This window comes from Vibrio sp. 10N.261.45.E2, from assembly GCF_002875705.1.
Taxonomy (GTDB): Bacteria; Pseudomonadota; Gammaproteobacteria; order Enterobacterales; family Vibrionaceae; genus Vibrio.
The window spans coordinates 1-54,957 of record NZ_MCZZ01000149.1; the positions used below are offsets into that span (position 1 = coordinate 1).

Below are 54,957 nucleotides of genomic sequence, written 5' to 3' on the forward strand. Positions count from 1 at the left end.
GTTTTACTTGACCACTACATTCCTTACTTCATTCGGAGAAAAGAGAGAATTCATACGGTTAAATACTCCTTAATCAAGGACTCATCGAGTCCTGTCATTTCACCTTCTGCCACTTGGCGCCCACGGTCGAGAATACAAAAACGGTCACCGACCTTTCTCGCAAATGGCAGCTTCTGCTCAACCAACAACACCGTGAGTCCCATCTTCTCGTTGAGCATGCGAATGATGTCGCCAATCTCTTGCACAATATTGGGCTGAATACCTTCGGTCGGTTCATCCAAGATCAATAGCTTTGGATTGACCACCAGCGCACGTCCAATCGCTAGTTGTTGCTGTTGACCACCGGATAAGTCGCCACCGCGACGATGCAGCATCTCTTTTAGCACTGGGAAGATATCGAAGATGAATTCGGGGATCTTACGGTCGCCCTTTTCGCGAATCGGTAAACCTACTTCTAGGTTTTCTTGAACGGTGAGCATTGGGAATATCTGACGACCTTGCGGCACATAACCGATCCCTTGGCGAGAACGATCTTCGGCATCGGTTTTCAATATTGACTCACCTGATAAAGAGATGTCACCACTTTCAACCTTAACCAACCCCATGATGCATTGCAGCAAGGTGGTTTTTCCGACGCCATTGCGCCCCATTAATACCGTGCATTTGCCCTCTGGGATCTGCATATCCAAGTCCCACAAGGTGTGGCTCTCACCGTAATATTGATTAACTGATTTAACCTCTAGCATCCTATTCTCCGAGATAAACTTGTTTAACTTCAGGGTGAGCCTGCACTTGGTCCATGGTGCCTTCTGCTAACACATGACCTTGATGGAGGACTGTGACATGACTAGCAATCGAACGAACGAAATCCATATCGTGTTCAACTACGACCACCGAGTGCTTACCTGCCAATGAATTGAGTAGTTCAGAAGTGCGGTCCATCTCTTGGTGAGTCATTCCCGCAACGGGTTCATCCACCAGCAACAGCTTAGGGTTTTGCATCAGTAACATACCGATCTCTAACCACTGCTTTTGTCCATGAGACAGGTTGCCCGCCAAGTTTGCGGCTTCATCTTTGAGGTGAATCAGCTCTAGTACCGAGGTCAGTTTATCTTTCTGCTCACCAGACATCACGGCTGTGAAAGTTGCCCACACCGAGCGATCACCCGCCATCGCTAATTCAAGATTCTGCCACACGGTTAAACACTCAATCACAGTCGGCTTTTGGAACTTACGCCCAACACCCGCGTTGGCAATTTCAGCTTCATTCATCTTGAGTAGATTAATGTTAGAGCCGAGCCATACCTCTCCGGTATCTGGTTTAGTTTTCCCGGTGATGATGTCCATCATGGTGGTTTTACCTGCGCCATTAGGGCCGATGATGCAGCGCAGTTCGCCCTCTTTGATATAAAGATTGAGGTCGTTTATCGCTTGGAAACCATCGAAGCTTTTATTAACGCCTTCCACGTACAACAAAACGTTGTGACGGGTATCGATGGCAGGATGAACATCGGGTTTAAGGTAATCAAAAACTTCGTCTCGACGAGTGAACGCCTGAACCGATTCCTTTACGCTGTTAAATGTGGTCATGCGATCGCCTCCTTGGCTTTATGCTGTTCATCCTTATCTTGTCCTTCGTCTTTTGAGTTCGATGCCTTGCTCAGCTGTTGCCATTTTTCACTGACAAAGCCAATCACACCTTGTGGGAAGTACATAGTCGAGAGAACGAATAGACCACCGAGAGCGAATAACCACACCTCAGGGAATTCAACCGTAAACCAGCTCTTGGCGTAGTTGATGATCAGCGCACCAACGATGGCACCAAACAGAGTGGCACGACCGCCCAAGGCAACCCAAACCACAATCTCAATCGAGTTAAGCGGCGCAAACTCTCCTGGGTTGATGATGCCGACTTGAGGAACATATAAAGCACCCGCAATCCCCGCGATAACCGCAGACAAAACGAAGACCCACAGCTTGATGCCATCGACGTCGTAACCCATAAAGCGAGTACGAGACTCGGTATCACGAATCGCTAATGCCACACGACCTAATCGACTGGTCACTACCATTCGACACGCGATGTAGCTGAGAATGAGCGAGATACCCGTAGCGACAAACAGACCAATCTTGACCGCATCACTCTGTAAACTCAGGCCGATGATGTCTTTGAAATCCGTAAGCCCGTTGTTGCCACCAAAGCCCATCTCGTTGCGGAAGAACGCCAACATCAAAGCGTAAGTTAACGCCTGAGTCATGATAGAGAGGTAAACCCCTGACACACGAGAGCGAAAAGCCAGATAACCGAACAAATAAGCCAATGCGCCCGGCACTAACACCACCATCAGACAAGCAAACCAGAACTGATCAAAGCCCTGCCAGAACCACGGCAATGCTGACCAATCAAGGAACACCATGAAGTCAGGCAGAATTGGATCACCATAAACCCCACGGTCACCAATCTGACGCATCAGATACATGCCCATTGCATAACCGCCAAGGGCAAAGAAAGCGCCGTGGCCAAGGCTCAGTATTCCGAGGTAACCCCACACCAGATCGAGCGCCAACGCCAACATTGCGTAGCTCAGATATTTCCCCATCAGCGAGATAGTGAAAGTCTCTACATGAAGCGGATGTCCACTGGGTAACATGGTGTTGGCCAGCGGGATAAGAATAACGGCCGCTAGAATGGCAAGGATGGTCAGTTGGCCACCTTTATCACCACGCATCGCCGAAAGTACAAATGATTTTGACTGCATGATGTTGTCCTTAACCTTCAGCCGCACGACCACGTTGCGGGAACAATCCGCGTGGGCGTTTTTGAATAAATAGAATGATGAAAACCAGTACTAGAATCTTGGCAAGTACTGCGCCAGCCCATGGCTCTAAAATCTTATTGAACAAACCAAGACTCAGACCTGCGACGAGTGTTCCCCACAAGTTACCTACTCCGCCGAACACCACCACCATGAAAGAATCGATGATGTACGCCTGCCCCATATTTGGGCCAACGTTGGTCAGTTGAGAAAGCGCAACACCCGCAACACCTGCGACTCCAGAGCCTAAACCGAAGGTCATCGCATCAACACGTTCAGAGCGAATGCCCATCGCACGCGCCATACCACGGTTTTGAGAAACCGCACGAACCTGTAAACCTAATGGTGTCTTTTTCAAAACCATCAACAAGCCCATAAACACCAAACCACAAAACAAAATGATATAAAGTCGGTTGTAGGTCAGAGACAACATTGGGTTCAATTGAAGTGCGCCAGACATCCATTCAGGCGTGCTCACTGAGCGGTTCAAAGGAGAGAAAATAGAACGAACAGCTTGCTGCAAGATCAAGCTGATACCAAAAGTCGCGAGCAAAGTTTCCAATGGGCGACCGTAAAGGTGACGAATCACACTGCGCTCTATCGCAATACCAACTAAACCTGACACAATAAACGCTGCCGGAATAGAAAGTATCAACGCTAAACCGATGTGGTTCGGCATTAGCAGTTGCAATACATAGGTGGTGTAAGCACCAATCATGATCAGCTCGCCATGGGCCATGTTAATCACACCCATCACACCAAAAGTAATAGCTAAGCCAATGCCCGCCAGCACCAATACCGAGCCTAAACTCAAGCCGAAGAATACCGTTTCTACACCCGAATAGAGTGCTTGGCTTTGCTGGTAGCTGTCCATCGCACGTTCCGCTGCAGCGGTAATGGTCGGATCTTGCTCACTGTTCAATAGTTGATTGAGTGTTTTCAAAACGACCGAGTGTTTGAAGTCACCTACTCGCTCAATCGACGTGACTCGGTCTTCAATTGTTGCGCTGCGATCAAGGGAAGTATAAATAGCTAATGAGAGATCCATCAGATCTGCCACTTTACCCTCTGACTCGTTGGTTCTAAGTAAAGCTAAACGATCGATAATGTCAGAATCTTTGGTACCGAGTAGATCCAAAACAGCTTTATAGCGCACATCAGGGTTACTGCTGTTCAGTCCAATAGAAGCAATTTCCCCGCGCAAGATCCCGCGAAGTTTGTTATTCACGCGAACTTTTTTAAACAGCTTGGTATTGTCTATATTGAGGGTTGATTCATCCCATACCGACTGAGCAGAGGTTCCCGTTTTAATGCTTTGAATCAGGTAAAGCTGTTTATATTGCTCACTTTTTTTGTCATTAAAGTAATAGAGATTACCGTTTAACCAGCCATCCAAAATAGGTTTCGACACGTCTCCCGTTTGTGCTTCAATAACCCAATCGATAGCCAATTCTTTATCCGATGTTTTCTTACCAACTAGCGCCTTGGTAAAACTAGCTTCATCCGTTATTCCAGCAAAAGCCAATTGAGCACTGACTGCCATAAGCAATAGCGCCTTAAATACGTTCAATACGTTTTTCATCCCTGCTTCCTTAATCCACCTAGCTAGATATTGTTATTTTTGCTCAGTGGACATGTGGAGAATTATTGTTAGTTGAAACGATGAGCCTTCCGTTTGCTTCACCTCTTAAACAGAGGCACTCTTCCCAAACAAGAAGGCTCAACATTACTAAATTAACGCTCTAGTTACCGCCAGAACACTTCTTGGTTTCGACGTTAAACGCACCACATGAGAATGGCTTAGACCAACTAGAGAACAGCTTCGCTGATTCAGGTAGGTAACTAGACCAAGCATCACCCGCAACAAGGCCTGTGGTTTCCCAAACGATATCGAATTGACCATCGTCTTGGATTTCACCGATCAGGACAGGTTTGGTAATGTGGTGGTTTGGCAGCATGGTGGAATAGCCACCAGAAAGGTTAGGAACAGACACGCCAATCAAGGCATCTTGTACGGATTCAGGATCGGTTGTGCCCGCGTTGGTTACCGCTTGCGCCCACATGTTGAAGCCAACATAATGCGCTTCCATTGGGTCGTTGGTGACACGCTTTTCACTCTTGATGAACGACTGCCACGTTTCAACGAACTCTTCATTGGCTTCAGTATCAACACTCATGAAGTAGTTCCACGCAGCTAGGTGACCAACCAGTGGTTCAGTGTCCATACCTGACAGTTCTTCTTCACCAACAGAGAATGCAATTACCGGGATATCTTCAGATGAAATGCCTTGAGCGCCAAGCTCTTTGTAGAAAGGTACGTTCGCATCGCCGTTCACAGTAGAAACCACTGCGGTTTTCTTACCTGCTTCGCCGAACTTTTTGATGTCTGAAACGATAGACTGCCAATCAGAGTGACCAAATGGCGTGTAGTTGATCATGATGTCTTCTTCTGCGACACCTTTATCTTTTAGGTAGGCTTCAAGGATCTTGTTGGTCGTGCGTGGGTAAACGTAATCGGTACCTGCAAGTACCCAGCGCTCGACTTCAAGCTCTTCCATCAAGTAATCCACTGCCGGGATTGCTTGTTGGTTTGGCGCTGCACCTGTGTAGAAAACGTTTTTAGAAGACTCTTCACCTTCGTATTGTACCGGGTAGAAAAGGATACTGTTGAGTTCTTCAAAGACAGGCAGCATCGATTTACGTGATACCGATGTCCAACCACCGAACACCACATCTACTTTCTCTTTTTCGATAAGCTCACGCGCTTTTTCTGCAAATAGCGGCCAGTTTGACGCAGGGTCAACCACAACAGGCTCTAGCTTCTTGCCAAGCAAACCGCCCTTTTTGTTTTGCTCTTCGATGAGCATTAACACGGTATCTTTTAGCGTTGTTTCACTGATCGCCATAGTGCCAGAGAGTGAATGTAGAACACCGACCTTAATGGTCTCATCTGCTGCAAGCACTGTTGCAGAAGAAAATGAAAGTGTTGTACACAGTGCAGCTAGCGATAAATTGAACACCTTGTTCATGATAGTACTCCATAATTGTATTTTTGTTATTCAATTACAGAGTTACAAGAAGAGTGCCAAACTTATAAACCAACAACATTATTTATAAGCCATTGTATTAGTGGAATTTAAAAGAAAATCACACCAATAGAGTGCATAGCAATTACTTAACTATGTTTCATACTGGTGCAGTGACGAAGGGAATGAACCAAGATGACACATTCCTGTTCTTCAAATACAAAAAAGACCCAACACTTTCGTATTGAGCCTCTGGTATAACATCACCGATAGCCGTTCAAACCATGCTGTTTAAGGCTATTCCGCTGGTTGAAATTCGAATTTTACTCTCGACTTAGATTTCAGCTCGTTACAGTCACCATTACAAAAATAGCTTGCTGCACCACAAGCTTGAAGCTTCTCTAGTTGACTGTTGCACTCTGGGCAAAACCCAACTTTGGTAAAGTGAGCCTGACAACTTTCACAGTGATACTTGCCATCCCAAGCTAGCTCAGACTGACACTTAGGGCAGATATTTTCACTCATTAGCATTTCCTAATTTACTACTATTTTTACAATCTACTACTGCTGAGACTTAGCTTGCTTGATTTGGTACATGTTCTTATCAGCTTGTGCGATCAACTGGTCTAATCCTTGAGGGTCTTTCTCACAAGAGAGTCCGACACTCACTGAAAACTGCACATCATTGATATAAAGCGCTTGTTGCAGTGCTTTCTCTAAGCCGTGGTAGAAGCTGACAACACTTTCTTGATCATCAAAACATGAGAACACCACAAACTCATCACCACCATAACGCCCTATCTTGGCGCATGCTGTGGTTGCCTCATCGAGAACGTTGGCAACCGCCAACAACACATCGTCACCAAAACTGTGTCCATAGGTGTCATTTATAGATTTGAACTTATCGACATCGACAAACAAACACGCCATCACTTTTTGCGCAAAACAGCGCTTAGCCAACACTTTTTCAGCTTCATTGAACAGTGCACGACGATTCAAGCAATGGGTGAGAGAATCCCGATTGGCAAAAAAGTTAAGCTGATTTTCCAGCTCATATTTTTCTAATGCTACTGAATACAGAGAAGCCAATAGCTCAAGGATCTCAAGTTCAAACTCATGAGGTTCAGAAACATATTGACTGTAAATCGCGAAGGTACCTAACACATGACCATGTGAAGAGATGATAGGCACCGACCAACAGGCATGCAGATTCGCTTGATTCGTTAAGGCTAAGAAAGGTGCCCAGTTTGGGTGTGCATTGATGTTGGATACCATCACTGCTTTCTTGAGCGCAGCTGCCTCGCCACAGGAACCGATTCCCGCACCAATTCCCACCCCCTCTATCTGTTGATTGTAAAAATCAGGCAGATTTGGGGCATATTCAAGGTGTAAAGTTTTAGATTCGGAGTTGAGCAGTAAGATTGAAGCCATACGCTGCCCAAAAAGCTGCTCGGTAAGCTGGATGATCTTGTGGTTTAAATCTTTGCGATCCATACCAAGAGCAAGCTTGCGCAGCAAACTATTGACGGCCCGGTGGCCTTCTAATAAAAATTGTTGTTCCATTCACTAAGGCTTTCAATTGTGTAATCGGGTACAGCTTGTTCTTATGCAAGCTTGTTATTGGTTAATAATAACACACTAAATAAGCCGTACACACAATCGAAGATCATAGGTTGATCTTTCGCTTTATCTATTTTGATCAGCGATCTACCCCAAAAAGAATATTTATATCACCACACACCGAAAGCATAAGTTACATGTGCTGCATTTCAATTTTAAATAGTCATTTATATTAAAAGTGACGTTCAAAAACAAAATAAACAGCACAAGTTATTTCGATCTGTAGCCTAAATCATCGAATTACATGCGTCAGCATTTCAATATGCTGGTCATCTAACTGGGTTAACTTAACGGCTAATGCCTTAAGTTCTGAGGTGTTCTCAATGTGAGTACCACCACACGGAATAGACACTAAAGTATCGCTGTCTAACTGCCACTCCCAATAGCGAGAGTCTGTTAACGCCTCACCTTCCAGCCTCATAGTGATTAATGTCGACTCTGCAAGCCAGCCCGCAATCATCTGGTTGATGTCGGCTTCAATGCCTTCGAGGTTTGCCAGCATATCTGCAACGTTCAAACCGCGCTTTTTCAGGGTTTTACCTAAACGATACTTATCGGTACACAGGTCTGGAGTCACAAAACTCGTAACCTGAGCGTAGCTATTGAAGTCGTAACTACCAAGCGGATCCTTTCTGTCAGCATCTTTACGCCAGTAGCTCTCAGCCAATACTTTATTCAAGGCAAGGAAAGCGATGTGGCCAGCACTGTGACCACGGCTCAAACTGGCTTGGTACTCTTTATCAACCGACAACACCACTTCGTCGCTAACCTTAACCATATCAGCAGATACGGGTAGCTGGTGGACTACCACAAACGCCCAACCTTCCGTATCACGCTTAACAGGAATATCTGCTGCGATATGAAGCTTGCCAGTAGATTGTTCTATTGCACCGACAAGGCAATCTTCAACGGGATATTGCACATCACCAACACTTACAAAACCTTGGTCTGCCGGATGATCTGGCCAAATATGACTCACAGGGTGGAAAGGTGTCACGTCGGTGATCAAGTAAGTTTTGCTGTCGTCGCTTTCAACGTACAGCGCTTTTGCGTTGATTTGCCAAGCTTGATGACAAAATTGAGTAATGGTTGGTGTGATTGCTTGAGCTTGTGTAATCAAATCGCTAGTGGTCATATCATTCTTCTTTTGAAATCGAGTCTGATTCGTTAATCCATAACGAAACAAAAATGTGCCGTTATGGATTAACGTGAATTTTGCTTAAAAAAATACCCGAGACAGGCTCGGGTATCAAATCTATTGGAAAGGACTATTTACGACCTTTAACCATGCTCATCATACGCTTACGCTTGCGCTCTTGAGAGATTGTCAGCTTGTTAGTCTTAGCTTCAAATGGGTTCTCGCTGTTCTGGAATTGAATGCGAATAGGTGTGCCCATAATCTCTAATGAACGACGGTAGTAGTTCATCAAGAATCGTTTGTATGAATCTGGCAAGTTACGAACTTGGTTACCGTGGATAACGATAATTGGTGGGTTATAGCCACCAGCGTGCGCGTATTTCAGTTTCACACGACGGCCACGAACCATAGGCGGTTGGTGATCATCAGTTGCCATTTTCATGATACGAGTTAGAACAGAAGTACCAACACGAGTCGTCGCTGACTTGTAAGCCTCTTGAACAGACTCAAACAAGTGACCAACACCTGTACCGTGAAGTGCAGAGATAAAGTGAATACGTGCAAAATCAACGAAACCTAAACGACGGTCTAGCTCTTTCTTAACGCGTTCTTTAACGTCGTTATCTAGGCCATCCCACTTGTTTACCGCAATCACGATTGAACGACCTGCGTTCAACGCAAAGCCTAACAAGCTTAGATCTTGATCAGAGATGTTTTCACGAGCATCGATAAGTAGCAATACAACGTTCGCATCTTCAATCGCTTTCAGTGTTTTAACTACTGAGAACTTCTCTACTGTTTCGTTGATGTTCTTACGACGACGAACACCCGCAGTATCGATCAGAACGTATTCACGCTCGTCACGCTGCATTGGGATGTAGATAGAGTCACGAGTTGTACCTGGCATATCGTAAACAACCACACGCTCTTCACCAAGAATACGGTTAGTTAGCGTTGATTTACCTACGTTAGGACGACCAATGATCGCTAGCTTGATCGGTTGATCTTGAAGACGCTTGAATTCTTCTTCAGCTTCTTCTTCTGTAAATTCAACTTGCTCTTCTTCTTCGTCTTCAAACTCAGTTAAATCGCTTACTTCGCCATTTTCCGCTTTTAACGCTTCTGCGAACGGGTTCAGAGCAAGGTCAATAAGTGCCGTAACACCACGACCGTGCGCCGCAGCGATTTGGTACATGTCTTCTACGCCTAGCTGCCAGAAGTCAGCACTTGCAGCATCAGGGTCAATACCATCAACCTTGTTTACTACTAGCATTGAAGGCTTTTCTAGTTGACGTAGGTGTTTAGCAATCGCTACGTCAGATGGTGTTAGACCAGCACGGCCATCTACCATAAATAGGACAACATCAGCTTCATCAATCGCCGCTAGCGACTGTTCAGCCATTTTAGTTTCAACACCTTCTTCAGTACCGTCGATACCACCAGTGTCAATAACAATAAAGTCATGCTCGCTAAAATGAGCATGGCCGTATTTACGGTCACGCGTTAAGCCAGGGAAATCCGCAACCAATGCATCACGAGTTCGAGTCAATCGGTTAAATAACGTAGATTTACCTACGTTCGGACGCCCTACTAGAGCAACAACAGGTACCATAACAACCTCTACAATTTCTTCTCTAAATGTAGTTATAGGTAAGCACTTGTTCGCAAGTTTAAACTCTTACCTATAACCACACGGTTTATTAATTTTTAACAACAAAACGGCTCCTGGCTGTTACCAACCAGGAGCCGACTGTGAATTATATCACGCTTTTATTGGCTAATCGTTAGTTTCTTTACATCGCCATTGCGAGTCGTCACTAAGTAGCCTTCAGGCAGTTCAATTGGCGCAACCGCAAAGCCGCTATCATCGACAAGCTGTTGAGCAACAAACTTACCCGATGAACGATCTAACCAGTGCAGATAACCTTCAGTGTCACCCACGACTACATAACCATTAATAATAGCAGGTGCTGTCAGTAAGCGGTTTTCTAACAATGGAGTGCTCCAAAGTTCAGTACCACTACGCGCATCAACCGCAACCACATGGTCTTTGTCGGTAACAACGAACAGACGGCTACCATCACTTGCTAAATCAATTGCTGATGAGTAGTTACGTTTCCAAACTGGCTTACCAGAACGAAGATCGATAGCAATCAGCTGCCCATTAATACCTACGGTATATAGGGTGCCACCAAGAACAATTGGAGATGCGTCCACATCAACCAAACGATCGATTTCCGTTGCGCCTTTTGGCGTGCCTACTGGCTGTTGCCAAATAAGCTGACCACGGTCAACGATAGCCGCAGCTAGACGACCATTTGCTGTACCCCAGAATACACCACCAGAAACCGCAACAGGCGAGCTATCACCGCGAAGTGTTAGGCTTGGTACTTCTGTACTGATGGTCCATTTTTGTTCGCCGCTTGCTTGATCTAACGCGATCAACATACCGCGACTGGTATGAACAATGACCATGTTGCTATCAGTTGCTGGGGATGCAAGCACCTCGCCATTCACTGATACACGCCACAGCTCTTCACCGGTCGATTCTTCCAGTGCGATCACTTCGCCATTTTCAGAACCAACAAATACTTTACCGTAAGCCGCCGTTAAGCCACCCGATAAACGAGCCAGTACGTCTTTCTCAAGATCGACTTTCCACAGCTCTTTACCTGTATCAGGATCAAGTGCTTTAACCATACCTTCACGGCTTGCAACAAACACTTTGTCGTAAGCCAATTCTGGCGTTAGTTTTGAAAAGTAGTGACCAACACCATCACCAACCGAAGTAGACCACTCCTGACTAGGAGTGAACTCGCTGTTTACCGTTGGTACTGGCGCCATGATTACGGTATCTTCTTCACCCGCACAGCCAGCTAGTAGGCCAAGAGCAATCGCACACAACGCCGCTTTTGGAAACATCTTCTTCATTCAAAGCGCCTTATTTAGCTAGGTCGTCAAGTTTGATTTGAAGCGTTTGGCTAGCATCAACAGCTTGCTGTGCTTCTGTGTAAGCACTGTAGGCTGCGTCAGTGTCACCTTTACGAAGTGAAATATCACCACGCAGTTCAGCAACACGGCCTTTCCAAGATTCATCTGTCATCGCAGCAAGATCAGTCAGTGCCGCGTCAAATTCACCTTGCTCAGCTTTGATGCGTGCAACACGATAAGTAAGTAGTGGCTCTAGTGCCGCGTCCTTAGTTGCCGATTTTGCCCACTCTAGCTGTTCAAGTGCCGCAGCTAGCTCACCCGCTTGTACTTGTACTTTTGCTAATTGCATAGCAGCAAGCACTGAGTACTCAGCATCTTTGTTTGCGTCGATGAAAGCTTGAATATCAGATTGAGCATCAACGCCCTTAGTATCAAGAGCTGAAATTACAGAGGTGTAGCTTTCTGAAGCTGCTTCGCGCGCTTCAACGACTGAATCTTGGTAATAGCGCCAGCCAAATAGACCACCTAAACCAATAACCGCACCAAAGATTACGGCTTTACCGTTCTCTTTCCACCAATCTTTAATGGCTTCAACTTGTTGCTCTTCGCTATCGTAAAGTTCCACTTCCTGTCCTCTTTAATTCTTTAAACGCCAGCATAGTGCTGACGTTAGTATTCATTATGAGCGTTTGCTCAATGGCTAATTAGATTAGCGCAGCAACTTTCTCTGCAACTTCCGTTTGAGACACGGTTTCTTGCTCGCCGCCAACCAGATCTTTTAGCACAACTGTATTGTCAGCAACTTCGTTCTCACCAAGTACCAGCGCCACAACAGCACCTACTTTGTCAGCACGTTTGAATTGCTTCTTGAAGTTACCACCACCAAAGTGGTTCATTACACGTACGCCTTCAACGGTGTCGCGTAATTGATTCGCTAACTGCATGCCCGCGATCATAGTACCTTCGCCAGCAGCAACTACGTATACATCAACGCTACGGCGAACTTCTGTTAGCTCTAGCGTTTCCATCATCAGAACTAGACGCTCTAGACCCATTGCAAAGCCAACTGCATTGGTTGCTTTACCGCCTAGTTGTTCAACAAGACCATCGTAACGGCCGCCGCCACATACTGTACCTTGAGCACCAAGGCTGTCTGTGATCCACTCAAATACAGTGCGATTGTAGTAGTCTAGGCCACGCACTAGACGCTCATTAACTTGGTATTCGATACCAACAGCGTCAAGAAGTTCACACAAACCAGCAAAATGTTGCTTCGATTCTTCACCTAGATATTCAGATAATCGAGGTGCGTCACCTAAGATAGCTTGAACGTCTGGGTTCTTAGTATCTAGTACACGAAGCGGGTTAGTGTGCATGCGACGTTTGCAGTCTTCATCTAGCACATCAATGTGTTGCTCAAGGAAAGCCACTAACGCAGTGCGGTAGCTTACGCGATCTTCTTGAGAACCGATTGAATTTAGCTCTAGGCGAACGTGCTTATCGATACCTAACTCACGCCATAGACGTGCTGTCATCATGATAAGTTCTGCGTCAACGTCTGGACCGTCCAGGCCAAACACTTCAACACCACATTGGTGGAATTGACGGTAACGACCTTTTTGAGGACGCTCGTGACGGAACATTGGACCCATGTACCATAGGCGCTGTTCATCACGATTGATAAGGCTATTTTGAATACATGAACGAACACAACCTGCTGTGCCTTCTGGACGCAGCGTTAGGCTATCGCCATTGCGGTCATCAAAAGTGTACATCTCTTTAGAAACAACATCTGTCTCTTCACCAACGGCACGGCTAAATAGGTTTGTTTCTTCAACGATAGGCATACGTACTTCGTTGTAACCGTATGCGCTCACCACGTTTTTAACTGCGCTTTCTACTTTCTGCCACAGTGGTGATTGAGTTGGAAGGCAGTCGTTCATGCCTCGAATTGCTTGGATATTTTTAGCCACAGTATTTATTCCGTAATTTCTCACGACCAGGTGTTAGTGCGAATAGACAATCACACCCCATCGCGTTGTATTAATCTTCTAAGTTTTCTACATCAATGCGATTTGCTTTATCAAGCACTGACGCTTTTGCACGAATCTTAGCTTCAAGTTTGTCGACAAGGTCATCGTTGTCCAAGCGCTCTTTCTGACGCTTACCGTCTTCGTAGAATGCACTCTTACGCGCACTACCCGCTAACCCTAAATGAGACACTTCAGCTTCACCAGGGCCGTTAACCACACAACCGATGATAGATACATCCATTGGTGTGATAACGTCTTCCAGGCGCTCTTCAAGGGCATTAACGGTGTTGATAACATCGAACTCTTGACGAGAACAGCTCGGACATGCAATGAAGTTGATGCCACGCGAGCGAATACGCAAAGATTTCAGAATATCAAAGCCAACTTTGATCTCTTCAACTGGGTCAGCTGCTAGCGAGATACGTAGCGTATCGCCGATACCTTCAGAAAGAAGCATACCTAAACCAACAGACGACTTAACTGCACCAGCGCGTGCACCACCAGCTTCGGTAATACCAAGGTGAAGCGGTTGATCAATCTGCTTCGCTAGTAAACGGTAAGAACCGACGGCTAGGAATACATCAGACGCCTTAACGCTGACTTTGAATTGATCAAAGTTCAGACGGTCTAGGATATCTACATGACGCATCGCTGATTCAACCAGCGCTTCTGCTGTAGGTTCTGTGTATTTCTCTTGGATCTCTTTCTCAAGAGAACCGCCGTTAACACCAATACGAATCGGAATATTCATATCGCGTGCACAATCAACAACCGAGCGGATACGGCTTTCGTTACCGATGTTACCAGGGTTGATACGCAAACAGTCAACGCCGTATTCAGCCACTTTAAGTGCGATACGGTAGTCGAAGTGAATATCAGCAACCAAAGGAACAGAGACCTGCTGCTTGATTAGCTTAAAGGCTTCAGCGGCATCCATAGTCGGTACAGATACGCGAACGATATCAGCGCCAACTTTTTCCAAAGCTCTAATTTGAGCGACAGTCGCGGCTACATCAGTTGTTCTTGTGTTGGTCATGGATTGCACAGCAATTGGTGCACCATCACCGATCGGCACATCACCCACATAAATACGGGTTGATTTGCGACGAATAATAGGAGATTCGTGTTGCATATTAACTCTAAGGTAAGGTTATTCTAGCTACTTTGCCTGAAGTATACCCAGAAAGGTCGACAGGTTCACTTGCAAATGTCATTGATACGCCTTCTGGCGCACCCAGAATCACTTTATATGGCGCAGTTCCTGATAGATTCAGTGACTGACCCGCTTTTTTGATGCCAGTCGACAAGGTTTGGCCCGTTGCATCTTTAACTTGAATCCAGCAGTCAGCAGTAAACTGCATCACTAGCTCTTTGGCCACAATTTCAGGAGCAGCACTGACTTCATCAACTTCAGCAGTTGGCTCTGTCTCTGTTGCTTGTTGCGATGTAGTCTCGTCAGCTGGAGTGACAGCATCTAAAGTATCTTCCGCATCGCTTATCGCAGCAAGATCTTCAGTATCTTCAACAACAGAAGCACCCGCTTCGTTTTGTTCAGCTTCAATCACTTCTAAAGAGGTGAATTCAGGGGCAAGTGATTCTTCTACTGCTAGCTCTTCTGAACTTTCAGTATTGGCTAAAGATTGAGATAGAGTGTCTTGTTGTTGGTTTTGCCACCACCAAAGTGAAGAGATACCCGCGATCACAGCAAAAATGCTCCAAGTCAGGATCATAATACGGCTGTTGTGTTTCTCGGTTTTGGTCTTACGAGAAAAGCTCAGCATTTCTTGCTCTTGATGTTGAGCATCACCGGCATGGTGCAGCGCGTTCAATACCACTTTTTCGTCAAGATTGACGTATTTAGCGTATGAACGAATGTAGCCACGCATAAACGTCGCCACTTGATCTGACTCGAATTGGTTTTCTTCAATTTGCTGGATCAGCGTAACGCGAAGTTTTAAGCGATCAGAAATCTGCTTTTGCGTTAAACCAAGAGATTCTCGTTTGTTCTTAAGCAGCGTTCCTGCTTCCAAAGCTGGAGCTACGGTTTCTTGCGTCTGTGTATCTTGTTCTGTGTTCATAGAGAGTGAACTTCTAAAGTATTATCGCAGGTTGAGGAGAGCGTTTTTTTATTGTCGTTTAAGCTCAATCTAACAACCCACGTTATGTGGAATTTTTCCTGCTATCTAAATCATCAACCCTTAAGGCGAACATCATTCATTTATTATGGATGACCTTCTCAGGAAGCTAGTTTATCAAGTAGCCAACCTAAATAGACATATTGACGATCAGTAGCAAGCGAGCACTTAAATTAATTTAAGATTAGTTAATCATAAGCTAATGCCATTACAAGGCAAAAACACTTTAAACAAAATTTACCGTCAGCTCATGGTTTTGTCCAAAATTTGACGAAAAATGTAAGAAAGCGTGGGCAAGAAGTCCAAAAAATCAAAAACTGTACCCCAGAAAAGCAACAAGCCAGAAGTAAGACTTCTGGCTTGTTTAGGTTCTAATCGCGTTCTATACAGCTTTTACTTCAATCACATCACCGGCAATCAAGTTCGCTTCAGAGGCTGCTTTAAGCATTTTAGTGCGCTTGGTTCTATCAATAACATCACCGACTAACTGACCACACGCGGCATCAATATCATCACCACGAGTTTTACGAACCGTTACTGTGTAGTTATATTCCATCAGCGTTTTTTGGAAGCGATCAATACGAGAGTTGCTTGGCTTCTTATAAGGCGAACCCGGGTAAGGGTTGAATGGAATCAAGTTGATCTTACAAGGCGTCTCTTTCATTAGCTCAGCAAGTTCACGTGCGTGGTCCATATCATCATTCACATGGTCCAATAACACGTACTCAACGGTTACTTTACCGCGGTTAGCATTTGAAGATGCAATGTAACGACGAACAGATGCTAGGAAGTCTTGGATATCCCAACGGTCGTTGATCGGCATGATTTGGCTACGTAGTGCATCGTTTGGCGCGTGTAGAGAGATAGCCAATGCTACATCGATGTTGTCTGTCATTTGGTCAAGGCCAGATACAACACCAGAAGTTGATACGGTTACACGACGCTTAGACAGAGCGAAACCTAGATCATCAAGCATGATTTCTAATGATGGCATTAGGTTCTTCATGTTCAATAGAGGCTCGCCCATACCCATCATTACAACGTTAGTAATTGGACGACGACCGGTCTCTTTTTCTAGACCGATTTCGCGAGATGCACGCCAGATTTGGCCAACAATCTCTGAAACCTTTAGGTTACGGTTAAAGCCTTGTTGAGCTGTAGAACAGAACTTACATTCAAGTGCACAACCAACCTGTGAAGACACACACAGCGTCGCACGGTCACCATCTGGGATGTATACCGTTTCAACGTCTTGGTCGCCAACGCTCATCGCCCATTTAATTGTGCCATCTGAAGAGTGTTGAGCTTCAGAAACAACAGGTGCAACAATCTCACAGCGACGTTGCAGTTTCTCACGTAACTTTTTGTTGATGTTGTTCATCTGTTCGAAGTCATCGACACCGAAGTGATAAATCCACTTCATCACTTGCTCTGCTCGAAACGCTTTCTCATTCAGTTCTTCTGTGAAAAATTTACGAAGACCTTTACGATCAAAATCGAGTAGATTGACTTTAGCTGTGGTCATGATGCCTCTCAATGACGGAACAATAATTAAGGGCGCGAATTGTACAGGCTTTACGCAACTTCAACAAGTACTGTAAAACCCTGTGTTTATTAAGACATTCAAACTTAAGCGATTAAAATTTGAACAGCTGTATTTATTAGACTGATATTACACAATTGAAAGAAAAGATTCCCGATTACGCTCCTTCGTCACTATCGGGAATGACGTCGGTATTCACCAGCAACTTCCCATTTATCACAGTAAGGTCGAATAACGTAAAATCCACTTACAAAAAAGGCTTCACCGAAGTGAAGCCTTTAGAATCATTTGCTGTTTCGCTTATTGAGCTGGGCGTGGGCAAATCTCAGATTCAGGGAAGAAGAATTCGATTTCGCGAGCTGCAGACTCAGGGCTATCGCTGCCGTGTACTGAGTTGTAACGCATGCTGATTGCGTAATCTGCACGGATAGTACCGCATGCCGCTTCTTCTGGGTTAGTTTTACCCATCAGTTCACGGTAACGACAAATCGCATCTTCGCCTTCTAGAACTTGAACCATGATAGGACCAGAAGTCATAAACTCTTTAAGAGCTGGGAAGAACTCTTTGCCTTCATGTTCAGCGTAGAAGCCACTCGCTTGCTCTTCAGTAAGGCGAACCATCTTAGCAGCAATAATTTCTAGGCCTGCTTTTTCGATACGGTGGTAGATTTCACCAACAAGGTTACGCTTAACTGCATCCGGCTTAACAATTGAGAACGTTCTTTCTAGAGCCATAGGGATTCCTTCACTTCATTTTTTTGTTATTAAATACTGAAATTACTGAGACCTTTCGATCTTAGCTTTATGAATGAGCGGCATAAAATACCGCTCTCTCTTATTATTATTTTGCTTGGTCGATAAGAAGACGAGCCAGTGTGCGAACGCCCATACCCGTTGCGCCTGCTGCCCACTTGTCACTTGCTGACTTACGGTAAGTACCCGCGCAATCCATATGAATCCAACCTTTTTTGTAGTCATCTACAAAGTAAGAAAGGAATGCCGCAGCTGTACTTGCACCCGGCGTGTAATCGCCCGTGCTGATGTTTGAAAGATCAGCAAAGTTTGAAGGCAACATACCACGGTGGAAATCAGCAAGAGGTAGTGGCCACAGGCCTTCTTTCTCTTGGTTTGCCGCGGTTAGCGCTTGGTGAGATAACTCATCATCGAAGCTCAATAGTGCGTGGTAGTCGTTACCTAGTGCATTTTTAGCTGCGCCTGTTAGCGTTGCACAGTCGATGATCAGCTCAGGGTTTTGTGCACTTGCGTACATTAGGCCATCAGCAAGTACCAAGCGACCTTCCGCATCGGTGTTCATGATCTCAACTGTCTTACCATTTTTGTAAGTAATGATGTCGCCAAGCTTCAATGCGCGACCAGAGATCATGTTCTCTGCGCAACATAGAATAAGCTTGATACGCTTATTCAGACCACGTTCAATCGCTAGACCTAAACCACCAGTAATCGTTGCTGCGCCGCCCATGTCAGCCTTCATCGCTGTCATGAATTGACCTGGTTTAATGCTGTAACCGCCAGAGTCGAACGTAATACCTTTACCTACTAAACAAGCAAACACTGGTGCGTTTTCGTCGCCTGTTGGGTTGAAGTCTAGTTGAAGCATTGCTGATGTACGTTCAGAGCCACGGCCGACCGCATAAATGCCTTCCCAACCTTCGGTTAGTAGATCTTTGTCTTTAACTATTTTTGCTTTAACGGTGCCCGCTGGCGCCACTGACTTAATGTATTCTGCAGCCATTGTCGCAAGTTGACGAGGAGCCACTTCTTCAGCGGTTTTATTGATAATGTCACGAGTCCAATCAGTCGCACGAATACGAGCTTCAAGCTCAGTTTGATCGGCTTCTGAAAGTGCGTCCCATTCCAATGTATTCTTTTTCTTTGGTCCACGGTAGCCTTGGTAGAAAGCCCAAACACTTTCTAGGTCCCAACCTTCACCACGAAGTGAAACGAATGCGATACCTTGTCCGTCAAGCGTACGACCAGCTCGTTGAACCGCGCCTAGATCGTGGCCTTCACCAATGTGAATTGTCGCTCCCGCTTCTGAGAACGATAAAATAGCTCTTGCTCCCCACTGAGGCTGGGCAGTTTCTTGACTTAAAAATACTGACATCTGTGTAGACATGATTTCTCCTTGTCATGAACCACTTTGAGTGTGTGATTCTGATTATTTTTCATTAGCGCACTGATGTTAGCATTATGTAGGAGGAAAATGTCATTTTGATAAAAAAACGGACCATAAGGTCCGCTTTTTTTAGTAAGAATTGTTAACTTGGCTGCGTTTTATATTGGACTGAAACCAACCGGCAACCAAATCATCAGATAAGAGGATTAATCCATCTCATCCATCCAGCACAAAATAATAGCCTCTAAGATTTTCTCATTCGAGTGGTTCGGCTCGTCGTCGAACTCTTCAAGGTCTAGCACCCATTGATGCAGATCGGTAAAACGTACGGTTTTAGGATCAGTATCAGGGTACAAATCACATAGCTCAATTGCGATATCTCGCGAATCAATCCACTTCAAGCTCATAACACTTCCTTATATTTATCAGCGACGCTTGGTCACCTTTTATGATCTATATTCTAGGCCAGTTTTCTTAGTATGCTTGTCTTAGCAATAGCTCCTCAGTCATCACTGTACTAGTCATGACTGAGAACCGGTTCTTAGTGATCTTCAGACGCTAGATTCAAGGTGTACTTAGGAATCTCGACGACAAGATCTTCATCCGCCACTTTCGCTTGGCAACCAAGGCGAGATTCCATCTCTAAGCCCCATGCTTTATCTAGCATGTCGTCTTCTAGATCATCACTCTCTTCTAAAGAATCAAAACCTTCACGAATTACAACGTGACATGTTGTACATGCACACGATTTTTCACATGCGTGTTCAATACCAATACCGGCCTTCAATGCAACATCAAGAACCGTCTCACCAGTTTTTGCTTCTAAAACAGCGCCTTCTGGACATAGATCTTCGTGAGGTAAAACAATAATCTTTGGCATGTTTATTTATTCTCTAACTATTAAATATTATCGACTGACTGACCTGACAGTGCAGCACGAATTGATTTATCCATACGACGAGAAGCAAAGTCTTGGCTCGCTTTGTCTGTATTCTTTATTTCTAGTTCAATGGCATCAGCATCGTCGCCGTTGCGCACTTCAATCAGTGCTTCAATCGCTTGAACAAGTTGTTGTTTGCCTTGCTCATCAAGCAGCTCGTCACCATCGGCTTGCATTGCTGCAATAAGGCCTTCAATCACGCGATCCGCTTCTACGCGTTGCTCAGCGAGAGCACGCGCTTGCATGTCTTCTTTTGCAAATGTCATCGAATCTTTCAGCATGCTCGCCACTTCATTGTCGCTTAGACCATAAGAAGGCTTAACTTGGATTTCAGCTTGAACACCAGTGCTCTTCTCCATTGCAGCAACCGATAGCAGGCCATCAGCATCCACTTGGTAAGTAACACGAATGTGCGCCGCACCAGCGGTCATCGGTGGAATCCCTTTCAGGGCAAATCGAGCCAGTGAACGACAGTCGTCAACCATTTCACGTTCGCCTTGAACGGTATGCACTGTCATTGCAGTTTGACCGTCTTTAAACGTGGTAAATTCTTGTGCGCGAGCAACAGGAATGGTGGTGTTACGAGGAATGATCTTTTCGACCAAGCCGCCCATGGTTTCGATACCAAGAGACAGAGGGATAACATCCAATAGCAACATTTCTGAGTCAGGCTTGTTGCCGACTAAAATATCCGCTTGAATCGATGCACCAATCGCAACCACTTCATCAGGGTTAATGCTGGTCAATGGCGTACGACCAAAGAAGTCACCGACCATTTCACGTACAAGTAATGTACGAGTTGAACCACCCACCATCACGACTTCTAGTACTTCATCAGCATCAACTTCTGCATCTTTCAGTGCACGGCGACATGAAAGCAGTGTTTTCTTAACCAGTGGTTTGATGATTTCTTCAAACTCTTCACGAGTTAGCGAACCAGACCAACCCAGCACTTCAACATCAACGCTCTCCGCTTCAGATAAGCCAATTTTCGCTTCTGTTGCTGCATCTAAAAGAATGCGGTTCTGTTCAGCCGTTAGCGCTGATAAACCGATTTGCTCTTGGAAATGGTCCGCGACTAAATGGTCAAAATCGTCACCACCTAATGCAGAGTCACCGCCAGTTGCTAAAACTTCGAAAACACCTTTAGACAAGCGCAAAATAGAGATATCAAACGTACCGCCGCCTAAATCGTAAACCGCGATTACCCCTTCTTTACCTGAATCTAGACCGTAAGCAATCGCTGCCGCCGTTGGTTCATTAAGAAGACGTAACACGTGAAGACCGGCAAGTTGCGCCGCGTCTTTTGTACCAGCACGCTGTGCATCATCAAAGTAAGCTGGAACGGTAATAACAGCACCAGATAGCTCACCACCGAGTGTGGACTCAGCACGTTGACCTAGCGCTCGCAGAATGTCTGCAGATACTTGAATTGGGTTCTTGCTGCCCTGCTCTGTGCGAATCACAGGCAAACCATTATCACTTTCTTCAAATTGATATGGCAGAGATGGGTATCGCTGTTGAATATCTGACAGTGAACGACCGATTAATCGCTTAACTGAGATAATGGTATTTTTAGGATCAGTCTGTGCATTTGCACGCGCTTCATCACCAGTCGTGTACGACTCTGACGTATAGTGCACAACGGAAGGAAGAATACTGCGACCTTGTTGATCAGCCAGTGTGCTCGACTCACCACTGCGCACTGCCGCAACCAATGAGTTTGTTGTACCTAAATCAATACCCACAGCAAGCTTGTGCTGGTGAGGAGCGGCGCTTTGCCCTGGTTCTGCAATCTGAAGTAGTGCCATGGATGTGTCCTTGTTATACGAACTAGCCGATCAGACGATCTTCAACTAATTCGATTTCATTCTTTAATTTTGCAATAAACTTGAGCTTTCTTACTCGGTCTGCAGCTTCTAACCAAGCCTCACTGTCTAGTTCTTGTTGGATAGCACTTAATTGTTGTTTATACATTTTGCTAACCTTTCCTTCAAATGCAAACAAAGCATCTTCAGGTTCAGAACTGTCGGCGATCTCTTCAAGCTCTTCACGCAGTTCCATTTGCTCCATTAGGAACATAGGATCTTGCAAGGTCTGCTGCTCTCCACGAATATCCTCACCATGTTGAACTAACAGGTATTCAGCTCGGCTGATTGGATTCTTCAATACCTGATACGCATCGTTGATTTGTGCCGCTTTTTGCACAGCTAGCAGGCGATCACGCTCAGAAGCAGTGGCAAATTTATCAGGGTGGAATTGGCGTTGCAGATCTCTAAACTGAGAAGAAAGAAGGCTACCATCCAGTTGAAACTGAAGTGGTAGCCCAAATAATTCGAAATGATTCATGTAACGGTGGTCCTAAGTTTAGGCTCTTCAATCAGAGCCTAATTTTATTCTTCGCTCACTATAAACGCTCAATAACTGTCGCGTTTATACGTTGAAGCTCTCACCACAACCACATTCGCCTTTCGCGTTAGGGTTGTTGAATTCAAAACCTTCGTTTAGGCCTTCTTTTACGTAATCAAGCTCAGTACCGTCTAGGTAAACTAGGCTCTTTGGATCAATGATGACCTTTACACCTGAATGCTCGAACACTTCGTCTTCTTCGTTAAGCTCGTCAACGAATTCCAGTACATACGCCATACCCGAACAGCCAGTAGTTTTTACCGCTAAGCGCAACCCGATACCTTTACCTCGGTTATCTAGGAAAGCTTGAACTCGGCTTGCTGCCGTCTCTGTCATGGTTATGGCCATACTACAACCTTGTGTTAAATATAAATTGAGAACTCAGGGGGAGCACAAAGGATGCTCCCAAATATTACTTATTTTTGTGATTACTTAATGAAACGATTAGCGCTTCTTTTTGTAATCCGCAACTGCTGCTTTGATTGCATCTTCAGCAAGAATTGAACAGTGAACTTTCACTGGTGGCAACTCTAACTCTTCTGCGATTTCAGAGTTTTTGATTGCAGCTGCTTCATCAATACTTTTACCTTTAACCCACTCAGTTACTAGTGAGCTAGAAGCGATTGCGCTACCGCAGCCGTAAGTTTTGAATTTTGCATCTTCGATAATGCCTTCTGGCGTTACCTTGATTTGCAGTTTCATTACGTCACCACAAGCTGGTGCGCCAACCATGCCGCTACCTACACTTGGATCTTCTTTATCAAACGAACCTACGTTACGTGGGTTTTCGTAGTGATCAATTACTTTTTCGCTATATGCCATGATAGTTACCTCAAATCCTCTATTTCCGTGAGATTAGTGATGAGCCCACTCAACAGTGTTCAAATCAATCCCTTCTTTATACATATCCCATAGAGGAGACATGTCGCGTAATTTGTTTACCGCTACACGAATTTGTGCAATCGCGTAGTCGATTTCTTCTTCCGTAGTAAAACGGCCGAATGAGAAACGTACTGAGCTGTGTGCCAGTTCATCGTTCAGACCAAGAGCACGTAGAACGTATGAAGGCTCTAGGCTTGCTGATGTACATGCAGAGCCTGATGATACTGCTAGATCTTTTAGAGACATAAGCAGAGACTCACCTTCAACGAAAGCGAAGCTCACGTTTAGGTTGTGTGGTACACGTTGGTCTAGGTCGCCGTTTACCGTTACCGCTTCTAGATCTTGAACACCTTTCAATAGGCGTTCACGAAGTGCTAGTGCGTGATCGTAATCTTTCTGCATGTCTTGTTTAGCGATTGCAAAAGCTTCGCCCATACCCACGATTTGGTGAGTAGCAAGAGTACCAGAACGGAAACCACGTTCATGACCGCCACCGTGCATTTGCGCTTCTAGGCGAATACGTGGCTTACGACGAACGTAAAGCGCACCGATACCTTTAGGGCCGTATGCTTTGTGTGCAGACATAGAGATAAGGTCTACCTTCATCTCTTTTACGTCTAGAGGGATTTTACCCGCAGACTGCGCTGCATCAACGTGGAAGATGATCTTGCGTGCACGACATAATTCGCCGATTGCAGAGATATCTTGGATTACACCAATCTCGTTGTTTACGTGCATGATAGAAACTAAAACAGTATCTTCACGCATTGCAGCTTGTAGCTTGTCTAGATCGATGATGCCGTTTGCTTCAGGCTCTAGGTAAGTAACCTCGAAACCTTCACGCTCTAGTTGGCGACATGGATCAAGAACCGCTTTATGTTCTGTTTTACACGTGATTACGTGCTTACCTTTCTTCTCGTAAAAGTGCGCTGCACCTTTGATAGCAAGGTTATCTGACTCTGTAGCACCTGAAGTGAAAACAATTTCACGTGGGTCTGCATTTAATAGATCAGCAATTTGCTCACGAGCATTATCTACTGCTTCTTCTGCCTGCCAGCCGTAACGGTGTGAACGAGATGCAGGGTTACCGAAGTTACCGTCCATCGTCATGCACTGAACCATTTTCTCAGCAACACGTGGATCGACTGGGCATGTAGCTGAATAGTCAAAGTAAATAGGCAGTTTCATTTTCTACTCCAATGTAAAAACTGACCGCTAAGAGCGGGCATTAACACCGTGAGGTGCTGCACTAATCGTTGTAGTGCTCGTATTTTTATGTGCAAAACTATTATTAACCGCAAGATCAATATCTTGACGATCAGAAATTTCTAAAACTTCGTTATCTTTCATTAGCTCACCGAGCGTAATGTCGTTTAAGAAGCTGCTGATTCGGGAGCTTAAATCACGCCAAAGGGTATGAGTTAAACAACGACTGCCACCTTGGCAATCTGCTCGACCGTGACACTTAGTTGCATCCACTGATTCGTCTACTGCTGCAATCACAGTTCCGACAGCGATGTCGCTCGCTTCAGCACCTAGACGGTAACCACCACCAGGACCACGAACACTAGCAACTAAGCCAGCTTTACGTAACTTAGAAAACAGTTGTTCTAAGTAAGATAACGAGATGCCTTGACGCTCTGAAATATCCGCCAGAGGTACTGGGCTTTTTTGCGAATGCAGTGCTACATCTAGCATAGCTGTGACCGCATATCTTCCTTTAGATGTAAGTTTCATACCACACCGTATCCACATTGTTTATGTGGTTGGAATCTTCCCATACCCGACTAAATTGGTCAAGTATTTTACCTGACTATTTTAGTCAAGTATTCATCCTTAGGGTTTGTGTGGCTTTTACTGGTCGTTTTTGCTCTTCTCAATCGAAGTCAGAATACCGCGAAGCGTGTTGATTTCTTGCAGTTCTGGACGCGCACGACTAAACAGGCGACGTAACTTATTCATTACCTGACCAGGCTTATCCTTAGAGATAAATTGGGTATCGATAATGACTTTTTCAAGGTGTTCATAGAACATTTCTAGTTCGTCGTGACGAGGGTAGTCATCTTGTTGCTGAGGCTTGTATTGGCTAGCCACCATATTAAGGTGTGCTACACGTACTTCGTAGCTCAGAGTTTGTACCGCCATTGCTAGATTTAGCGAGCTATATTCAGGGTTAGCTGGAATACAAACATGGAAGTGGCACTTCTGAAGCTCATCGTTGGTCAAGCCTGTACGCTCACGACCAAACACCAATGCGACAGGGTGCTTTTGACCTTCAACCGCAAACTTTTCACCACACTCACGAGGCTCAAGCATTGGCCATTCAAGTGTACGAGAGCGAGCGCTGGAACCCACAACCAAACCACAGTCTTTTACTGCTTCATCAAGCGTAGAAACAATCACTGCGTTTTCAGCGATGTCACCAGCACCAGCAGCCAGTGCTAAGGTCTGCTCGTCAACTTCACATTGAGGGTCTACAAGAACTAATTGACTCAAACCCATCACTTTCATTGCGCGAGCTGCTGATCCGATATTTCCCGAATGAGACGTACCAACCAGAACGACTTTTACATTGTCTAACATGCTATATGACACCACTTTAAAAATAATCGCGAGATATTAACACATAGCAAAGTAAAATGGTCAGACCCTTCGCGTAATGTGAAACCAAGAGTTCAAAAAATAACCACTTCCCTTTTGGTAAAACTTTGGTATACTCGCCGCCGCTTTAAATTGTTCTTTAACATCTTGTGGGAAAAACCATATGCATCCAATGCTAAACATTGCGATACGCGCTGCGCGTAAAGCTGGCAACCATATTGCTAAATCTCTAGAAACAACTGATAAGATCGAATCGTCTCTAAAAGGTAACAACGATTACGTTACTAACATTGCTCAAGAAGCTGAGTACATGATCATTGAGACAATCAAAGCATCTTACCCAGAGCACAGCATTATTTCTGAAGAGAAAGGCCTGACTGAAGGTAAAGACTCTGACGTACAATGGATCGTTGACCCACTAGATGGCACCAACAACTTTGTAAAAGGTTTCCCTCACTTCTCTGTATCTATCGCTGTTCGCATGAACGGTCGTACAGAAGTTGCTTGTGTTTATGACCCAATGCTAAACGAGCTATTCACAGCTCAACGTGGCGCTGGCGCTCAGCTTAACAACGCTCGTATGCGTGTTACTCAACTAAAAGACCTTCAAGGTACTGTTCTAGCGACTGGTTTCCCATTCAAGCAAAAACAACACTCTGAATCTTTCATGAAGATCATCTCTGGTCTATTCATTGACTGTGCTGATTTCCGTCGTACAGGTTCTCCTGCTCTTGACCTATGTTACCTAGCAGCTGGCCGTGTTGATGGTTACCTAGAGCTTGGCCTTAAGCCATGGGATCTAGCAGCTGGCGATCTAATCGCTCGCGAAGCTGGTGCTATCATGACTGACTTTGCTGGCGGTACTGATTACATGACTTCTGGTAATGTTGTTGCTTCAAGCGCACGTGGTGTTAAGTCTATTCTTAAGCACGTTCGTGAGAACGCTAACGAAGGTATGCTGAAGTAATTCAGGCCTTACGTTGATAGTCTCTATTGAATAGAGCGCTAAAAAATTCAAAGCCTCGCACATGCGGGGCTTTTTTGTATCTACGATTCCAAGATGCGAGATGCGAGATGCGAGATGCGAGATGCGAGATGCGAGAATGGTGGCTCTTAGTGACAGTAAGTGCAACTCAATTTGCCAATAAATTGCGTTGAGCTTCCCCATTAAATTTAGATGTAAAAAAACCGCTAGTTGCCTAGCGGTTTTTTTGGTTTGTAAATGTCATTCAGCATAGAGCCTATGGCATTTCGTCAAACTCTTCACCTTCTTTTTCCACTTGTGGTGGCATTAGGTGTTCACGCGTAATACCCAACTTCATCGCCAGTGCAGATGCAACGTAGATAGAAGAGTAAGTACCAACGGTAATACCAAGTAGAAGTGCAGTCGCGAAGCCGTGAATCATAGCGCCGCCCTGAACGAACAATGCAATAACTACGAATAACGTTGTACCAGAAGTGATCAATGTACGGCTCAATGTTTGTGTGATTGAGCTGTTCAGTACTTCAGGAGCTTCACCCTTACGCATCTTACGGAAGTTCTCACGAATACGGTCGAATACAACGATGGTATCATTGAGGGAGTAACCGACTACCGTTAGCAAGGCTGCTACGATGGTAAGATCCACCTCAATTTGCATTAGAGAGAACACACCCAGTGTGATGATAACGTCGTGCGCCAGTGCTAATACAGCACCTGCAGCCAAACGCCATTCAAATCGCACTGATACGTAGATCAGGATACAGATAAGAGAAACTAGGATAGCAAGGCCACCCGCTTCTGTTAATTCGTCACCCACATTAGGGCCGACGAACTCGATACGACGCATTTCAACTTGTTCACCCGTGCCTTTCTCGATAGCTGAAAGGATTTGGTTACCAAGAGTTTCGCCAGCAACGCCGTCACGAGGACGTAGACGAACCATTACATCACGAGCTGAACCAAAGTTCTGTACCGTTGCATCACCAAAGCCTTCGGCTTCTAGTGCACTACGGATATCAGGAAGGTGTGCCGGTTGTTCAAAACCAACTTCAATCAGAGTACCGCCAGTAAAATCCAGACCCCAGTTCAACGATTTCGTTGTTAGGGTGAAGATAGCAGTACCAATCATCAAGATAGAAAAAACAAAGGCAACTTTTGACCAACGCATAAAGTCGATCATTTTGTCTGCTTTTAGAATCTGAAACATATTAATTCCTAGCCTTAGATCGACAGTTTTTTAACGCGTTTGCCGCCATACATCAGGTTCACGATACAACGTGTTCCGACAATAGCTGTAAACATTGAAGTCAAGATACCGATAGACAGCGTTACCGCGAAGCCTTTAATCGCACCTGTACCCACAGCAAATAGAATGATTGCTGTTAGCAGTGTGGTGATGTTGGCATCGGCGATTGTGCTGAATGCGTTCGCGTAACCTTGGTGAATGGCTTGCTGTGGACTGCGTCCATCTCGAAGCTCTTCACGTATACGCTCAAAGATCAGAACGTTCGCATCAACCGCCATACCGACTGTTAATACGATACCGGCTATACCTGGCAGGGTCATGGTCGCCCCTGGAATCATCGACATCACACCGATAATCAACACCAAGTTCGCCATTAGCGCAACGTTCGCAATCAAACCAAAACTACGGTAGTAAAGCAGCGTAAATAGCATTACTGCAGCCATACCCCAAACCATCGCCATGATACCCATATCGATGTTTTGCTGACCCATTGATGGACCAATCGTACGCTCTTCTACAATCGAGATAGGTGCAATTAGAGCACCAGCACGCAGTAGAAGTGCCAAGTTATGAGCTTCAGCCGTTGAGTCGATACCAGTAATACGGAAGTTACGGCCCAGCGCAGATTGAATCGTTGCTTGGTTAATCACTTCTTCGTGCTTACTTAAGATCACTCGGCCTTCAGGTGTTTTACGACCGCTGTCTTTGTACTCAGCAAATACCGTCGCCATTAGCTTACCGATATTTTGACGAGAGAACGCAGACATCTTGCTACCACCTTCGCTATCTAGCGAGATGTTAACTTGAGGACGACCATATTCATCAACACTTGAGCTTGCATCAGTAATACTTGAGCCGCCTAGGATAACGCGCTTCTTAAGTACCACAGGGCGACCATCACGATCTTGCTTGATTTCGCTACCCGCAGGGGCACGACCAGAAGCGGCAGCGGCTAAATCAGCACTGCTATCAACTTCACGGAACTCAAGTGTCGCTGTCGCGCCAAGAATCTCTTTAGCACGAGCCGTGTCTTGAACACCAGGCAATTCCACAACAATACGGCTAGCGCCTTGACGTTGAACCAAAGGCTCAGCAACACCAAGTTCGTTCACACGATTACGTAGAATAGTAATGTTTTGCTCAACCGCATAGTTGCGGATTTCTTGAAGACGAGCTTCAGTGAAGTTAGCAATCAAAGAAAAACGACCATTCGAGTCAGAATCTACGAATGTCATGTCTTGGTGCTTAGATTGCAGTAGCGATTTAGCTTCAGCAAGCTGCTCTTCGTTACGTAGAATCACTTCAACCGCATCTTTGCCTGATGGGCGAATTGCACGGTAACGGATCTTCTCTTCACGAAGTTCACTACGGAAGGCTTCTTCTTGTTGGCCAACGAGCTTTTCCATTGCAGCGTCCATATCCACTTCCATTAAGAAGTGAACACCACCACGTAGGTCAAGACCAAGCTTCATTGGTGCAGCACCAATAGATTCAAGCCAATCAGGAGTTGAAGCCGCTAAGTTTAATGCAACGATAACGTTTTCATCTAATGCTTCAGTGATAACATCACGGGCACTAATTTGAGAGTCTGTATCGTTAAAGCGAACAAGAATGGAACCGTTTTCTAGAGCAACGGATTTAGTAGAAAGGTTTTCTGCTTCAAGAGCATTGGTGACAGCATCCAGCGTAGACATATCTACAGAGGCGCCGCGCGCCCCTGTAACTTGAACTGCCGGATCTTCACCGTATATATTCGGAAGTGCGTACAACGCAGCGATGGCGATAGTAAACACCACCATCAGGTACTTCCATAACGGATAACGGTTTAGCACAGCGAGGATCCTCTAGCTGTTTATAGAGATTTCAGAGTACCTTTTGGTAGCACTGCTGTAACGAAGTCTTTCTTGATAACTACTTCGTTGTTTGCGTTCAGTTCGATAGCAACGTAGTCGCTGTCTTCTGCAATCTTAGTGATCTTACCAATTAGGCCACCGCTTGTAAGAACTTCATCGCCTTTGCCCATAGAAGACATAAGGTTCTTGTGCTCTTTAACACGCTTAGCTTGTGGGCGGTAGATCATGAAGTAGAAGATCACAGCGAACATACCTAGCATGATAAGCATTTCGAAACCGCCGCCTGCTGGTGCACCTTCTGCTGCTGCGTGAGCTTGAGAAATAAACATTTAAAACATCCTCTATTTATATTTTCGTAATTGTTTGTCTAATTGGGTTGCATCCCTTTATTTTCAAGCCCCATCCCTCCGAAGAGAGACAGGGCTCGCAAAAAAAGAAATACTAAGATTCTTTACCTAGTAGTGGCACTTCACGCCCCATTCTTGCGTAGAACTCTGCAACGAACTCTTCAAAGCGGTCTTCATCGATAGACTGACGAATGTCTGACATTACTCGTTGGTAGAAACGCAGGTTATGAATCGTGTTCAGTCGAGCACCTAGGATTTCGTTACAACGATCCAAATGGTGTAAGTACGACTTGCTGTAGTTCTTACAAGTGTAACAGTCACACTCTGAATCTAGTGGTGTTGTATCGGTTTTATGCTTCGCATTACGGATCTTGATCACACCTTCAGTCACAAACAGGTGGCCGTTACGGGCATTTCGCGTTGGCATTACACAGTCAAACATGTCGATACCGCGACGAACACCTTCAACCAAGTCTTCAGGTTTGCCTACGCCCATTAGGTAACGTGGCTTATCTTCCGGCAGTTGAGGACATGTGTGCTCAAGAATGCGGTGCATATCTTCTTTTGGTTCGCCTACTGCTAGGCCGCCAACTGCGTAACCGTCAAAACCAATTTCAGTTAGGCCTTTAACAGATACATCACGAAGGTCTTCGTAAACACCACCTTGAACGATACCGAATAGCGAGTTCGGGTTTTCAAGTTTGTCGAAGTGGTTACGTGAACGCTCAGCCCAACGAAGAGACATCTCCATTGAGTCTTTTGCTTCTTTGTGTGTCGCAGGGTAAGGCGTACACTCATCGAAGATCATTACGATGTCTGAACCTAAATCTTTTTGGATTTCCATCGACTTCTCAGCGTCCATGAAGATCTTGTCACCGTTTACAGGGTTACGGAAGTGAACACCCTCTTCAGTGATTTTACGCATCGCACCTAGGCTGAATACTTGGAAGCCGCCTGAATCTGTTAGGATAGGACCGTGCCAATTCATGAAATCGTGCAAGTCACCGTGCATTTTCATGATTTCTTGACCAGGGCGTAGCCATAGGTGGAATGTGTTACCTAATAGGATTTCAGCACCTGTGTCTTTCACTTCTTCAGGTGTCATGCCTTTTACAGTACCGTAAGTACCTACAGGCATGAATGCTGGGGTTTCAACGGTACCGCGTTCAAACTGAAGTTGACCACGACGTGCGCCGCTATTAGTTTTTTTAAGTTCGTATTTTAATTTCACGAAGCCTCCAATATGCCAGAGAAACAATCTGACTGTTAATTCAGAGCTTAAGTTAGCCTTAATACTCTATGAGGAGCGGTCGCGTATTCCTTGCGAGAGATTAGACAGAGACCCTGCCCGACTCCTAGCTTACTGCTAGCACCCGTAAATTCTTATGTATATCGCTTATAACCCGCTTAAATTAGCTGGTTTTCTTATTGATGAACATAGCGTCACCGTAGCTGAAGAAACGATATTCGCTCTTCACTGCGTGATCGTATGCGCCCATCACGTTGTCGTAACCTGCAAATGCGCTCACCAACATAATCAGCGTTGATTCTGGTAAGTGGAAATTGGTAATCAAACAATCCACCAACTGGTATTCATAGCCAGGGAAGATAAAGATTTCAGTGTCACCGAAGAACGGAACTAACTCTGTGCCTTTCTTCAATGCATCTTGCGCAGCACTCTCGAGTGAGCGAACCGATGTTGTACCAACGGCAATAATGCGCCCGCCACGCGCTTTAGTAGCAGCAACCGCATCTACCACTTCTTGCGGTACTTCAACGTACTCAGCATGCATGTGGTGATCATTGATATTGTCTACTTTTACTGGCTGAAACGTACCAGCACCAACGTGAAGCGTCACGTAAGCAAACTCAACACCTTTTTCTTTCATGTCAGCCATTAGCTTGTCATCAAAGTGAAGGCCTGCTGTTGGAGCTGCAACTGCGCCCGGCTTTTCATTATAGACAGTCTGGTAGCGCTCTTTATCTGCATCTTCATCAGGACGATCAATGTAAGGAGGCAGTGGCATGTGACCAACACTGTTAAGAATCTCTAAAACGCTTTGCTCGGATGTAAAATGGATTTCAAATAACGCATCGTGGCGAGCCACCATTTCAGCTTCATACTCATCGTTCTCACCAAGGAACAGCTCAGTGCCCGGCTTCGGTGATTTAGAACAACGAACATGCGCAAGAATACTTTTCTCATCAAGCATACGCTCAACCAACACTTCAAGCTTACCACCTGATGCCTTGCGACCGAATACACGAGCAGGAATCACTCGAGTGTTATTGAAAACAACAAGATCGCCTGGCTCAACCAAGTCTAAAACGTCTTTAAACGAACCATCAGCTAGGTTGCCACTGTTGCCATCTAATTTAAGTAGGCGGCTTGCAGTGCGCTCCTCTTGAGGATAGCGAGCAATGAGTTCATCTGGTAGGTCAAAGTGAAAATCTGAAACTTGCATGTGTCTAGTCTTGTCTTAGTTGATGAGATTTGTGCCGTTGACGAATCATAAATCGTAGTTGCTGGATAATCGTTACGGTAAATCAATCGTTACCAGAAACACATCGCAAACACGACTAAAAATTTCGCAGTGGGCTAGTATAGGCACACGAGCCGCAATAGCAAGGTTTACAGTACTGGATTATTGTAAAGAGGCGTAAAATAATGCGACCAATTCAGCTCCTCAATTGAAAGAATTAGTTGCACAAAACTCACCCTAGAATGCGTCAGATCTCAGTTATTTTTTGGATAAAAAACTATAGTAATAGCAACAAAATAAAAAAGAAGGAGGTTCGTATGATCAAGGTTGAAGATATGATGACTCGCAACCCTCATACCCTATTGCGCTCACACTCACTGGCCGATGCTAAGCACATGATGGAAGCGCTTGATATCCGCCATATTCCAGTCGTAGATTCTGACAGACAACTACTAGGTGTCGTCACACAGCGAGACGTTCTAGCCGCTCAAGAGTCCAGCCTACAAAACATCCCACCAGCTCAATCTTTTACCCTTTCAACACCGCTTAACGACATCATGCATAAAAGTGTTATGTCTATAGAGCCACGTGCAGGATTAAAAGAGTCAGCTATCTATATGCAAAAACACAAAGTGGGCTGTTTACCTGTCGTAGAAAACCACGAACTAGTCGGCATTATTACCGACAGCGATTTCGTCACAATCGCTATAAACTTGCTAGAGCTACAGGAAGAAGTCGAGCCAGAAGAAGCTGAAGTGGAGTAACGCTCGGACGTGACATAAAGAAGAGCGGCCAATTCAGCCGCTCAAAGAGATTTTTTCGACCGGATTATTATAGGAGCTCAGACACCACATCCGCCAATTGGTGGAAGGTTTCACGACGCGAAGAGCTTGGTCGCCAAACAAGACCTATGTCTCGGTACGCCTGTTGGCCAGGAGGGTCGATCACCACTAAATTCTGGTTTTGCAGCAAACCATGGTCGATCGCCATCTGAGGGATAAAGGTAGTACCTAGCCCGTTTGCCACCATTTGAACCAATGTGTGAAGGCTAGTTGCTGTAAATGGGTTTATCTTCTCTTTATCGGTTAGCTTACAAGCTGATACCGCATGCTCGGTTAAGCAGTGCTCGTTCTCCAACAAGAATACAGACTCGTCTGGCAAGTCGTCATATTTAATTGGCACACGAATGCCATCTGCTTGATTGCGGCTGATCACCATTCTAAAAGGATCTTGCCCAACAACTTGGCTCTCCATGTTGTCGATATCGACAGGCAGAGCAAGAATCAGCACATCTAACTCACCATGACGCAGTGCAGCGAGTAAATTCGTTGTCGTATCTTCTCGTAGTAATAAATTTAACTGAGGGAAGCGTTGGTTCGCTTCTTGTACCAAATCGCACAAAAGGAACGGCGCTATGGTAGGAATACACCCTACTCGCAGCTGCCCTTGCATCGCATCGCCATTACATAGGTTTCCAAGTTCAACCAAGTCTTGCCCTTTCGCCAATAATTCCCGGCCATGCTTAACCACCAGCTCCCCCGCTTGCGTAAAAACCAATGGACTCTTCTTATCTTTCTTCTCATAAAGAGGGCAACCAATCAGCTCTTCGAGGTTTTGGATACCTTTACTTAGTGTCGACTGGCTAACGAAACAGCGATCAGCGGCGTCGCTAAAGTGGCGTGTTTCGTGAAGAGTAACAAGATAGTGAAGTTGCTTAAGACTTGGCCATTTATTCATGAAATTACTTTGTAATATGAGTAGGATAAGTTACATGAAGGTCATGAAACCTGAGAAAAGGACAAAGAATAAGCTTATCGCTTTTTTCGATGAACTTAATCTATTTAATTCGCTTTTTTCTATAGTACCGATTGTACTATAGTTTGTCGCGTAGAAACGGAGCCCAAACAAAGATGTGTTGGGCCAACTAATTTTTTAGGAGATTCCAAAATGGTACTAGTAGGTCGTCAAGCCCCTGACTTTACTGCAGCAGCTGTTCTAGGTAACGGTGAGATCGTTGATAACTTCAACTTCGCAGAATTCACTAAAGGTAAGAAAGCGGTTGTTTTCTTCTACCCACTAGACTTCACTTTCGTTTGTCCTTCAGAGCTAATCGCTTTCGACAACCGTCTAGAAGATTTCCAAGCTAAAGGCGTTGAAGTAATCGGTGTTTCTATCGATTCTCAATTCTCTCACAACGCATGGCGTAACACTGCTATCGCTGACGGCGGTATCGGTCAAGTTAAATACCCTCTAGTTGCTGACGTTAAGCACGAGATCTGCAAAGCATACGATGTTGAGCACCCAGAAGCAGGTGTTGCTTTCCGTGGTTCTTTCCTAATCGACGCTGACGGCCTTGTACGTCACCAAGTAGTTAACGATCTTCCACTAGGCCGTAACATCGATGAAATGCTACGCATGGTAGACGCACTAAACTTCCACGAGAAGAACGGTGAAGTTTGTCCTGCACAATGGGAAGAAGGTAAATCAGGTATGGACGCATCTCCAAAAGGCGTTGCAGCATTCCTATCTGAGCACGCTGACGACCTAAGCAAGTAATTACCTCTTAAGCCCGAACTCAACGCGGGTTAATGGTTGGAAGACTCTCTATAAAGAGAAATAAAGCATAAGCTAATAGCGCAAAGCGCACCGCCAATCAGTTAAGAAGTAAAGTCTTATTCAAAGCCCGAAGTTAACGCTTCGGGCTTTTTGTTTTTTCTTCCCCTTAGACTGTCTCTTAATACAAATAATTGAGGTAGCTCTAAACTCAAACTTTACCTCTATTTTCCTCTAGCACTGCCTATTCATGCCTGTATCTAGATTGCTATTATTTCATCAATCTCTTTTTGAACGGATAAACACGATGAACGTCGAAATTGAAGTCTGTATCGATAATTTAGAATCTCTACATAACGCTCTAACCGGAGGCGCTGACAGGATTGAGCTTTGTTCTTCATTAGCGCTAGGTGGGTTAACGCCAAGCTTCGGAATGATGAAGCAAGCAGCTCGCATCTCATCAGTTCCTGTGTATGCAATGATAAGACCAAGACAAGGCGACTTCATTTTCGACGATGATGATATGCTTTCTATGTTTGAAGATATTGAAGCTTGTGCAAGTGCAGGATTGGACGGAGTGGTACTTGGTGTGTTGGCGCCTAACGGAAGTATTGATATACCCAAAATGCAGCAACTGGCAGACAAAGCGCACTCTTTAAAACTTGGGATTACGTTCCACAGAGCCATTGATCAAAGTTCTGATTTTCAAACAGCCTTGGAGCAGGTCATTGAACTCGGATGTGAAAGAATTCTGACATCAGGGCTTGCTGTTAATGCTGAACAAGGCATTGATGTATTGACTGCAATGGTCAAACAAGCCGATGGACGAATTGACATCATGGCAGGGGCAGGTGTTAACGCTGCGAATGCAAAAATAATTCAAAGCACCACTCAAGTCCCTGCTCTTCACCTCTCAGGAAAATCAACTAGGCTGAGCCTAATGGAAAGTAATTCAAATGCTCAAATGGGCCATGATGATGTTGATGATTATCAGATTCCAGTGACTGATGCTGGCAAGATATCCGATGTTAGAGTCGCTCTCACCGCTTAAGGCAATAGTTGCTAACACAAATCCAGGAATGATGGATGACAACGATATCAACCAATTGTCTTTTACAGTTGGCTACAAATTCTAACCTCTGTCGACATTAGATAAAGTACTTTGCTCACAGTGGCTACTCGTTGTGAGCAAAGTAATTAACACAAACCCTTTAATAACTTTGTGCTTCCTATTAAAAATAGGATGACTTAGAGCCTGATAGGTTCACTTACTCTTCGGGACGCCAACTTAATGCACTAGCGATAGTGCCAATAACTAATATATCTTTCTCAGCATCATTAAGGTCAGGCAGCATCTGTAAAGATAGCATTCCATTTGTCTGTGCAGATGCAACCTCTTGTGAAGCTTGCTTAAAGCTATACCCCAAAGGTTTTTCGACTGACATCAAAAGATCTTTGCTTGAGTGGACAGTTTCTACGTCATATTTCTTAGATCCAACTTGAATATAACCAGCCTCTTTCTTTTCCAAGCTGACTTTGATCATCCCAGATTGAGACTCTAAAACGAACTCTCCTAACTGCTCACCCTTCTGAGATATAGAACAGCGATAAGGTTTGTTACCACCAAAATCAACGCCCATGTAGTTCACTGAAGTTCCACCACCAGAACAGACTAAGTTCCACACTTGATCGTTATCGACTCTAATGATCTCAGCCGCAAGCTCACCGCTTTTGAATGAAATAGTATCAAACCATGTTGAACTTGATGAATCTCGACTGTATTTTCCTCGATACAAGCCTGCAATATCAAACGTACCTTCTTGTCCTAGCCCCCAAAAATCACCATCTGTTTTAATCACTAGCTCTGGTTGCTGATTAACAGCATCTGATTTATCCATGATGGCAACACTGCCACATGCTGTTAACGTTAAAAGGGGAGTTAAAACTAAAAGAAGCTTCTTCATACTGATATCTGCCTAATAAATTAATGCAAGGTAAAAATGCAGCAGAATGATAGCTCACAAGGGATATAGCGGATACCGGTGACCGGCATAGATACTACCGTTGCCTTTGTTATCAAATGAAAACAAAGCAATACAAAACAAAGGGTTACACCAAATCTCACTTGACAGGCGACTTTTGTAAGGCTGCGTAAGTAAGCAGCCATTATCAAACGTGGGGAAGGATTTTACTTTAACGCATCATCTAAACTTTGGTCACCAAGGTGGCGTACATCTTTGCCTTTAACAAAGTAGATTATGTACTCGCAGATATTCTGGCAACGATCTCCCACCCGCTCAATTGCACGAGCTGACCACATCACCTGCAAAATATTAGGAATGTTCTTAGGATCTTCCATCATGTACGTCATTAATTGACGAATAACAGCTTCGTACTCCACATCCAACTTATCATCAAGCTTATGAACTTCAGCAGCCGCATCAACATCCATACGAGCAAAAGCATCTAATACTTGGTGAAGCATAGTGATTGCTTGACGGCAAAGAGGTTCTAGTGAGACATGAAATTTTTGCTCTTTGGTTGAAGGGATCTCTATAGCACCCTGAGCAATTTTAGAGGCAACATCACCGATGCGTTCTAGATCGGTAATGGTTTTGATGATCGCCATAATCAAACGCAGATCTTTCGCGGTAGGCTGACGTTTTGCAATGATTCGAGTACATGCTTCATCAATCGAAACTTCCATTGCATTCACTTTATGGTCGTCACGAATCACTTTTTTAGCCAATTCAACATCGTCTTTGTGAAGCGCCTGCATTGCAAACGAAAGCTGCTGCTCCACTAACCCGCCCATGGTCAATACATGAGTACGGATCGACTCTAACTCGACATTGAATTGTCCTGAAATATGGCGACCGAAATGCATATCTGCTCCTTGAAAGAAATGAAGAAAGTCATTTTGTAGAGTGACTTAGCTCTAGGTGACACCTCTTCAGAGGTTAGCCATATCTACCAGTAATGTAGTCTTCCGTTTGGTTTTTCAATGGAGACGTAAAAATTGAGTCCGTATCTGAGTACTCGATCAATTTTCCCATATGAATAAAAGCAGTATGGTCACTTACACGCGCAGCTTGTTGCATGTTGTGGGTAACAATCACCACTGTGTATTGCGTCTTGAGATCGTTGATCAGCTCTTCAATCGTCAGAGTAGAAATAGGGTCCAGTGCCGATGTCGGCTCATCTAACAACAACACTTCAGGCTCAATCGCAACCGCACGAGCGATAACCAAACGCTGCTGTTGACCACCAGATAAACCAAAGGCATTCTCATGCAAACGGTCTTTCACTTCATCCCATAGCGCAGCCGCGCGCAGAGAGCGCTCAACGGCATCATCGAGGTCTCGGCTGTTACTCACGCCTTGCAACCTCAGGCCATAAACCACGTTCTCATAGATAGATTTAGGAAACGGGTTCGGACGCTGGAATACCATACCGACACGACGTCGTAAGGTCGCGACATCCACTTTAGGATGATAGATATTCTTTCCGTGAAGCTTCACTTTGCCTGAAACCTTACAGCCCTCAACAAGGTCGTTCATGCGATTAATGCAGCGTAATAAGGTCGACTTACCACAGCCAGAAGGACCGATAAAAGCCGTCACCTGCCCTTTAGGTATCTTCATTGAGATATCATCGAGCGCTTGGCTTTCTTTGTAGTAAAGATTTAGCCCTTCGATCGAGATAGCGATTTGTTCTTCCTTTAGATTATGTACATCTAAAGGTGCTTGGTAACCCAAGGTTTCATTAATCGAGAACATCTAATCTTGTCCTAAGGTTCGGTATTTTTCACGCAGGTTATTACGGATATTGATGGCTGTTAAATTCAATCCAACAATCACCGTAACCAATAAAAATGAAGTCGCGTACACTAAAGGTCGTGCCGCTTCGATATTAGAAGTTTGAAAACCAACATCATAGATATGGAAGCCTAAATGCATGAACTTTCTGTCTAAGTGTAGATAAGGGAATTGACCATCTACCGGCAAGCTTGATGCTAATTTCACAACCCCTACCAGCATGAGTGGAGCAACTTCCCCTGCGGCTCTCGCGATTGCCAAAATCAAACCCGTAATAATCACAGGACTTGCCATCGGTAAAACAATGCGCCAAAGCGTCTCAAATTGAGTAGCACCCAGCGCTAATGAACCGTGCCTCACAGAGCTAGGAATACGCGTTAAGCCCTCTTCGGTGGTTACGATAACGACTGGAAGCGTCAATACTGCCAGGGTTAGTGCTGACCAAAGTAGGCCTGGCGTACCAAATGTCGGAGCGGGTAATCGCTCAGCATAAAACAACGTATCAATCGAGCCACCAATGGTATAGACGAAGAAGCCTAAACCAAAAACGCCATACACAATCGACGGTACACCCGCCAAGTTAATCACGGCGATACGAATCAAACGTGTTAATGCGTTGTTTTTTGCGTATTCATGAAGATATATCGCAGCGACCACACCAAGAGGCATCACGACGATCGACATCAGAATAACCAACAGGACGGTGCCAAATATAGCAGGAAACACACCGCCTTCAGAGTTCGAATCTCTTGGGTTCTCTGATAAGAACTTCCAAACTTGTTTGCCCCAATGCCCAACCTTTTCAAGATAGGACATATTATTCGGGTACCAATAATCCAGAATGTGGCTAAGCGAAATTTCGACCAGCTCTCCTGTCATATCCTCAACAAGCAAGCTTTCGACATTGAGCTGCGTTCTAAGATGCTCAAGTTTAACTTCTGCTTCACCTAATTGGCGATTTAACTCCAGTTTAGTTTGAGTATAGGTTTTAAGATACTCATCGCTCACGGACTCATTGAGTTCAAGCTTACGTTTTTCTAAACGCAGGTTCTCCAATTGCCAGCTGATATTGCGAATTTCTTGGTTCACAACACGCGACGTTTCTTTACGTAACGTATCGGCGAACGCTAAACCTTGTTCGAGTTTTTGGTCTATGTTTGAATCAAAGGTGCCAGAAGCCGTTTTAAAACCCACAGGTTTGCCAAAAAAATAGCCACCTCGACTTCGTTCAATCACAACCCAATCGCGCGGGGTTGTTGGTTCACGTAAGTTAACATCCAGAATGGAAACAAAGTCCGCAGGATACAGTTCTCTATTGGCAACTTTGATGCTCAAGCGTTGTATTAGCCCACTCGACAAATTTTGAGGAGACAAAAGGTCATGGACCTGTGGAACTTGCTCTATCGGGATGTATTTTCGTTCATATAACTGACCAACCAATACATCTTGTTTTGATACCGTTTCATCAAGATCAACCACCAGCGATAAGTCTTTGGAGTCGACTTGCCATTGATACAAAGGAGCGGGCCAAAAATAGGTCAAGCCCTTCCAGCCGATTAGCAGCATTAGGCCAAGAACAGATAGCATACTGATGCTCACCGCCCCACCCGTTAACCATATCCACGGAGAGCCCGATTTAACCCAAGATAATAATGACTTCAATTTATTCATCATGATCGACCTTGCTCTGACGTGCTGAATTCAAGGAGCGGCGAAGACCACAGGATACATTAGCCAAGCAACTAAAAGCCATTGGCACACATTGAGGCAAATCTTTAAAACTACAGCGCACGATATTTATCTCTTAGTCTTTGTCTAACCCACTCAGCAACTGAGTTGACCGCGAATGTGAAGATAAACAGAAGAAGTGCAGCCAAGAACAGCAAGCGGAAATGAGAACCGCCTACTTCTGATTCCGGCAGCTCAACAGCAATCGTTGCCGATAATGTCCTCATCCCTTCCAAAATATTCCAATCGAGAATTGGTGTGTTACCTGTCGCCATCAAGACGATCATGGTTTCGCCTACCGCTCGCCCTAGCCCCATCATGACTGCTGAAAAGATACCTGGGCTAGCCGTCAATAACACCACATAGATAAGCGTCTGCCACGCCGTCGCACCTAACGCTAATGAACCGTCCGATAAGTGTTTAGGTACAGAGAAAATAGCATCTTCAGCAATCGTGAATATCGTTGGGATAACCGCAAAGCCCATAGCAAAGCCAACTACCAACGCATTGCGTTGATCAAAATCGATGCCATAACTCGCCAAGAAAGTACGAATATCACCACCAAACAACAGGGCTTCAATGCTGTTTCCACCAGCAAACACGGCAACCACAGTAATCACCAATACCGGAATCAATATCAGTGCGTGCCAACCATTAGAGAATCGCCCCGTTAACATCTTCGGCAAACAGAACCAAACAAGTCCAGTTAGCAGTGTGCTTAGTGGTAATAACACCATCAATGAGAAGACTGCCGTTAAATGCGTCTCAACGATTGGAGCAAACCAAAGCCCGGCCAAAAAACCGATGATCACAGTCGGAAGTGCTTCCATCAGCTCTATCGAAGGCTTCACCACTCTTCGCATGCGTGGAGACATGAAGTAAGCGGTGTAAATGGCTCCAAGTACAGCAACCGGCACAGCAAACATCATCGCAAACAGAGCGGCTTTGATGGTACCGAACGTAATAGGTACTAAACTGAATTTCTCTTCAAAGTCGTCATTCGCCGACGTTGATTGCCAAACGTATTGCGGCTCAGGGTAACTTTCATACCAAACTTTTTGCCAAAGCGATGAGAATGAAATTTGTGGGTATTCATTATCGACTTTAGCCACACTGATGGTGTTATCAATTAACGTCGCCAGATGCAGTTCATTGGCAGACATAGCCGCTAATTGTGGTGATTTATCGAATGCTCGCTCAAACAACGACAGCTTTTCACTGGTCGTATAGTGGCTTTGTAATGTGCCGTTCTTATAGAAGCTATAAAAACCCTTTCTGTAAGTATCAGGAAGAATAAACTGTACTTGTTCAGCTAGCTGGAAATCTCGAATATGGGTCAAGCTACGCTTTTCATCTTTGAGTACATCGAACCACTGAGAAACTTGGCCGTCTTCATGCGTAACCAACAACGAGTAGGCCCCAGACAGTAAATCGATGCTTTTTACGGAATGTTTCGCATCACTTAAGCTAAGGTCGATCACTTCACGAACATCAAAGCCGTTATCTGATAGTTTCAAAACAACTAAATCCGATTGTGCTCGGAGATATAGAGTTTGCCCATCAGGCGTGATTAGTAGTTGCTGCTGCAAACCCAGCTTATCCGATAGCCATTGGCTTTTTTGAAAAACATACTGACCGGAAAGGTCGCTCTGATACCACTTAACCAAGACTCGTTGGTCACTTAACTGAGCGGCAACCGTAATCCCGCGTCCATTTTTTGAGAACGCAAATTTATCGATCGTCGCCCCGTTTGAAGACTCGTCATTTAAAAACGGTTCAGGAAGATCGATTTGCTCAATTTTAGGCTCGGCTTCGCTGCCCTTTTTCAGAACAGGCGCACTATACTCAGGAGAGAAAAAAGTCAGATTGTTTGCGCTATCGGCAAAGGCAAACCAGTTTTCAGATGGGGTATTTCTAGAAAAGGCGATGGGGTTGGCTAAAACACTACGCTCAAAGTAAGAGTGTGTATTTTGAGACTCTAGATCCCAAAACTGAACCAAACCGGATTTTTCGATAGTAAATGCATGTTGACCATATTCATCAACAGACAAGACGATAGGCTTTTCTACGGCAACGGTTTTCACGGCTTGGTTAGTCTCTAAACCAGTATCAGAAAATACCGGTAAAATGACCATCGCCAAGTAAACAAAAATCAATACCAGAGCAGCGAGAACACTGACGGCACCACATGTCACCGAAAAACGGACGAGACGATCTTTCAACCATCTTTTTTTGTCACGCTCTTTCAATGAAAATTGGGTTGAAGCCATCTGTTTATCTACCTTTTTTAGCTACTGACATAATATGTACGTTAGATGACAATTATATTACAAGCTACATTAAACAACTGAAACTAATAACAAGTTTGATCGCCATATTTCTTAAAGTAAGATCATAAATTTTGTGCATTTTGTCATTCTAAATTACAGTAATCCGCTCTATAGCCAGTATTCAAGGATTCTCATCTCGATGGAAAAAGACTATGTCACAAAAGAACTTAGCTGGTTGTCCTTCAACGAAAGAGTGCTGCAAGAAGCGGCTGACAAGTCAGTTCCCTTAATCGAAAGAGTTCGTTTTTTAGGTATTTACTCGAAAAACCTCGATGAGTTTTACAAAGTCCGCTTTGCTGATGTGAAGCGAAAGATCTTACTTCAAAATCCACAACAGCCCTCCAACTCGCTGAAAACTTTACTGACTCAAATGCAGAGTAAAGCGAGCGCGCTCGATGATCGATTCCATGAGCTGTACAACGACTTGCTATTGGAACTGGCACGTAATCGTATTTTTCTGGTTAACGAACAGCAAATCAGCCAAGAACAAAGTGCGTGGATCAAAAAGTACTTTAAGAAAAAAGTGCTGCCACACTTAACTCCACTTCTCGTGAATGAAGATAGCCAGTTACTCAATATTCTCAAAGACGAACAAAGCTATTTGGCGATCGATATTCAGCAAGAGGCATCTTCCCAATATGTCTTACTCGAAATCCCATCAGAGTCACTCCCTCGATTTGTTAAGCTACCGGAAGCTTCGGGTTCTCAGCGTACGACTTTGATCTTGTTAGATAATATAGTTCGATTTTGTTTGGATGACTTACTTAAAGGCTTCTTTAAGTATGACTCATTACGTTGTTTTGCGATTAAAATGACGCGTGATGCCGATTATGATCTACAAGAGGATGATAAAAGTAGCCTATTAGAATCGATGTCTTTGGGTTTAGAACAACGCCTAACGGCACTGCCGATACGCTTGATCTATGAGTCAGAAATGCCAACTGAAATGCTCCATTTTCTACAAGTCAGACTTAAGCTGTCTGACTATGATAGTGTCATCGCAGGTGGCCGTTATCACAACTACAAACATTTCACTGAGTTTCCAAGCCTTAATCGACGTGATTTAGTTAATCGTCCACTACCCGCGATTAAGTGCGCGCATTTCAACCACTACCCAAACTATTTCGAAGCGATCAAAGCTCGTGACATTTTACTGCATTACCCTTATCACACCTTTAATCACATCACTGAACTCGTGAGGCAGGCTTCCTTTGACCCAAAGGTAACCTCAATAAAAATAAACGTTTACCGTGTTGCAGAAGGTTCAAAACTCCTCAGCTCGATCATCGACGCTGCCCACAATGGCAAAAAGGTCACCGTAGTTGTCGAACTGCAAGCCCGCTTTGATGAACAAGCCAATATTCAATGGACCAAAAAACTCCAAGAAGCAGGAGTAAAAGTCATCCATGGCATCCCTAGTTTGAAGATCCACTCCAAGCTGCTGCTCATAAAACGAAAAGAAGGCAAGCAGACCGAGCATTATGCCCATATTGGCACTGGTAACTTTCATGAGGTTACAGCGCGCGTGTATACCGACTTTTCTCTGCTCACTGCGAATGAAGATTTGACTCAAGAAGTGAGACAAGTCTTCAAGTACATTGAAAACCCTTATCAAAAGTCACAGTTCAAACAACTGATTGTGTCACCCAAAAACACCAGAAAACACCAGAAAACACCTCTACCAGTTGATAGAGAATGAGATACAAAATGCAATAGAGGATAAGCCTGCAAGTATCACTCTAAAACTCAACAACTTGGTCGACCGAGAGATCATTGAGAAGCTTTATCAAGCAAGCCAAGCCAGCGTGAAAGTGCGAATGATCATTCGTGGCATGTGCTCTCTTGTCCCTGGCATCCCCAACATCAGTGACCATATTGAGATTGTCAGCGTAGTCGATCGTTTTCTCGAACACCCAAGAGTGATGATATTTGGTAATGCTGGAAAGCCGAAAGTCTATATATCTTCTGCTGATTGGATGACACGAAACTTTGATCACCGCATTGAAGTTGCAGCCCCAATCTTAGACCAAAATATCAAGCAAACCATTATCGATATCACCGAGTTTCACTTCGATGACCGCAACAAAGCTCGAGAACTAAACCAATCGATGAGCAACCCTTACATACAACCACCAGCAGAACCACTTGATTACCCGACATCACAACTCTCCACTTACCACTATATTAAACGTATGGAGAAACTCGCTCGCAAGAAGTACAAGCAAGAGAAAAAATCATGCCGCTAATTGATAACAAACATTCTCGATGTATTGCAGCTATCGATTTGGGTTCGAACAGCTTCCATATGGTGGTTGCCCGAGTATTCGAACAGCACCTGCAGCTAGTCAGCAGACACAAACAGAAAGTGAGATTAGGTGATGGGTTGGATGAACATAACTTCCTATCCGAAAGTGCTATCGAGCGAGGATTAGAATGCCTCAAGGTGTTCGCAGAGCGACTAGCGGATTTTGAACTGGATGATGTCAAAGTTGTTGCAACTCACACTCTAAGAAAGGCCAAAAACGCGAATGATTTCTTAGACCGCGCCAAACCACTGTTTCCTTTTCCAATCGAGATTATTTCTGGTCAAGAAGAAGCTCGAATAATCTATAACGGTGTCGAACACACTCAAACCGCTTCTGAATCTAAATTGGTTATTGATATCGGTGGAGGAAGTACCGAGCTCGTCGCCGGACAAGGCTTTACCCCTTTGATTATGCGTAGTTTACCGATGGGGTGCGTCAGCTTCACTCAACGTTTCTTTGCTGACGATGGACTAACCTCACAACACTTCTCAGATGCTTATAGCGCAGCTTCTCGTCTATTAATGCCATTGATTGAAGAATACAAGAAAGCTACCTGGGACATCAGCTTTGGCTCATCAGGGACGGCTAAATCAATAAAGGAGGTACTCATAGGCTTAGGTTTCACCGACGGTCTCATTACTCCCCAGCGCCTGTCTTATTTGAAGAATCACTTATGTGAATCTTCATCATCCAAAGCCTTAAATCTTTCAGGTTTAAGTGATGAGAGAAAGCCAGTGTTTGCGGCTGGCGTCATTATTCTTTCAGCAGTGATGGATACGCTAGACATCAATGAGTTACATTTTTCTGATGCAGCCCTGAGAGAAGGCGTGCTTTATGACATGGAAGATAGATTTAAAGATATTGATGTTCGGACCAGAACTGCCGAAACACTTGTCTCTCGATACCATGTCGACGTAGCGCATGGCCAAAAAGTGAAAGTACTCGCACTTGCATTGCTGAAACAAGTGCAGCCTCAAGTGACGACTACGGTCACTAATGAACTGTATGACCTGCTGAGTTGGGCTGCTTTGCTTCATGAGACTGGACAAAGCATTGCATTCCAAGGCTATCACCGTCATTCGGCTTATCTGCTAAAACACACGACAATGCCAGGCTTCAATACAGAACAGCAACGCTTGATCTCAACCTTGGTTCGCTATCAAAGAAAAGCACTAAAGCTACAAGACTTGCCGGAACTTTCTCTGTTTGCCCCACAACAAGTAATACTGCTGATTCGTATATTGAGACTCGCTATCTTACTCAATCGTCAGCGCAATCAAACGCCAGCCCCAGGCGTGACTCTAACGGTTGAACAACAGGATCACTGGGAGCTGAAGGGATCTAACAGCGATTGGTTGATCCAAAACCAACTGCTTGAATATGAACTGAAAGAAGAGCAACAGCGTTGGAAAAGTGTTGGATGGTCGTTGAATCTAGAATAACGAACAGTCAAAACAAAAACAGCCTGCGACATCGCAAGCTGTTCGTACGTTTATTCTCTGCGCTCGTAGTGGCCTAAATTAGAGCCCCACTTTTGCCAACTCTTGCTCTGCAAACTCCGACGGTATCGCTAGATAGCCATCTTTCTCTACCAGTTCTTGCCCTTGCTTTGAGAACACAAAGGTGAGGAACTCTCTCTCAACAGGAGAAAGCGGTTTATCTGGGTGTTTATTCACGTATACATAAAGAAAGCGTGATAGAGGGTAATCACCGCTCAAGATATTCGCTCGAGTCGGCTCAACATAATCTGAACCGTTCTCGGCAATAGGAATCAACTTAACGCCTGCTACTCGATAGCCAATGCCAGAGTAGCCTATCCCACTGATTGATGAAGCGACCGACTGTACAACCGATGCAGAACCTGGCTGCTCATTCACGCGATTTTTGAAATCACCACCGCACAAAGCATTCTGTTTAAAGTAACCATAAGTGCCAGATACTGAATTGCGACCAAACAGTTGGAATCGATGTTTTGCCCATGGCTGATCGATTCCAAGATCTTGCCAGTTATTCAGGGGCTTGGTTGCTCCGCAGCGTAATGTCTCAGAAAAGACGCCATCAATCTGACGAAAGTTCAGCCCTTTAATAGGGTTATCTCGGTGGACAAACAGCCCGATTGCATCAATAGCGACTCGCAGTGCGGTTGGCTTATAGCCATGCTCTCTTTCGAAGGCTTCCACTTCACGTAGACGCATTGGGCGACTCATAGGCCCAAGGTGAGCAGTTCCTTCAGTTAAGGCAGGTGGAGCTGTCGCAGAACCAGATGCTTGGACTTGAGCGTTAACATTCGGGTAGTAAGATTTAAACTCTTCCACCCATAACGTCGTCATGCCCGCTAAGGTATCTGAACCTACCGATAATAAGCTCCCAGAAATTCCCGGAACCTTAGAGTAATCAGGAAGAGAGTCGACACCCTGTTCGGCATGCACAGGGTTAACTAAAGCAAACGCTAACAATGAGCTGACTGGTAAACGCATCCTGCGTGTCAAACCACTCATGATACTGTCAGTCGATTTGGCAACGTGAAATGGAATCGACTACCGACACCCACTTCACTTTGAATTTCTAGATGTGAATCATGGTGACTAAGCGCGTGTTTCACAATCGCCAATCCAAGACCACTACCACCCGTATCGCGGGAGCGTGCTTTATCGACACGATAGAAACGCTCTGTGAGTCGATGCAAGTGTTGTGGCTCAATACCGTCTCCGGTGTCTGATACATCCAAACAAGCACCCTGACTCGTTTGATACCAACGCACCTTAACCGTCGCGCCCGGCGGTGTGTACTTCACGGCGTTGTAAACCAGATTCGATATAGCACTTCTCAGCTGATCTTCATCAGCGAGAACTCGTAGACTTTTATCAATATCAAACTCAAGCTTATGTTCTCTATCACCACTTAAACTTGCCGCTTCTTTTTCAAGAACCTCAAGCATCGCCGGAACGTTCACCACTTCATCGAGTTCATGCATCGGCGCAGCTTCGATTTTTGAAAGTGTTAAGAGCTGATTCACCAGACTGTTCATGCGATTCAATTGTTCTGTCATCACACCATGCGCCTTGGTCCACATAGGACCAACGATCATGTCTGGATCTTCCGTCATTTCAAGGTAACCCTGAAGTACGGTCATTGGGGTGCGTAGCTCGTGAGAAACGTTCGCGAAGAAGTTACGACGCATGCCCTCTAACTGCTTAAGCTGAGTAACATCACGCACCACCATTAGGTGTTCACCCTCAGTATACGGCACAATACGCAGTTCAAGCATGCGCTCCACATTAAGTGGTGAAGGCATCTCTAACGGTTCTGAAAAGTCTTGTTTATTGAGATATTTGATGAAATCTGGAGTACGAATCAAGTTTGAGATAGGTTGCCCAGAATCGTCCGGCCAACGAAAGCCCAGCAAATATTGAGCAAGCTTGTTACACCAAACGATATTGCCTTCACCGCGAAATACCACAACGGCATCGGGAAGCGATTCTGCACCGTTACGGAAACGGCGGATAAGGTTGGTCAGTTCTTTACGTTTGCGACGCTGTCTCTGCTGCATACGATAAATACCGTTGAACAGAGATTCCCAGTTTCCAGAGCCTGAAGGTGGTGTTAGACGCTTCTCATCCCACAACCATGCTGACAAACGCATTTGGTTATGTAGATGCCAGCCGAGCTGCAATACCGTCGCAGCCAGCAGTAACCAAGGTAAGTAGCCGAATATCCATCCGACTAAAACCCATGGTGCGTAAAAAAAAGCCAGCTCCCAAGCCAGCTTTTTCCATGTTAACTTTTCAACCATTCAGGACTCCGTAAACTGGGCAGCGAAGCCACATTAAGCCTTTGTAGAAAAACGGTAGCCCGCGCCGCGAACCGTTTGGATTAGCTTATCGTGACCTGCAGATTCAAGCGCTTTACGTAGGCGTCGAATATGTACATCAACAGTGCGGTCTTCAACGTAAACGTTGGTACCCCAAACGTTGTTAAGTAGCTGCTCTCGGCTGTATACACGCTCTTGGTGCGTCATAAAGAAGTGCAGCATTTTGAATTCTGTTGGCCCCATATCAACTGGGCCTTCGCTTGCAGTTACGCGGTGAGATACAGGGTCTAACTTAAGACCTTGTACATCAATCACATCTTCCAATGCGGTTGGTGTTACTCTGCGAATAACCGCTTTCAGGCGAGCTACTAACTCTTTTGGTGAAAATGGTTTGGTAATGTAGTCGTCTGCGCCAACTTCTAAACCGCGAACCTTATCTTCTTCTTCGCCACGAGCCGTTAGCATCACCACAGGGATGTTGCGAGTTAACTCTTCACGCTTCATGTGCTTGATAAAGTTTATCCCGCTACCACCAGGTAGCATCCAATCTAGTAATACTAGATCTGGGAAAGGTTCACATAGCTTGTTTACCGCTGTATCGTAATCTTCAGCCTCTACTGCTTGGTAGCCTTTTTGTTCAAGTACAAAACACAGCATCTCACGAATCGGTGCTTCATCTTCAACGACCAGAATCCTTCTCGACATAATTGGATAGCCTTTGTATTTAATCAACGCATTGCATTATCTGAGTTAATTATGACACTTTTGTGACCTTTGAAAACAAATTTTCATATAACTGTCTCAAACGTTTCACTTTATAACTTTTGATACAGAGCTAGGGACAAATCGAATTAGATCTCATATCATGAAGCACTTCTAAAAAGGTATGAGAAAAATTTATGTGGTTTAAAAATTGCCTAGTCTATCGCTTCAACCGTGATATTGATTTCAACGCAGATCAGCTAGAGAAACAACTTGAAGAATTCCGTTTTACTCCTTGCGGTAGCCAAGACAAACAGAAGTTTGGTTGGGTGCACGCAATGGGTAGACATGGCGATATGATGACGCACGTATCAGAAAACCGCATTCTTATCTGTGCAAAGAAAGAAGAGAAAATGCTACCAGCTTCTGTGATCAAAGAGTCACTGAATGCAAAAGTAGAAACACTTGAAGCTGAATCTGGCACTCCTCTGAAAAAGAAAGAAAAAGACAGCCTAAAAGAAGACATCATCATTGATCTACTTCCTCGCGCATTTAGCCGCAGTAACTTCACATACGCGCTGATCATGCCAAAAGAAGGCTTTATCGTAGTTGATGCAAGTAGCTACAAAAAAGCAGAAGACGTGTTAGCTCTGCTGCGTAAAACAATGGGTAGCCTACCGGTTGTCCCTGCAATTCCTGAGCAAGCGATCGAAACAACACTAACCGAATGGGTTAAGTCAGGCGATACACCTCAAGGCATTACTATGCTTGATGAAGCTGAGCTTAAATCGATTCAAGAAGACGGCGGTATTGTTCGAGTTAAGAAGCAAGAACTAGAAGCGGATGAGATCAAGAACCATATCGAAGCTAATAAGATGGTGACAAAACTTCTTATCAACTGGCAGGATCGTATTGAGTTCATTCTTGCCGAAGACGGCAGCATCAAACGCCTAAAATTCAGTGATGAGTTAAAAGACGAGAACGACGATATTCCTCGTGAAGATCAAGCTGCACGTTTTGATGCAGACTTCTCTCTACTTTGTGGTGAGTTCAGTGTTTTCCTTCCAAACCTGTTCGAATCACTAGGCGGGTTAACTCAACCTAACGCTTAATCAGTGACTTCAAAGCTCAGGTGCGACTGTACCTGAGCTTATTTTTCTTATATTTACCGCTGTATATTTATCCCCTCGCTCCCTTGTCAATATCATTGCTACCTTTAGGGCTATCAACCAGACTCATTTTAGCGTAAAATTTGCGCCCCTTTGATATCACTTGGTGGTATCAACCTGACTTGAGATCAGATTAGAGAACGAAGCAATGACTACACAAAAACCATTTGTACCTGAACTATTATCACCGGCAGGAAGCCTTAAAAACATGCGTTACGCATTCGCCTACGGCGCAGATGCAGTTTACGCGGGCCAGCCACGTTACAGCCTTCGTGTTCGTAACAATGAGTTCAACCACGAAAACCTACAAATCGGTATCGATGAGGCTCATGCTCAAGGCAAGAAGTTATATGTTGTATGTAACATTCAGCCGCACAACTCTAAACTAAAAACTTTCATTCGCGACCTTAAGCCAGTTGTTGATATGGGCCCTGATGCGCTTATAATGTCGGATCCTGGCCTTATCATGATGGTTCGTGAAGCATTCCCTGAAATGCCAATTCACCTTTCTGTTCAAGCAAACGCTGTAAACTGGGCGACCGTTAAGTTCTGGGCTACACAGGGCGTTGAGCGAGTGATCCTATCTCGTGAACTATCGCTTGAAGAGATCGAAGAGATTCGCGAACACTGCCCAGAAACAGAGCTAGAGATCTTTGTTCACGGTGCACTTTGCATGGCGTACTCTGGTCGCTGCCTACTTTCTGGTTACATGAACAAGCGCGATCCTAACCAAGGCACTTGTACTAACGCTTGTCGTTGGGAATACAAAACAGAAGCTGCAAAAGAAGACGAAAACGGTCAGATCGTTGAAGCAAACCCTACTGGTGTAGCTATTCAAGAAGTTGAAGTTCAAGATGAACGTCCAGACAACACACTAGGTCTTGGCAAACCAACAGACGAAGTGGTTCTGCTTTCTGAATCACACAAGCCAGAAGAGAAAATGGCAGCGTTTGAAGATGAGCATGGTACTTACATCATGAACTCAAAAGACCTTCGCGCAATCCAGCACGTTGAGCGCCTAACGAAGATGGGTGTTCACTCACTGAAAATCGAAGGCCGTACCAAATCTTTCTACTACTGCGCTCGTACTGCACAAGTTTACCGTAAGGCGATCGATGATGCTGTAGCTGGTAAACCATTTGATGAAAGCCTAATGGGTACGTTAGAGAGCCTAGCTCACCGTGGCTATACTGAAGGCTTCCTACGCCGCCATACTCATGACTCATACCAAAACTACGAGTACGGTTACTCTATCTCTGACACTCAACAGTTTGTTGGTGAGTTCACTGGTAAACGTCGTGGTGAACTAGCGGAAGTCGAGGTTAAGAACAAGTTCCTAGTTGGCGATAGCTTAGAGATGATGACACCGAAAGGTAACGTTGTTTTCAAACTGGAAGTAATGGAAAACCGCAAGTCTGAAGCGGTAGACGATGCGAAAGGTAACGGTCACTTTGTATTTATTCCTGTACCAGCAGATTTAGATCTAGAGTACAGCTTGCTGATGCGTAACTTGAGCGAAGGCCAAGATACACGTAACGCATCAGGCAAATAATTTTTACTTAAGCGACTTACTTGAGAAGAAAACAATGGCTCTGTTAATTACTGACAAGTGCATAAACTGCGATATGTGTGATCCTGAATGCCCGAATGGTGCAATCACGATGGGTGACAGTATCTTCGAGATCGATCCAGATTTATGCACCGAATGTAAAGGTCACTACGAAAAGCCAACATGTCAGTCAGTGTGCCCGATTACAAAATGTATAATCACTGACCCAAACCATATTGAAACTGATGACGAGCTGCTTGAGAAGTTTGTTATCATTCAAGGCTTGACCTAAAAGAAGAAAGGTTCAACTTAACCATAAGTTGAACTTTTTTTTATCCCGATTTTTCAATTGGATAAATATTGCAGAAAAGCTCTTTTTCAAATTGATACTCGAGTCGTTCTCGCCAGTTTATCGATTGAGCTATAGGAACAAGATAAAAGTTTTCCCTACTGGTATCTGTCACAAATGCCATTCCATACTGCATCAATTCATAGTGAACATCATTAACGAAGCTAGGATCTAAACGTTGTCTTCCTGTTAGCTGGTTGATGTCATCTCTTGAAATAGAAATACCCGAGTTTTCAGTACTGAACCTATGTCTTAACCATTCCGAAAATTCCTTTGCACAAATCATAGTCATAGTCTTATCCTTGAATTATCTATCGACGGGTATCAGACTCTGATTCGCATACTGCATATAAGCCGCATCTTTCACCCCAAAAACACTCAATCCCTTACCAAACCTTGTCAAATTAGTCATCGCCTTTGCTGATATCGTTATTGGTTTTATTAATATCAAACGATGTTCTTAATCTCGTGTTTATAAACTCTAGACAAAAGTGTGATATTTCTCCAGTTTTAGAGTCGACAAAACCAGTGGCATTACCACTGTAAAAAGCCTCGATAGATGAGGTTACTTATTCGAAATCAAGGCTAAACACTGACTTGGCATCACTTTAACTTTCTTCTTTTTCTTACTTTTTGCGACTTTTTTTGGCGGTGGAACCGGTATGGTTTTCGGAGCCCAACTTGCAAGTTCGTCTCCACAACCATCACCTTCGGGAGGGCTTGCTTGATTTACACAGTTTGAACTGCCTTCAGGGCACTTTAAACGAACGTGAAAATGAGAATGGTGTCCCCACCAAGGTCTTATTTTTCCTAACCAAGCTCTATCATTAATATCAGCGTTTTCTTGCTCACAAAGGGTTTGTTTAATCACTGGGTGAACAAAAATACGTACCACTTTTTCATCTTTCGCGGCATATCGAATAACTTGAAAGTGATCTTCAGTCCAATTTGATTGACGCAATTTGTAGTTGGTAAGGTCCACAACACTCACAGGTTTAGGTACAGCTAACTCATTCTCTGACAGCCTTTTACTGGTTAGCCTAAGCCAGATATCAATATCCAAACCGGTTTGATGACTTGAGTGACCAGAAGAAAAGCGTCCTCCTCTAGGAAGAGAAATATCACCGATCAGTAAGTTAGTATTGAGTTCGTCGCTAGTCGTTACACCTAACCTTTCAATAAACTGAATAGACTCTGTATGACCATAATAACGCCCTCTCTGTGGACGGATAATCTGGTAGCCAACTCCGGTGATTGGCAAGGCCTGAGCACCATCAAGGCAACCGTTGGCATAGCTTCCTATTGATGAGGTTGAATTTATCGTTGGGGTTTTCTCTCTCTCCCAAGTGGTTGCAGATACGAAAAAAGAACAAAAAGCCCCTACTAATACACAAAGTAACCTCATACCAATTCCAAGTGAATGACACATAGTATTTATACTAGTCGCCATTAAACAATATATTCATATTGACTGTGATTTATTGGAGAAAAAATAGAGATTTATACCAATTCCGTTAATT

At 44.6% G+C, this 54,957-nt stretch carries 50 protein-coding genes and 1 pseudogene; 9 read left to right on the top strand and 42 right to left on the bottom strand.

Going from position 1 to position 54,957, the window contains the following annotated elements; all coding sequences use genetic code 11:
• Positions 1–50 precede the first annotated feature (50 nt).
• The 26 genes from urtE to trmJ all read right to left on the bottom strand — a co-directional run bounded on the left by urtE (position 51) and on the right by trmJ (position 26,193).
• Positions 51–746, bottom strand: a complete 696-nt coding sequence (gene urtE / locus BCT34_RS19610) for an urea ABC transporter ATP-binding subunit UrtE (protein WP_076650851.1) — start codon at positions 744–746, stop codon at positions 51–53.
• Position 747: 1 nt separating this feature from the next.
• Positions 748–1,590: an urea ABC transporter ATP-binding protein UrtD gene (gene urtD / locus BCT34_RS19615; protein ID WP_076650850.1), complete on the bottom strand. Its 843-nt coding sequence runs from the start codon at positions 1,588–1,590 to the stop codon at positions 748–750.
• The gene (gene urtC, locus BCT34_RS19620) at positions 1,587–2,759 is read right to left on the bottom strand and encodes an urea ABC transporter permease subunit UrtC (protein WP_076650849.1); all 1,173 of its coding nucleotides are present in this window, start codon (positions 2,757–2,759) and stop codon (positions 1,587–1,589) included. Before urtC ends, urtD begins: the two co-directional genes overlap by 4 nt.
• A 10-nt stretch (positions 2,760–2,769) precedes the next feature.
• Positions 2,770–4,398 (bottom strand): urea ABC transporter permease subunit UrtB, encoded by a 1,629-nt coding sequence (urtB, locus tag BCT34_RS19625; RefSeq protein ID WP_076650848.1) that lies wholly within the window; start codon positions 4,396–4,398, stop codon positions 2,770–2,772.
• Positions 4,399–4,558: 160 nt separating this feature from the next.
• The gene (urtA, locus tag BCT34_RS19630; RefSeq protein ID WP_076650847.1) at positions 4,559–5,845 is read right to left on the bottom strand and encodes an urea ABC transporter substrate-binding protein; all 1,287 of its coding nucleotides are present in this window, start codon (positions 5,843–5,845) and stop codon (positions 4,559–4,561) included.
• Positions 5,846–6,139: 294 nt separating this feature from the next.
• Positions 6,140–6,367, bottom strand: coding sequence for a zinc ribbon domain-containing protein (locus BCT34_RS19635; protein ID WP_017106474.1), 228 nt, complete (start codon positions 6,365–6,367; stop codon positions 6,140–6,142).
• Between the two features lie 36 nt (positions 6,368–6,403).
• On the bottom strand, positions 6,404–7,405 hold the full coding sequence (locus BCT34_RS19640) for a sensor domain-containing diguanylate cyclase (RefSeq protein WP_076650846.1): 1,002 nt from the start codon (positions 7,403–7,405) through the stop codon (positions 6,404–6,406).
• A gap of 289 nt (positions 7,406–7,694) precedes the next feature.
• Positions 7,695–8,597 carry a metal-dependent hydrolase gene (locus BCT34_RS19645; protein WP_076650845.1) on the bottom strand — a complete coding sequence of 301 codons (903 nt, stop codon included), beginning with the start codon at positions 8,595–8,597 and terminating at the stop codon, positions 7,695–7,697.
• A 133-nt stretch (positions 8,598–8,730) separates the two neighbouring features.
• Complete coding sequence (gene der, locus BCT34_RS19650; protein WP_017629857.1) at positions 8,731–10,212, bottom strand: ribosome biogenesis GTPase Der; 1,482 nt, start codon at positions 10,210–10,212, stop codon at positions 8,731–8,733.
• 158 nt (positions 10,213–10,370) lie between these two features.
• Positions 10,371–11,531, bottom strand: coding sequence for an outer membrane protein assembly factor BamB (gene bamB, locus BCT34_RS19655; RefSeq protein WP_076650844.1), 1,161 nt, complete (start codon positions 11,529–11,531; stop codon positions 10,371–10,373).
• 10 nt (positions 11,532–11,541) lie between these two features.
• A complete protein-coding gene (locus BCT34_RS19660; RefSeq protein WP_076650843.1) occupies positions 11,542–12,156 on the bottom strand; it encodes a YfgM family protein in 615 nt (204 codons plus the stop codon).
• 79 nt (positions 12,157–12,235) lie between these two features.
• A complete protein-coding gene (gene hisS / locus BCT34_RS19665; RefSeq protein ID WP_017062514.1) occupies positions 12,236–13,504 on the bottom strand; it encodes a histidine--tRNA ligase in 1,269 nt (422 codons plus the stop codon).
• 70 nt (positions 13,505–13,574) lie between these two features.
• Positions 13,575–14,696, bottom strand: coding sequence for a flavodoxin-dependent (E)-4-hydroxy-3-methylbut-2-enyl-diphosphate synthase (gene ispG, locus BCT34_RS19670; protein ID WP_076650842.1), 1,122 nt, complete (start codon positions 14,694–14,696; stop codon positions 13,575–13,577).
• A 7-nt stretch (positions 14,697–14,703) separates the two neighbouring features.
• A complete protein-coding gene (gene rodZ, locus BCT34_RS19675) occupies positions 14,704–15,642 on the bottom strand; it encodes a cytoskeleton protein RodZ (RefSeq protein ID WP_076650841.1) in 939 nt (312 codons plus the stop codon).
• 439 nt (positions 15,643–16,081) lie between these two features.
• A complete protein-coding gene (locus BCT34_RS19680; RefSeq protein WP_060983298.1) occupies positions 16,082–17,224 on the bottom strand; it encodes a bifunctional tRNA (adenosine(37)-C2)-methyltransferase TrmG/ribosomal RNA large subunit methyltransferase RlmN in 1,143 nt (380 codons plus the stop codon).
• A 318-nt stretch (positions 17,225–17,542) separates the two neighbouring features.
• Positions 17,543–17,977, bottom strand: a complete 435-nt coding sequence (ndk, locus tag BCT34_RS19685; RefSeq protein ID WP_076650840.1) for a nucleoside-diphosphate kinase — start codon at positions 17,975–17,977, stop codon at positions 17,543–17,545.
• Positions 17,978–18,083: 106 nt separating this feature from the next.
• A complete protein-coding gene (pepB, locus tag BCT34_RS19690; protein WP_076650839.1) occupies positions 18,084–19,379 on the bottom strand; it encodes an aminopeptidase PepB in 1,296 nt (431 codons plus the stop codon).
• Positions 19,380–19,585: 206 nt separating this feature from the next.
• Positions 19,586–19,786: a Fe-S cluster assembly protein IscX gene (gene iscX / locus BCT34_RS19695; RefSeq protein ID WP_004740335.1), complete on the bottom strand. Its 201-nt coding sequence runs from the start codon at positions 19,784–19,786 to the stop codon at positions 19,586–19,588.
• Between the two features lie 134 nt (positions 19,787–19,920).
• Positions 19,921–20,259 carry an ISC system 2Fe-2S type ferredoxin gene (gene fdx, locus BCT34_RS19700; protein ID WP_004740336.1) on the bottom strand — a complete coding sequence of 113 codons (339 nt, stop codon included), beginning with the start codon at positions 20,257–20,259 and terminating at the stop codon, positions 19,921–19,923.
• Between the two features lie 20 nt (positions 20,260–20,279).
• Positions 20,280–22,130, bottom strand: coding sequence for a Fe-S protein assembly chaperone HscA (gene hscA, locus BCT34_RS19705; protein WP_076650838.1), 1,851 nt, complete (start codon positions 22,128–22,130; stop codon positions 20,280–20,282).
• 22 nt (positions 22,131–22,152) lie between these two features.
• The gene (gene hscB / locus BCT34_RS19710; protein ID WP_076650837.1) at positions 22,153–22,668 is read right to left on the bottom strand and encodes a co-chaperone HscB; all 516 of its coding nucleotides are present in this window, start codon (positions 22,666–22,668) and stop codon (positions 22,153–22,155) included.
• An 84-nt stretch (positions 22,669–22,752) separates the two neighbouring features.
• Positions 22,753–23,076, bottom strand: a complete 324-nt coding sequence (gene iscA, locus BCT34_RS19715; protein ID WP_076650836.1) for an iron-sulfur cluster assembly protein IscA — start codon at positions 23,074–23,076, stop codon at positions 22,753–22,755.
• 96 nt (positions 23,077–23,172) lie between these two features.
• Entirely contained in the window at positions 23,173–23,550 is a 378-nt protein-coding gene (gene iscU / locus BCT34_RS19720) for a Fe-S cluster assembly scaffold IscU (RefSeq protein ID WP_004740340.1), read from the bottom strand.
• Positions 23,551–23,583: 33 nt separating this feature from the next.
• Positions 23,584–24,798, bottom strand: a complete 1,215-nt coding sequence (locus tag BCT34_RS19725; RefSeq protein WP_060983295.1) for an IscS subfamily cysteine desulfurase — start codon at positions 24,796–24,798, stop codon at positions 23,584–23,586.
• 27 nt (positions 24,799–24,825) lie between these two features.
• Positions 24,826–25,347, bottom strand: coding sequence for a Fe-S cluster assembly transcriptional regulator IscR (gene iscR, locus BCT34_RS19730; protein WP_076650835.1), 522 nt, complete (start codon positions 25,345–25,347; stop codon positions 24,826–24,828).
• Positions 25,348–25,464: 117 nt separating this feature from the next.
• The gene (trmJ, locus tag BCT34_RS19735; RefSeq protein ID WP_076650834.1) at positions 25,465–26,193 is read right to left on the bottom strand and encodes a tRNA (cytosine(32)/uridine(32)-2'-O)-methyltransferase TrmJ; all 729 of its coding nucleotides are present in this window, start codon (positions 26,191–26,193) and stop codon (positions 25,465–25,467) included.
• A gap of 181 nt (positions 26,194–26,374) precedes the next feature.
• On the opposite strand from trmJ, the gene suhB reads away from it, so the two are divergent.
• Positions 26,375–27,178, top strand: coding sequence for an inositol-1-monophosphatase (gene suhB / locus BCT34_RS19740; protein ID WP_017062836.1), 804 nt, complete (start codon positions 26,375–26,377; stop codon positions 27,176–27,178).
• A gap of 274 nt (positions 27,179–27,452) precedes the next feature.
• Here the strand turns inward: suhB and secF are convergent, their stop codons facing one another.
• The 5 genes from secF to queA form a co-directional block, all read right to left on the bottom strand.
• On the bottom strand, positions 27,453–28,400 hold the full coding sequence (secF, locus tag BCT34_RS19745) for a protein translocase subunit SecF (protein WP_076656398.1): 948 nt from the start codon (positions 28,398–28,400) through the stop codon (positions 27,453–27,455).
• 14 nt (positions 28,401–28,414) lie between these two features.
• On the bottom strand, positions 28,415–30,271 hold the full coding sequence (secD, locus tag BCT34_RS19750) for a protein translocase subunit SecD (RefSeq protein ID WP_076656400.1): 1,857 nt from the start codon (positions 30,269–30,271) through the stop codon (positions 28,415–28,417).
• A gap of 20 nt (positions 30,272–30,291) precedes the next feature.
• Positions 30,292–30,621 (bottom strand): preprotein translocase subunit YajC, encoded by a 330-nt coding sequence (gene yajC, locus BCT34_RS19755; protein ID WP_010440492.1) that lies wholly within the window; start codon positions 30,619–30,621, stop codon positions 30,292–30,294.
• Positions 30,622–30,733: 112 nt separating this feature from the next.
• Positions 30,734–31,870, bottom strand: a complete 1,137-nt coding sequence (tgt, locus tag BCT34_RS19760) for a tRNA guanosine(34) transglycosylase Tgt (protein WP_076656402.1) — start codon at positions 31,868–31,870, stop codon at positions 30,734–30,736.
• Between the two features lie 181 nt (positions 31,871–32,051).
• Positions 32,052–33,104, bottom strand: a complete 1,053-nt coding sequence (queA, locus tag BCT34_RS19765) for a tRNA preQ1(34) S-adenosylmethionine ribosyltransferase-isomerase QueA (protein WP_076656405.1) — start codon at positions 33,102–33,104, stop codon at positions 32,052–32,054.
• A gap of 335 nt (positions 33,105–33,439) precedes the next feature.
• Between queA and BCT34_RS19770 the strand changes: the two genes are divergently transcribed.
• Positions 33,440–33,886 (top strand): CBS domain-containing protein, encoded by a 447-nt coding sequence (locus tag BCT34_RS19770; RefSeq protein WP_076656407.1) that lies wholly within the window; start codon positions 33,440–33,442, stop codon positions 33,884–33,886.
• 67 nt (positions 33,887–33,953) lie between these two features.
• Here BCT34_RS19770 and BCT34_RS19775 read toward each other — a convergent pair whose 3' ends face one another.
• Positions 33,954–34,859 carry a hydrogen peroxide-inducible genes activator gene (locus BCT34_RS19775; RefSeq protein ID WP_076656410.1) on the bottom strand — a complete coding sequence of 302 codons (906 nt, stop codon included), beginning with the start codon at positions 34,857–34,859 and terminating at the stop codon, positions 33,954–33,956.
• Positions 34,860–35,069: 210 nt separating this feature from the next.
• Here BCT34_RS19775 and BCT34_RS19780 point away from each other — a divergent pair, with 210 nt between their 5' ends.
• Positions 35,070–35,678 carry a peroxiredoxin C gene (locus BCT34_RS19780; protein ID WP_004740353.1) on the top strand — a complete coding sequence of 203 codons (609 nt, stop codon included), beginning with the start codon at positions 35,070–35,072 and terminating at the stop codon, positions 35,676–35,678.
• A gap of 304 nt (positions 35,679–35,982) precedes the next feature.
• Positions 35,983–36,726 carry a copper homeostasis protein CutC gene (locus BCT34_RS19785; RefSeq protein ID WP_076656413.1) on the top strand — a complete coding sequence of 248 codons (744 nt, stop codon included), beginning with the start codon at positions 35,983–35,985 and terminating at the stop codon, positions 36,724–36,726.
• Between the two features lie 217 nt (positions 36,727–36,943).
• On the opposite strand, the gene BCT34_RS19790 is transcribed toward BCT34_RS19785, so the two are convergent.
• From BCT34_RS19790 to BCT34_RS19810, 5 genes are all read right to left on the bottom strand, one after another.
• Positions 36,944–37,639, bottom strand: coding sequence for a hypothetical protein (locus BCT34_RS19790; RefSeq protein ID WP_076656416.1), 696 nt, complete (start codon positions 37,637–37,639; stop codon positions 36,944–36,946).
• A gap of 224 nt (positions 37,640–37,863) precedes the next feature.
• On the bottom strand, positions 37,864–38,562 hold the full coding sequence (gene phoU / locus BCT34_RS19795) for a phosphate signaling complex protein PhoU (protein ID WP_076656418.1): 699 nt from the start codon (positions 38,560–38,562) through the stop codon (positions 37,864–37,866).
• A 73-nt stretch (positions 38,563–38,635) separates the two neighbouring features.
• Entirely contained in the window at positions 38,636–39,454 is an 819-nt protein-coding gene (gene pstB / locus BCT34_RS19800) for a phosphate ABC transporter ATP-binding protein PstB (protein WP_063522615.1), read from the bottom strand.
• A complete protein-coding gene (gene pstA / locus BCT34_RS19805) occupies positions 39,455–41,164 on the bottom strand; it encodes a phosphate ABC transporter permease PstA (protein WP_076656421.1) in 1,710 nt (569 codons plus the stop codon).
• Between the two features lie 110 nt (positions 41,165–41,274).
• Entirely contained in the window at positions 41,275–43,491 is a 2,217-nt protein-coding gene (locus BCT34_RS19810) for an ABC transporter permease subunit (RefSeq protein WP_076656423.1), read from the bottom strand.
• A gap of 199 nt (positions 43,492–43,690) precedes the next feature.
• On the opposite strand from BCT34_RS19810, the pseudogene ppk1 reads away from it, so the two are divergent.
• A pseudogene (gene ppk1 / locus BCT34_RS19815) lies at positions 43,691–45,797 on the top strand (polyphosphate kinase 1).
• A complete protein-coding gene (gene ppx / locus BCT34_RS19820) occupies positions 45,788–47,299 on the top strand; it encodes an exopolyphosphatase (protein WP_076656425.1) in 1,512 nt (503 codons plus the stop codon). The pseudogene ppk1 and the gene ppx overlap by 10 nt, the downstream one beginning before the upstream one ends.
• A 78-nt stretch (positions 47,300–47,377) precedes the next feature.
• Here the strand turns inward: ppx and BCT34_RS19825 are convergent, their stop codons facing one another.
• The 3 genes from BCT34_RS19825 to phoB are packed head-to-tail and all read right to left on the bottom strand — an operon-like array spanning position 47,378 to position 50,373.
• Entirely contained in the window at positions 47,378–48,355 is a 978-nt protein-coding gene (locus BCT34_RS19825; protein WP_076656428.1) for a phosphate ABC transporter substrate-binding protein PstS family protein, read from the bottom strand.
• The gene (gene phoR / locus BCT34_RS19830; protein ID WP_017062847.1) at positions 48,352–49,650 is read right to left on the bottom strand and encodes a phosphate regulon sensor histidine kinase PhoR; all 1,299 of its coding nucleotides are present in this window, start codon (positions 49,648–49,650) and stop codon (positions 48,352–48,354) included. Before phoR ends, BCT34_RS19825 begins: the two co-directional genes overlap by 4 nt.
• A 33-nt stretch (positions 49,651–49,683) precedes the next feature.
• Positions 49,684–50,373, bottom strand: coding sequence for a phosphate regulon transcriptional regulator PhoB (gene phoB / locus BCT34_RS19835; RefSeq protein WP_004735064.1), 690 nt, complete (start codon positions 50,371–50,373; stop codon positions 49,684–49,686).
• Positions 50,374–50,567: 194 nt separating this feature from the next.
• Between phoB and rdgC the strand changes: the two genes are divergently transcribed.
• The 3 genes from rdgC to BCT34_RS19850 all read left to right on the top strand — a co-directional run bounded on the left by rdgC (position 50,568) and on the right by BCT34_RS19850 (position 53,380).
• Positions 50,568–51,482: a recombination-associated protein RdgC gene (rdgC, locus tag BCT34_RS19840; protein ID WP_017062534.1), complete on the top strand. Its 915-nt coding sequence runs from the start codon at positions 50,568–50,570 to the stop codon at positions 51,480–51,482.
• Positions 51,483–51,687: 205 nt separating this feature from the next.
• On the top strand, positions 51,688–53,091 hold the full coding sequence (gene yegQ, locus BCT34_RS19845) for a tRNA 5-hydroxyuridine modification protein YegQ (protein ID WP_076656431.1): 1,404 nt from the start codon (positions 51,688–51,690) through the stop codon (positions 53,089–53,091).
• Between the two features lie 34 nt (positions 53,092–53,125).
• Positions 53,126–53,380 carry a YfhL family 4Fe-4S dicluster ferredoxin gene (locus BCT34_RS19850; RefSeq protein ID WP_004735061.1) on the top strand — a complete coding sequence of 85 codons (255 nt, stop codon included), beginning with the start codon at positions 53,126–53,128 and terminating at the stop codon, positions 53,378–53,380.
• A 40-nt stretch (positions 53,381–53,420) separates the two neighbouring features.
• Here the strand turns inward: BCT34_RS19850 and BCT34_RS19855 are convergent, their stop codons facing one another.
• The gene (locus BCT34_RS19855) at positions 53,421–53,729 is read right to left on the bottom strand and encodes a hypothetical protein (protein WP_076656433.1); all 309 of its coding nucleotides are present in this window, start codon (positions 53,727–53,729) and stop codon (positions 53,421–53,423) included.
• A gap of 273 nt (positions 53,730–54,002) precedes the next feature.
• A complete protein-coding gene (gene mepA / locus BCT34_RS19860; protein WP_076656436.1) occupies positions 54,003–54,842 on the bottom strand; it encodes a penicillin-insensitive murein endopeptidase in 840 nt (279 codons plus the stop codon).
• Positions 54,843–54,957: the final 115 nt, after the last annotated feature.

Bases quoted from the DNA above. Each gene is read 5' to 3' on its own strand.
- urtD (WP_076650850.1), bottom strand. From the start codon at position 1,590: ATGACCACATTTAACAGCGTAAAGGAATCGGTTCAGGCGTTCACTCGT.
- phoU (WP_076656418.1), bottom strand. From the start codon at position 38,562: ATGCATTTCGGTCGCCATATTTCAGGACAATTCAATGTCGAGTTAGAG.
- mepA (WP_076656436.1), bottom strand. From the start codon at position 54,842: ATGAGGTTACTTTGTGTATTAGTAGGGGCTTTTTGTTCTTTTTTCGTA.
- rodZ (WP_076650841.1), bottom strand. From the start codon at position 15,642: ATGAACACAGAACAAGATACACAGACGCAAGAAACCGTAGCTCCAGCT.
- trmJ (WP_076650834.1), bottom strand. From the start codon at position 26,193: ATGTTAGACAATGTAAAAGTCGTTCTGGTTGGTACGTCTCATTCGGGA.
- ispG (WP_076650842.1), bottom strand. From the start codon at position 14,696: ATGCAACACGAATCTCCTATTATTCGTCGCAAATCAACCCGTATTTAT.
- phoR (WP_017062847.1), bottom strand. From the start codon at position 49,650: ATGGTTGAAAAGTTAACATGGAAAAAGCTGGCTTGGGAGCTGGCTTTT.
- urtB (WP_076650848.1), bottom strand. From the start codon at position 4,398: ATGAAAAACGTATTGAACGTATTTAAGGCGCTATTGCTTATGGCAGTC.
- phoB (WP_004735064.1), bottom strand. From the start codon at position 50,373: ATGTCGAGAAGGATTCTGGTCGTTGAAGATGAAGCACCGATTCGTGAG.
- queA (WP_076656405.1), bottom strand. From the start codon at position 33,104: ATGCAAGTTTCAGATTTTCACTTTGACCTACCAGATGAACTCATTGCT.
- BCT34_RS19770 (WP_076656407.1), top strand. From the start codon at position 33,440: ATGATCAAGGTTGAAGATATGATGACTCGCAACCCTCATACCCTATTG.
- iscA (WP_076650836.1), bottom strand. From the start codon at position 23,076: ATGGCCATAACCATGACAGAGACGGCAGCAAGCCGAGTTCAAGCTTTC.
- BCT34_RS19635 (WP_017106474.1), bottom strand. From the start codon at position 6,367: ATGAGTGAAAATATCTGCCCTAAGTGTCAGTCTGAGCTAGCTTGGGAT.
- BCT34_RS19790 (WP_076656416.1), bottom strand. From the start codon at position 37,639: ATGAAGAAGCTTCTTTTAGTTTTAACTCCCCTTTTAACGTTAACAGCA.
- iscU (WP_004740340.1), bottom strand. From the start codon at position 23,550: ATGGCATATAGCGAAAAAGTAATTGATCACTACGAAAACCCACGTAAC.
- hscA (WP_076650838.1), bottom strand. From the start codon at position 22,130: ATGGCACTACTTCAGATTGCAGAACCAGGGCAAAGCGCCGCTCCTCAC.
- iscX (WP_004740335.1), bottom strand. From the start codon at position 19,786: ATGAGCTTGAAGTGGATTGATTCGCGAGATATCGCAATTGAGCTATGT.
- ppx (WP_076656425.1), top strand. From the start codon at position 45,788: ATGCCGCTAATTGATAACAAACATTCTCGATGTATTGCAGCTATCGAT.
- bamB (WP_076650844.1), bottom strand. From the start codon at position 11,531: ATGAAGAAGATGTTTCCAAAAGCGGCGTTGTGTGCGATTGCTCTTGGC.
- suhB (WP_017062836.1), top strand. From the start codon at position 26,375: ATGCATCCAATGCTAAACATTGCGATACGCGCTGCGCGTAAAGCTGGC.
- BCT34_RS19680 (WP_060983298.1), bottom strand. From the start codon at position 17,224: ATGACCACAGCTAAAGTCAATCTACTCGATTTTGATCGTAAAGGTCTT.
- yajC (WP_010440492.1), bottom strand. From the start codon at position 30,621: ATGTTTATTTCTCAAGCTCACGCAGCAGCAGAAGGTGCACCAGCAGGC.
- urtE (WP_076650851.1), bottom strand. From the start codon at position 746: ATGCTAGAGGTTAAATCAGTTAATCAATATTACGGTGAGAGCCACACC.
- rdgC (WP_017062534.1), top strand. From the start codon at position 50,568: ATGTGGTTTAAAAATTGCCTAGTCTATCGCTTCAACCGTGATATTGAT.
- secF (WP_076656398.1), bottom strand. From the start codon at position 28,400: ATGTTTCAGATTCTAAAAGCAGACAAAATGATCGACTTTATGCGTTGG.
- yegQ (WP_076656431.1), top strand. From the start codon at position 51,688: ATGACTACACAAAAACCATTTGTACCTGAACTATTATCACCGGCAGGA.
- BCT34_RS19850 (WP_004735061.1), top strand. From the start codon at position 53,126: ATGGCTCTGTTAATTACTGACAAGTGCATAAACTGCGATATGTGTGAT.
- der (WP_017629857.1), bottom strand. From the start codon at position 10,212: ATGGTACCTGTTGTTGCTCTAGTAGGGCGTCCGAACGTAGGTAAATCT.
- BCT34_RS19725 (WP_060983295.1), bottom strand. From the start codon at position 24,798: ATGAAACTGCCTATTTACTTTGACTATTCAGCTACATGCCCAGTCGAT.
- BCT34_RS19785 (WP_076656413.1), top strand. From the start codon at position 35,983: ATGAACGTCGAAATTGAAGTCTGTATCGATAATTTAGAATCTCTACAT.
- pstB (WP_063522615.1), bottom strand. From the start codon at position 39,454: ATGTTCTCGATTAATGAAACCTTGGGTTACCAAGCACCTTTAGATGTA.
- pstA (WP_076656421.1), bottom strand. From the start codon at position 41,164: ATGAATAAATTGAAGTCATTATTATCTTGGGTTAAATCGGGCTCTCCG.
- urtA (WP_076650847.1), bottom strand. From the start codon at position 5,845: ATGAACAAGGTGTTCAATTTATCGCTAGCTGCACTGTGTACAACACTT.
- pepB (WP_076650839.1), bottom strand. From the start codon at position 19,379: ATGTCTACACAGATGTCAGTATTTTTAAGTCAAGAAACTGCCCAGCCT.
- BCT34_RS19855 (WP_076656433.1), bottom strand. From the start codon at position 53,729: ATGACTATGATTTGTGCAAAGGAATTTTCGGAATGGTTAAGACATAGG.
- BCT34_RS19640 (WP_076650846.1), bottom strand. From the start codon at position 7,405: ATGGAACAACAATTTTTATTAGAAGGCCACCGGGCCGTCAATAGTTTG.
- BCT34_RS19775 (WP_076656410.1), bottom strand. From the start codon at position 34,859: ATGAATAAATGGCCAAGTCTTAAGCAACTTCACTATCTTGTTACTCTT.
- BCT34_RS19780 (WP_004740353.1), top strand. From the start codon at position 35,070: ATGGTACTAGTAGGTCGTCAAGCCCCTGACTTTACTGCAGCAGCTGTT.
- iscR (WP_076650835.1), bottom strand. From the start codon at position 25,347: ATGAAACTTACATCTAAAGGAAGATATGCGGTCACAGCTATGCTAGAT.
- fdx (WP_004740336.1), bottom strand. From the start codon at position 20,259: ATGCCAAAGATTATTGTTTTACCTCACGAAGATCTATGTCCAGAAGGC.
- hscB (WP_076650837.1), bottom strand. From the start codon at position 22,668: ATGAATCATTTCGAATTATTTGGGCTACCACTTCAGTTTCAACTGGAT.
- ndk (WP_076650840.1), bottom strand. From the start codon at position 17,977: ATGGCTCTAGAAAGAACGTTCTCAATTGTTAAGCCGGATGCAGTTAAG.
- urtC (WP_076650849.1), bottom strand. From the start codon at position 2,759: ATGCAGTCAAAATCATTTGTACTTTCGGCGATGCGTGGTGATAAAGGT.
- BCT34_RS19825 (WP_076656428.1), bottom strand. From the start codon at position 48,355: ATGAGTGGTTTGACACGCAGGATGCGTTTACCAGTCAGCTCATTGTTA.
- BCT34_RS19810 (WP_076656423.1), bottom strand. From the start codon at position 43,491: ATGGCTTCAACCCAATTTTCATTGAAAGAGCGTGACAAAAAAAGATGG.
- BCT34_RS19645 (WP_076650845.1), bottom strand. From the start codon at position 8,597: ATGACCACTAGCGATTTGATTACACAAGCTCAAGCAATCACACCAACC.